This is a genomic window from Spongiimicrobium sp. 3-5, assembly GCF_046557915.1.
In the GTDB taxonomy this organism is placed as follows: Bacteria; Bacteroidota; Bacteroidia; order Flavobacteriales; family Flavobacteriaceae; genus JBHEBG01.
Window position 1 is genome coordinate 684,051 of sequence record NZ_JBHEBG010000001.1, and the last position, 57,671, is coordinate 741,721.

The following is a 57,671-nucleotide window of genomic DNA, read 5'->3' on the forward strand; positions in this document are numbered from 1 at the left end:
CAAAGGAACGGCACAATTGGCAACTGCGATATTATCAATAGTTGGGTTTTGGGATACATTAATAGGAATTGTTCCCAAAGAAGCTCCACAACCATATTGGTCCGCTACCGTAACGGTTATGTTGGTAGGTGATATGGTAGCATCTACCAATTGTGAAATTGGCACCTCAACAGGGTTGTCCGTAGTTACAATATCTCCAGTAAAATTAGGGCTAGATAACGTATAGGTATATGTGCCTCCGCCTCCGAATATGGAGTTGATCTCTACAAGACCCGGGTTGGCACACGTAATATCTGCCAAAACTGCTGGGGTTCCGGTAATAGGATTAAGCTCTTCCAAAAACTGATTCTCGGTAGCACCGACACAGCTGTCCGCTCCACCGTCCACTTCGGTAACCTCTATGAAGTAGTTTCCTGTTGGCAATCCGGTCAATGAAACGGTTGCAGGAGAAACATAAGGTACGTTTCCACCACTGTTCGTAACCGATACTGGGACGCCAGTGCTCATGTCAAATACTTCCCACCTAAATTCGTTTCCAAAAGGCGCTTGGTTATCAGTAACGGTATAGGTTAAAGTACCGTTACTTGCCCCTGCACATGTTGGTGTGTAGGCAGTGGTAATCTCTAAAGGAACCGTAATTAGAATATTTACATTTACGCTGGACTGGCGCACACAGGTAGCATTATCGCGCACATAGAACACATAGGTTCTACCCGGCACCAGACCAGTAAAAGTATGCGGATCTGAAGCACCTTTGGCAGGAGTGGTCCATGGATTTATAGGCGCATTGGGATCAAAATTGGCAGGGTCGTCCGAATAAGTGTACTGATAGTCTGGTGAACCTTGGCTACCTTGTACGGTTACTTGCAATTCATTACAGTTTACCACCACCGCAAAAACGGTAATGTCCAAATCATCCAATGGGTATGGAATAACGAAAGGCGGCATATGGGTAATACAAACCGTATTGTTAGAACCATCTACCGTTCTTAGCGAAGGATTTACGATATCGCCAGAGTTGTATCCGGTAAAAATATCCGAAGTGCCCGGAACACTATTGTCACCGATCCAAGTTGCTCCACCATCAGCACTAAATTGTATGGTACCCAATGTAGAGGGATAGTTGGTAAACTTAAAACCAAAATCATCAGGGTCGCCTGTACAATCTGCTGGTGTTTCGCCACCAATGTCTGCAGTTAGCTCCTCGGGATTGTTTATCGTTATCGGGGTATCGGTAACAAGACATCCATTGGCGTCAGTTACATTTATTGTATAGTTGCCCGGCGCCAAATTGAAATAGGTTTGGGTGGTGGCAACTACGTTGGTATTGGTCTGGTTAGAAGCTCCCCCATTGTCCAAATCAATGATCTGTATGGTATATGGGCTTTCGCCAGAGGTTATATTTACTGCAATAGAACCCGTTCCGTTAAAACATTCGGGGTCCGTGGGTGTTGACGTATAGGTTAGTGGTACAGCAGGGTTTACCGTTACAGTCTCTACGTATTCGCAATATGGAACAACAGCAGCATTGTCCCTGACATAGACATCGTAAACACCATCATTTCCAGTAGTTACAGTAAAAGAACTGCTAGCACCGAAAAATCCGGTAGGATCTGTAGTGGTGGCCACAAAGGCATATTCATAAGATGCATCGCCGCCAGTTGCGGTTACTGTAATATCGCCATCTGCACAAGAACTGATATCCGTTACCGCTATTGTTGCGGTAAGATTTGGATTTAGGGTTACGGATTGTTGTACGCCCGGACAACCGAACTGGTCTTTAACATCAATGGTGTATGTTCCGTTTGCCAAGTTTTGAAAAGTATGGCTTGTTGCAGTTGCCGGCGTTGGGGTTATCCATGGACCTCCGTTGATGCTAAACTGGAAACCTCCATTTCCTGGAAGGGAAGTTACGTCCACTAGGATTGTACCATCATTTGCACCGCTATAACAAGCGGTCGGTGTTGTTGTAAATGTTGGATTGGCCGGTGCGGCTATGTTTATAGTGGCATCAATAGGATCTTCACATAAGTTATTATCCCTGGCCCGTACGATATAATTACCCGCCGCTACATTGGTAAACACGGCGTTGGTCTGGTAAGGCCTAACTACAGCCCCACCACTTGTTTCCAATTGATATAGATATATAGGTGTTCCACCGGTAGTACTGGCTGTTATTGTTGCCCCAGTGTTGTTGCAGGTAAATGCCTCTGTCATACTTGCAGTCGCTACTACGGGTGTAGGTTCGGTAATTGTTTCCGATAGATTCACCGAACAGCTGTTGTCCAGCACATCGGTTACTACAATATTATAAACACCGGCCGCGAGTGCATTGAGCACTATGGGCGAAGCGGTTTGTGGAGCGGAAGGCGCTCCTCCGTTTACCGTATAGACAAAACCGTTTACTGCATCAAAGTTATCTACTTCAAAAGTTATGGTACCGTCAGAAACAGTATTACAGCTTGCGTTTGTAAAATTGGTAATATTGGCGTCAAAAGCATGTCCGTCTTCAATTTGCACATCAATAGTGACCGAGGAAGCACAAACTTGAGGTATTTGGAAAGCCTGTATGTCGTCTATGGCAATATCGTTACCACCGGTTACTGCAGAATTGGTTCGGATAACAATATCGAGATTTGTATTGGCACCAGGATTTAAGGTCACCGTATAGTTTTGCCAGTCGTTGGCACCATTGTTCTTTGGTACGTTGCCTGTTGTTGTATTGGCAATTACGGATCCACCACCATCTACTAAAGTAATGTTGATATCCGGGTCTGCACCACCAGTTCCGCTGCGCAACAGGTTAAATGCCCAAAGTGAAATGGTAATATCCCTGTTGGGAAGCACTTCAATATTTCTTTTGGCATAAATAATGCCATTGGGGCCTACTACCCCACCTACGTTCATGGCCAAGAACCTACCATTTGGTATCCCGGTATGATCATTAGGGCTCAACCAGGTGCTGTATGGGTTTGCAATAAGTTGTGTAACGGAATATTCGCCGTCTTGTATCCTTGTGTTGGTACCAAAACCGCATAGACTTGCACTCCCATCTTGAGGTTCGTAGCAATACGCGGGATCTACCTCTGAAATACTGGTATTTACACCAGACCCAAAGTTTTCTACCAATAAATTGCTAGGGGCAGGAGTTGTGTTGCTCACATAATTAACGGTAATGGTATGGCTTCCTACGGCTACATTACTAAATACGTTTGAGGTGTTGGGTGTGTTGGGCGTAGCATCTATTTCGTAAGTGTAATCAAAAGCCGGACTATCGGGAGTAATGGTAATGGTGCCTTCACCATCGCATTCATAGACTATGGCAGCGCTAAGGTTCGGTGCCGTGGGTTGTGGGTCAACGACAACGGTCATTGGAAAGGTACAATTGTTGGCATCCCTAATAAAAACAGTATGGGTTCCGGCAAGTAAAAAACCAATGGCAGTTGGGCCATAATTACTGCCTCCATCAAAACTATATTCGTAGGGCGAAGTACCTCCTTGAGCGTTTGTTATACGTACTTCGGCTCCGGCAGAGGGATTACATTCCACCAATTCGGTAACCGCCGCAGAGGCTGATAGCGTAAAGGGCTCTGTAATAGTGTATATCTGGGTAATTGGGCAGTTATTTGTATCGCGTACGCGAATATTATAACTCCCCGCTGGTAAATTAACAAAGGTGTCTGATGATTGGTAATTGGCACCATTGTCTATACTATATTCAAAAGGAGCTTCTCCTCCACTTGCAGTAATGGTCAGCGTAGATTGAGCTGCACCACTACACAGAATAGGCGTGTTTACAACATTGATCGCCACAGGGGCATCTTGTGCAACGTTGAGGTCAAAAGAGGCCTCACAATAACCGGCATTTCCGCTATTGTCCCTTACATAAATATCATAATCGCCCGCACCGGTAACCGTACGTGGGTTGGTAATATTGAAATCGCCAGCATTTGGGGTAACCCCGTTTCCTACAACGGCATACACAAAATTACCATCTCCACCTGCGGCGGTAACGGTTATATCAGTACCCGTACCACAAGCAGGAATATTGCCTGCACTTGCGGTAACGGTCAGTTCTGGGTTTATCGTAATTGAATCTGTATCCGTACATGAGTTACCATCCCTTACGGTGATGGTATGTATTCCCGGGGTTAAGCCCGTGAAAACATTTGTAGCAGTGTAAACACCACCATTTAGACTGTATTCATAATTGCCGTCCCCGCCAGAAACCACATTGGCAGTGAGGGTAAGACCGTTGGCGCTCAAGTAACAATTATCGTTTGGTACAATGGCCAGTACGGGAGCTACAGCGGTGTTTAGCACAAAGGAGGTGGCAACCACACAGCCGTTGGCATCCGTAACAGATGCGTTGTACGTGCCTCCAAGGCTTAGTCCAGCGAAGTTCCCTGTAGTATTGTTAACCACCGTAGCATCCGGATAAGTAAGGCTATAATCATAACCTCCCCATCCGTTGGCAGCTGTAAGTACTACACTGCCATCCGCAACACAAGTAGGTTGCGTTTCGGCCGCGGCTAAGGTTAAGGCGGCAGGAGGCGCTTCCACAGTTACCGAAGCAGTGTCGGTACAATTGGTATCGTTATCGGTAACCGTAATATTGTAGATACCATCGTCCAAACCGGTAAGTGGTATCGTAGCGTTCGTTTCCGCAACACCATTGAATGCCGATGGTCCTGTAACAGTGTAATCGTAGCTTGTGTTGAATCCGGAAACTGTAAATAGTACGGCACCATCGGTATCGGCAAAGCAGGTAATATTGTTTGTCAATTGTCCTACTACGTTTATGGGCGAAACAGGGGCAATCGTATAACTTTCGTTATAGGTACATCCTTTATCGTCAGTTACACTAAAGGTATATGTTCCTGGTGCCAAACCTATAAAAAGAGGGTCGTTACCATTGTTTATTGCACTTGCGGCAGGTGCTGTGATTTCAAAAATAAAAGGAGTGTTGCCCCCTACTACGGATACCGTTACGTTCGATGTTAATGCTGGGCAGGTTGGAACTGTTGCTCCAAAAGTAAGGTCGCTCGGCGGATTTAACGGATCTAGGGTTACGGTATTTGTAGGAAAGGTACAACCGTTGTCATCGCGTACCGTTATGGTGTAAGTACCATCGGTAAGGTTACCGAAAGTTTCCGCTCCAGGCCCCGATGCAAAGTTTACACCGTCTATACTATATTCATATGGCGGGGTGCCGCCAGTGACATTTTGCGCTTCAACGCTACCATTCTGCAAGCAGGTATATTGATCTATAATTGCAGCTGTAGCAGAAATTCCATTGGCAGGGCCACCTATGGTAAAGGTTTCAACAAAATCACAAGAAACAGGACCTTTGCTTTGGGTTAAGGTTATGGTATAATCTCCTTGCGGAAGACCTGTAAAAACTCCTGATGAGTTAGAAATGGTTGAAGTATCGGGGAAAGTTAATGTATAGTCTACCTTGTATCCATTGGCAGATGTAATGTTATATGTTGCTGTACCATCGGCGGCACCAAAACAGGTTTCATCCGTAAAACTGGTAGTGTATACCACAGAAGGCTCTAAAACTATGGTTACCGGGTTGGAAATTGCTGAACAATTGTTTCTGTCCACAACAACAAAGGTGTAGTCTCCGGGATTTAGTATATCAAAAATAACACTTGTCTGGTAGGCGGATGCAGGTATGTCATTTATCGTCGGGTATGAAATAACAGTGGTTCCCCCAGGATCAACAAAGGACCATATGGCATAGGAGTAGGGAGTAGATCCACCGATAGCATCTAGCTGTATATTTCCTTCTCTGCAGGTAATATGCTGTGATATTCTTGCATCCAAGGCAAGATCGGTTATATCGTTAATGGTTACCTGACTAGTAAAGTTACACCCATCATCGGTGGTTACCAGGATATCATAAAGCCCGTCGTTTAGATTTTCGAAGGTGTAGTTATTGTCGGTTGATGGGCCAAAAGTATCTACTGTAGTTCCGCCTTGGGAAATCTCATAGTAGTACTGTGGTTGTACATCGAGGACAGAAATGGAGATCTCTCCGAGACCAATACAATCGGTGTCTTTTGAGGTTACATCAACCTGAAAATCCCTTGTTCTAATCCCTAGGTCTTCCAATCTAAAAACACACCCGTCCACTACGCCTTGCTGACGCATTTCAACAGTGTAGATACCATTACTTGCCAATGTAAAGCTAGGGCCGTTGTTATTGGCATATGGTACCAAAACATTACCTGTGGTAGCATCTAAAAGCTGGTATTCGTAATCAATTGGCATATTGGTTACGGTGATATTACCCAAAGTGTTACAAATAAGATCTGAAGACGTGTATTGAGGGTCTAATGGATTTTTAAATATGTTAAAATAAAAGCGGGTAGCACAACCATTTTGGTAGTTGATCACTACACGGTATTGGCCGGCATCGGAAGCGACAAAGTCACTTCCTGCCCCCACATTGTTCCATGTACAGGTTAAATTTTTGTTGGCACAATCTGCCACCGAAGCAGTACAACTTGCCTCATCCAATTGTTCCCATTCTATACTATCCGCATCGGGTATGTTTATTTGAATGAGTTCGGTATCGTTTAATCCGCAAAGGAATATATTGGGTAGTTCTTCTCCATCGTTGGGACAGGTAACTACTTCTCCCTCAACGGTATTGGTAGTATCGTTAATGAGCGCGGAAATAGGATTTGTTTGTGTTAACCCAAAAAATTCTACGATAATAATTTCGTTAAAATCCTTGCATGGGTCCGCCACTTGCTTGTTTACGGTATAGGTTCCTGGGGTATCTACCAAAAGAGTACTGGGATCACTATCGGGATCTCCATCGTTAATTACATTTCCACCACCGTCTGTCCAGGTATAACCGTCAAAACCATCACCCGCATCGAGCACAACATTGGCACCACATAATTGTACCGTACGTGTAAAGTTACATGCAGTTAGGTCGTCTAACAAGAAGTTGGTAGCACCAGGTATGGGTAGACCACAGGTGCTTAAGCTAGATACACTGGGGTCATTTGTAATGGGGGATGTATTTAAGGTTCCCGTATACGTTGAAAAAGCGATATTTTCAATAAGATCGGTACAGGCGTCTACAAAATCGAAGCAATTTTCGGCTACTTTTACCCGCAACCGTATTTCGTAGGCCGGGTCGTTTTCCTGAATTAAATCGTTGGGTACTGTAAAGGTTACGGAATTGTCGCCAGCATTAAAAACATGGGTTACGCCGGGAGCCCCATCGACATCTACGCTGATGAAGTCGGTATTTACCGGCAATACGTCCCTAATGGTATAGTTAAGGGCGTCATCATTACCCCTATTTCGGAAAGACAGGACATAATCTAGGGTCTGACCCAAGTTTACACCCATTCCCGTAATATCGTTTCCTGCAATGTCCTCTACTCTTTTTTCGAGGATTATTGAAGGCTCAATAATATCTACACTAATTGTGTTGAGAAATAAATAGGTAATGTCACCACTACCATTCAGTAAGAGTATTTTTACCTCTGCGCCCGTCTCATCATTGGGCAACACGCTGTTTGCCGGGTTATCTAGTTCAAAAATATCAGTATCCCAACCCAAGGTATTTTCCCCGGCGGGGTTCCTTGTGGTAACATAGGCATCGTTGTCCGTAATGGTACTGTTGAAGAAGTTGTCCACAGGATTTAGGGTAGTAGACAATTTGGTAAAACCCCCATCGGGAGTTGCACCAACAGGTGTACTATTGGCTTTAAACTGTAACTGGGGCCCTATAAAGTTTCTATCACCTTCCATTGCGGAAACACCTATTCTGGCGCGTACGGGAAGACCTGTAGGTAGGGTTCTAAAACCGTTGTATCCGAAGGTTGCACTGTTTCCATTGGAGATGGCGGTTAAACCATCAAAAGTGGAAATATATTTACTTGTGGAGTTCGGGTTTTCGTAAATGACGACCATGGTCCAACCCGCTAGGTTACCTCCTCTTTTTCGCTCTAAAGTACCTACAATATTGGCTGCAGTATACTCTCCATTTGGGTTGTCGTCCAAAGCCGCCAAAAGATGGGTTACGTTGGCATAATTAAGGTATGGTGAGTGAATTAAATCTACATCGGCAAGCCCTGGATCTGTGTTGCCATCACCATCTAGATCACCATCTTTGTCATAAATTTTTTGGTACTCGTAAATGGCCGGACTTCCCGGTCCAATATCTACGTAAGCGCCTCCCGGGACTTTAAACTTTACGCTTTCGTAAGGCTGATCCCTGTTTAAGTCGTTTGGGGGATGAGAATCCCCTGGATGCGGCAACGGGTCATTACTATTACTGTTGCCAAATGAGTTGCCTTCATTAAACGGATAGGTACCACCCCAGTACAAACCTGCATAAATAACCCTGGAACATGATGGTGCATTAAGGCTGGCGCTACTGGAACTAAAGGTGGTAGGGTCGCCATCAATATCGATATAGGCCATTGGCAACCTTTGGTTGTTGGCGTTTCCGTTATGGTATGCAATGTTGGGATCCCAAGGCGCATTGTTTCCATGGGCCGCATTGTTGTGCTGTGAGGGGCCAACAATCCTTGTATTCAAGATATTGTTGGACAACAGTGTAAGATCTCCTTTTACCTTTATATTATTCCCGGGCAAACGAGGGGAAAAGGGTACTGCTACCTGGGCACTAACAGTGAGGAGGGCGCCGAAGGTAAAAAGTAAAAAAGATAAGAGTTTTTGTTTTTTAGATGGGGTTTTTGGTTTCATTAAGTAAGCAGGTTAGGGGTAACGCGCATGATCCACATTTCGTCGTCATACGCGTCATTCAGTTTGGTGTAGTATGAAATTAATGCGTTATTCCAAGAACCATGTTTCTTTAAATAAACGTACCGCCAATTATTTTTGGGATTTATAAAATAACTGGCGCTAAGTCCCTGAGAATTTAGCAGTTTAACAAATCGGTTTGCATTTCTGGCGCTGGCAAATACATTGGCTATGATGTAATAACCGGATGCCTGACCATCAATATTGTAATTTTTTGCCGTTGGGGTGTTAGCGGCTACTTTATCTTTTACTACTACGTTTTTCTGCAAAACGTTAGCATCGTATTTGGAGGATTTCTCCTTTATTTTATTTACATTATCAACATAGGCCTCATTGGTGTAGCGGTTTTCAACGTTCATGATCCAAACCTCACCATCATAAGTGCCGTTTACTTTGGATTTGTGCGCGGCCAAAGCTTCTTTCCACGTATCATATCGCTCCAAGTAAACATATTTTAAACCATTTTTTGTGTTGTCTATATAGTTGGGGTTTAAGCCTTTTGCTTCAAGACCATTCATAAATTTGTTGAGGTAGTGTTCACCCTTGTATACATTGGCAACCACATAATAACCGTCGGTTACTCCATCTAGGTTTCTAAACTTTCTGCCTTTTACGTTATTCCGTTTTGCTTCTTGAGCAAAGTCGTCAATAGCTGTGACATCCCTCTTGGATGTGGGATAAGTTCTGGTTTCCTTTCGATTGGCCGTAACTATTTGTTTAACCTTATCGGTGTTTTTTATACCAATTGGTTCAATTGGGTTTTTAATAATGGTATTCTCCGCTGTGGCGGTGTCATAATTATCCGATAGGGTAGCCTCCACCGCCTGCTTATTGCTCGGCGAATTGGTGTCTTCCAATGCCAATTCTGTATTGTCTGCACTTTTATCGTTATTAAGAAAGTACATTTGCTTGGCTTTTTCCTCGAGGTCTGGTCTCCCACCGTTGGTTTCGTTACGTACCATGCGCATCACCATTTCGAACCTTCGCTCCAAATCGTTCTGACGATTGGTTTCCATAGAATCTTGGCGGAACATTAGCTCGGCCAAAATGGCATCGTTTTCTTCTAAACGCTGTTTTAGTTTTTCAATTTCCTCATCCTTTGAGGCTAGGGTAGCATCTTCTTCTTGGTCTTGGTTTTCAACCAGATCATCGGCATCTTCCTCTAACATTACCCTATCTTCCGTAAGGTTTGGCGTAAAGGAATAGGCAAAGGAAATTTCGTGCGTTACCCCAAAATTGTCGAAGTTATTGGAGAGCCCTTTTTCCATGGTATAACCCAGGGAAAGCCTGCGATTGAGATTAAATCCAATACCGGCCGAGGCGCCGTAAAAATCATCGTAACCGGCTTGCACCCACCCTAGTTTTGGTAAATCAAAAATAAGATTACCACCTAGGACAATATCGTTCTCACCTACTTTCCTTACACGTGCCAAAGGCATAATGCGCCCTTCTTCCAAAATACCACTGGCATTTTCAAACCGATGGGTATATTGCAAATGACTGGAAAAGGTTTTCTCATTGAATTCCGTAACGGACTCACTGGTCTTAAGGTTATAATCGAAAAGATTTTCAGCAAAAACACCAAAGTCGAAATTGCCATAAGACAGGTTAAAACCCGGTTGGAAAGACAAAAGGTTACTGTCCTGAAACCCGTTTAATAAAGGATCGTCCTCTACTGGGTTGGCCCTGCTTTCATCAAAACCACTGTTGTAGTAAGAAATGTTGGCTCCGAAGGTGAAGTTGCTCTTGTCGCTAAGCTTTATGCCGTAAGCATAGTTGGCCAATACCCCAAAGTTGGTTATTAGACCTTCTCGTTGGGTATAAAGGCTTAGACCCAAACCTGTTCTATCATTTATTCTACCGCTATAGCTAAGGAAATAGGTTTGGTTGTTATCGTCGAAAGATACCGACTGGTTTCTGTGAAAAAGATTTACATATGAGTTATTTTCCCTTACTGTAGAAAAAGTAGGGTTGATCAGAAAACGGTTGAACTTCAACAGGTTCTGTGCAGGAACATCATAAGCAATAAAGGGCGTGTCTTCTTGTGCGTGGACGGCCGCCTGCCCTACGATGAACATAAACAAACAATATATAAATCCTTTCCTCAACATCTTTAGTTAGCGTATAATGGTTATTGTCCCCTGTTTCAAGACTTCGGTGGCGTTCCTAATTTTGTAGAAAAACACCATGTTCTGTTTTTGAAAAGCCACGGATGACTGGGGCCAGTTATTTTGATAATCAAATTGATTTAAAACTTCTTCTCCTTGATCGTTGTATATAATTACATTGACATCTGGATTGTTGGAATAACTATTTGGTATTATCCATAGATCGTTGATACCATCACCGTTTACCGTAATTACATTGGGTACCCTAAAAGTATCTAGGTATACAACGGTCAGCGGTCTGGTAACTTCACAAGCATCTATATTGGCAACAAGCAGGTAATTTCCTTCTTCTGTGAAGGTTACGGATTCCGTGCTGCTTAAGAGACTGTTGTTTTCATCAAACCAGGAGTAAGCAGTACCACCAGAAGCGGTAACGGTTCTAGAACTTCCTTCTGGGAAAACTACATTGTCCGGACTATCCAGTGTTATTTGGGAAGCGTCAAAAGGTGCGATAACCAATTCATTCGAGTTGATATCACAACCTCCCCTTGAAACTACCAATCGGTATGTTCCTGTGGCATCCACTGTAAACGTTGCGTCTGTGGTACTAATGGTGGCGCCATCGCGTTGCCATTCATAGCTTTCTCCACTAAGATCTAATACCGAACTTAGTGTTACAGGATCTCCCCCCGGGCAATACGTTAAACTTGTACTGGAAATGCTAATATCTATATTAACCCGTAGTTGAACGGGTAAGCTGTTAGACGTGGCATTATAAGCGCTTAAAGTTCCATCTACCTCATAGCTGCCATTTTCTGAAGGGCCCGTTAGGCTTATATTGCTAGAGGTGGCACCGCCAATATTTATACCGTCCTTTTTCCATTGATATGTAAAAGTGGAAAGTAGGTCGGTAGTAACATCTGTTCTACTATTATCCGCAGCTACCGCGTTTATTGTGCTTATGGCCAAGACAACATCTGTATTTTGACAAGCAGAATATGTGGTATTGTAATCTACGATTAGCTCAAAAGAAGCTGGGGTAACAACAGTGGTAGCCTCCGAATCAATAGATGTGGAGGAACAAGGTCCGCTTCCACTTAATGAAACACGTGCAAAATAAGATCCGGTTTCTGTTTCTGCTACGGTTATGCTGTTGGAAGTGGCGCCCCCGATAGGATTACCATCTCTGTACCATTGATATGTTGGTGACGAAGCATCTGTAGTTACACTTAAATTTTGGGTTTGTCCTGGTAAAACCACAACGTTGGCCGCATTGTTGCGTGTAACGGTAAAGCTTCCGGCATTGGTTATGGCAACTGCCGTGGACCGCTCCAAACAAGTTCCGGGACCATCGATCTCTACCTGATAATCACCTTCAAAACCTGCTACAGAGGCATCTACGGTATAGATATAATTGTTGGAAGAAGGAATGGAAACACCATCCTTGTACCAAGTATAAGTAAGACTACCATTGTTAATGTTAGCTTCAAGATTTTGTGTTTCTCCGCTACATAGGGCTGTTTTGGCCGGTGGATTAATGGCCACGCCCAAACTAGTGCCAGCAGTTATTTCTATAGTGTTCGATAAGGTGTTTGCGGATCCGGAACAAGAACCATAATCTACTTCAACCAAATACATACCCGCTTGGTTCACCGTTAAAGACGCGCTTTTTTCAGAGAGCGGAGTTCCGCTTCGAAACCAATTATACTGATAGGTATTTGGGTTGGGAATATTATGTGGAGATAGGGTTATGGAGTTTCCATTACACACTTCTATGGTACCTCCCGGAGGTATGGTGCCACTGCCGTTCTGACTGATCAGTAAGGGCGAATCAAAATCGATATAATACATGGAGAACGCCGCTGAAGATGGCCCGGTAACTGCCGGACTAGTACTCCGCACGCGCATAAGATAACCTTCGCCCCTAGTATCCGTAGGTAGATTAAACTCGAAAAAGAAGTCGAAATTGGTGTTTTTATCCCCCGCTCTGGCAAGCTCTGTTGGGTTTGCAAAAGATCCGCTGGCATTGGATAGTTCCAAAATAAATTCATTATCACCGTTTACAAGGGGTGGGGCCCAAGTAAAATTAACCCAGTAGTTGTTAAACGATGCTGAGGCACAAGCCGCCGTCCATGGTGAACTACCGACTGGTGGGTTCTGATTTGGCGCAGGAACCGGTGCATCCAGGTTCTGTGCCATTAGCTGTTCCGATCCCAATAGCACGAGTGCCAAAAACAGAAATCGAATGTTGCAAAATAGATTTAGTTTCATAAGTGGTCGTATTTTCGTTTCTCTGCCGTCTTACGGCCTGATTTGGGTACTGAAACTTTTGGTTCCAGTTGAGCTGTAAATCGTTTTATGCTGTTATAATTTTTCAATGCCTTTGATTTACAGGGTATTCAATAACAAATATGACATATAATCGATGGGCGGGAAATTTAATGTTGTAGCGGTAATCAAAAATGTTGTGAAACGCGTGTATTTGTATGGCGGAAGTTTTTTGTAGCCCAGTATCACTCCATTTTTCCTACATTTGTTCCTTAAATTGATATCCAATGGACGAAGCGTCAAAACCGCTTAATTTTATAGAACATATTGTAGAGGAAGATCTGGAAAATGGTTTCCCAAAAGAACATTTAAGATTTCGTTTTCCGCCAGAGCCAAATGGCCATTTGCATATCGGACACGCTAGCTCCATTTGCCTAAATTTTGGATTGGGACTGCGTTATAATGCCCCCGTTAATCTAAGGTTTGACGACACCAACCCCGCCAAAGAGGAGAAAAAGTATGTGGAAGCCATAAAGAGCGATGTAGAATGGCTTGGCTATAAGTGGGACAAGGAATGTTATGCGTCCGATTATTTTCAACAATTGTACGATTGGGCCGTGTCCCTTATAGAAAAGGGGAAAGCCTATGTAGATAGCCAATCTTCGGAAGAGATGGCTAAACAAAAGGGCACACCTACAGAACCTGGGAGCAATAGCCCATATAGGGATCGGGAGGTTTCAGAGAATTTAAGGCTTTTCGAAGGAATGAAAAATGGTGATTTTGAAGAGGGTACACATGTTTTAAGGGCTAAGATTGATATGGCTTCGTCTAACATGCTTATGCGAGATCCCATTATGTACCGGATACTGCATCAGGCACATCACAGAACAAATACCGATTGGTGTATTTATCCTATGTACGACTGGACCCATGGTGAAAGCGATTATATTGAACAAGTTTCACATTCGCTCTGTACCTTGGAGTTTGCTATGCACCGCGAACTTTATGATTGGTTTTTGGACCAAGTTAGGAACCCTGCGCAGGTACGCCCAAAGCAACGTGAATTTGCCAGAAGAAACCTTAGCCATACCGTCGTTAGCAAAAGAAAACTGCTTAGGCTCGTGGAAGAAGGCGTTGTAAATGGGTGGGACGATCCAAGAATGCCTACTATTTCCGGTCTCAGAAGGAGGGGATATACCCCAGAATCTATTCGGAACTTTGTGGATACTATAGGCATTGCCAAACGAGATAACCTAATTGATGTTTCTCTGTTGGAATTTCACCTAAGGGAACATTTAAACAAGGTTGCACCTAGGGTAATGGCCGTTTTGAACCCGATAAAATTGGTAATTGAAAACTACCCCGAAGGAGAGGAAGAATGGCTAGAGACCGAAAATAACCCTGGAGATGAAACGGCAGGCACTAGAAAAGTTCCTTTTTCCAGAGCATTGTATATAGAACGTGAAGATTTTAGAGAGGAAGCCAACAGAAAGTTCTTTAGACTTAAATTGGGTGGTGAAGTTCGCCTTAAGAGCGGTTATATCATTAAAGCGGTAAGCTGTACCAAAGATGAAAACGGTAACATCATGGAAATACAGTGCACCTATGATCCGAAAAGTAAAAGCGGAAGTGGCACAGAGGAAAGCCTTAGAAAAGTAAAAGGAACCCTGCATTGGGTTTCCATTGCCCATGCAATTTCGGCAGAAGTGAGATTGTATGATCGACTTTTCGTGGACGAGAGCCCAGATTCCCATAAGGACAGGGATTTTATGGATTTTGTAAATAAGGAGTCGCTTAAAGAAATTACCGGTTTTGTAGAACCAAGTCTAAAAGATGCAAAGCCCGAAGATCGTTTTCAGTTTCAACGGCTCGGTTATTTCAATGTGGATTTTGATGCAACTCCGGAAAAACTTGTTTTCAACAGAACGGTTGGTCTTCGAGATACCTGGGCCAAAATACAGGAAAAAACCTAGTATAGATTTTACAGATGATCTAAAATAGAACAATTGGTATTTTCTATGAAAACACAAGTATTTAAAGGGCTTTTTAAGAACTTTTTATTGCGAGGTAATGTTAGGCTCATCTTGTTTTGTTAAAAAGCGTCAGCACGTCTTTAAATCGTTTTTGGACCAGAAAAAGAGTTTAACCACAAAAAAACGCCCTGCAGCACTAAACCGCAGGGCGTTTTTAAGATTGGAGCGCCACTTTAAATAAATGTCTACTTATTCTTTTTGGTCGGATCCTGTTTTTTCATGGATTCACCGATCATGTTACTGGCCGTAAACGAAGCCACCATATTATTAAGCATATCACTTCCGGCTTGCGGAGAGTTTGGCAACAATATTAAGTTGGTATTGGTTTCCTCACCTATGGATTGCAAAGTATCGTAATGTTGGGTAACCACGATAAGGGCTGAAGCCTCTTGGGAATTGATACCCACTTTGTTTAAAACTTCCACGGATTCTTCCAGGCCGCGGGCTATTTCCCTACGCTGATCTGCAATACCTTGTCCCTGCAGTCGTTTGCTTTCCGCTTCTGCTTTTGCTTTTTCAACAATTAGGATACGGGCGGCGTCACCTTCAAACTGTGCCGCTATCTTTTCGCGCTCGGAAGCATTTATACGGTTCATGGCCTCCTTAACCTGAGCGTCCGGATCAATATCGGTTACCAATGTCTTAATAATGTCATAGCCATAATCCAACATGGCATCCTGTAGTTCAGATTTTACGGCGATGGCGATATCGTCCTTTTTAACAAAGACATCGTCCAATTTCATCTTGGGTACCTCGGCCCTTACTACATCAAAGACATAAGACGTAATCTGGTCATGGGGGTACTCCAACTTATAAAAGGCCTCGTATACCTTTTGTTTTATTACAACATATTGAACCGATACTTTTAGTTTTACAAACACATCATCCAAGGTTTTGGTTTCAACAATAACATCCAATTGCTGAATTTTTAACCCTAGCTTAGCCGCAATGCGATCTACTAAAGGAATTTTCATTTGCAGACCCGAGTTCCGGATGCTATGAAAACGCCCAAAGCGTTCAATTACCGCAGCTGTTTGTTGTTTAACGATGAAGAAGGAAGATAATAGAATAATGAAACCGAAGAAAACCAACGGTATTAAAAAGAAATAGCTCATAATAGTGTGTTTTTAAGTTTAAATTGAAAAGGGACAAATTAAAGAAGTTGTTTAAAAACTCTTTGTCCATAGCCTAGAGGTAATTTACGAAACTCTACACTATATCTGTATAGTTTTATTCGCATTTGTTACAGTCCGATGTTTTTTAAAAGGACCAAATCCATCTAGAGAACAAAATAGGGGCTGTATTCCAGGGGAATAGCTAAATCAAAGTTTTTCCACGGCCCGCTGAATACGTGCCATACTATCTTCTTTTCCTATCATGGAGAGAATGTCGAAAACGTGGGGACCTTTTAAATCGCCCACAAGGGCTAATCTTAAGGGGGCCATCACTTTTCCAAACGGCAATGCCTCATCGCCTATCCAACGTTTCACCTTGTCTTCAATTTCAGATGCGCTAAAGTCTTCAATGGATTTCAGTACACCGATAAGGTTGTTCATTATTTCAGGTGTTTCGGGTTTCCATTGCTTTCCGACGGCTTTTTCATTGTAATTGGTGGGTGCAATAAAGAAGTAACTGCTCAGTTCCCAGAAATCACTAATAAAGGATGCGCGCTCCTTAACCAATGCCACTACTTTTTCTATGTAGTCCAAATTGGCCGCCCAAGTAGATTCCGGAGCGTTTAGCGCTACTATGGATTGGAAAAGCACCGCCAATTCCGCATTTTCCTTTAGCTGTAAATAATGTTGATTGTACCATTTGGTTTTTTCAGGATCGAAACGTGCACCGGATTTGTTTACCCGCTCTAAACTAAACGCGGCAACCAGCTCTTCTAGATTAAATATTTCTTGCTCCGTACCGGGGTTCCATCCCAGCAAGGCTAAAAAGTTAATTACCGCTTCCGGAAAATAACCTGCTTCCTTATACCCTTGGCTGTCTTTCCAAGCCATGGGAAAAATAGGAAAACCGCCTTTTTCTCCGTCGCGCTTGCTTAGCTTGCCTTTACCAACAGGTTTCATAATCAGCGGAAGATGGGCAAACTTGGGCACCTCCCAACCAAATGCCTCATACAGTTGCTGATGTAGGGCCAAGGAAGGTAGCCATTCCTCTCCCCGTATAACATGGCTGATTTGCATTAAATGGTCGTCTACAATATTGGCCAAATGATAGGTTGGCATCCCATCGCTTTTAAACAATACCTTATCGTCCAAAGTATTGGAGTCGATCTCGATCTGTCCCCGTATTAGATCTTCCAATTGTAGTTTTTGACCTTCGGGAGTTTTAAATCGAATTACGTAGGCCTCCCCGGCTTCCAATTTGGAAGTTAATTCCTTTGGGGAAAGGGAGAGCGAATTTTTAAGCTTTAAGCGGTTATGCCAGTTATAGATAAAGGTCTTTCCTTTAGCTTCGTGGTCTTTTCTATGGAAATCTAGTTGCTCTGGGGTATCAAAGGCGTAATAAGCCTTGTCTTTTGCAACAAGCTCCTCCGCATAATCCCAATATAGTGCTTTGCGATCGCTCTGTCTATAGGGACCATAACCCAAATCCTTTCCCGGACCCTCATCAAAAGGAATACCACACCAGTTTAGAGCATCTATGATATATTGCTCGGCGCCTTCCACGTATCTTGTTTGATCGGTATCTTCTATCCGAAGAATAAATTGTCCGCCATGCCTTTTAGCAAAAAGATAATTAAAAAGGGCCGTACGGACACCACCAATGTGAAGAGGCCCAGTTGGACTGGGCGCAAAACGAACACGAACTTTGTTGCTCATAGTCTGGATTATTGAGGTGCAAAGATAGGGCTATGACCACTAAACCCCAAAGGCAAAAAGAAAGGTTTGTGGCAATTTAGTTTTTGACGTTTGCCCGCATTTCCTCAGGAATTCTTTTGTTCATAATCCAGAACCAAAGCGGAGGCACAAGAGAAAGCACCATAGAGGTTGGGTAGCCAAAGGGCATTTGAGGGGAGCTATCATGATAATCCAAGATTTGATATTTTTTGGAAGATTTAAAATGATGATCACTATGCCGGGTAAGCTCAAAAAGAATTGCACGCCCAATTAAATGATTGCTGTTCCATGAGTGTATCTCCTTTACACGTTCATACCTGCCCGAGGGTAGTTTTTTACGGCGTAGTCCGTAGTGTTCTATGTAATTTACGGTCTCTAGTAGCAGAATGCCTACAATAGCGAAAGCAAGTGCTAGCAACAGGCCCAACCAACCAAAAAAGAATGTAATTAGTACAAGGTAGCTGGTTTGAAGGACCGAAAACCAAAACATATCGTTCTGTAGCGAAAAAAATGATAATTGTTTGGGCCTTAGCATTTTGAGTTGCAGTTTCCAAGCACTTAAATATTGTTTGGGCACCGATGTGACCCAATAAGAATATACCGATTGGTTGTATTTGGCAGTCGCAGGGTCCTCTTTAGTGGCTGCACGTGCGTGATGGCCAAAGTTATGTTCAATATAGAAATGCATGTAGAGGGAAGGTAGCAACAACAATTTCCCCAAATAACGCTGTGGGCTAGCCTGTCTGTGCCCCAATTCATGAGCTACGTTGATGCCGTTTACCGCAAGAACAAAGCCCACAGAAAGTATAACACCTATAAGTTCATAGGTAGCGTAGATATCTTTGGTTGTTTTCCAAAGGGCATAGAATACAATGCAAAAAACTACGGGAATATTTAAGTAAAGAAATAGGTCATAAATTAGACTGTTCTTTTTCCTTTCTCGGATATCACCTTTATAATTGGAGATGTCTTGCGGAAGTAGAAGCTCCAAAATGGGGATGACAACAAAAGCGAAGAATACGGTTACAAAGCTCATAAGGCCTTTATCATGGATGCTTACTATCGCCGCATAGGGGATGCTCATTGCAGCTAAATACTTTAAATCCTTCATGGTCTGCTTTTTAACAATTTTTTGAGGCTTTATTTTACTGTAACGGGTATCTTGGTATTAAATTATATCAAGTTTTGGACAGTTATCGCAACATACTTAATAAACTAAATGGTTTTTCGCACAAGTATTATAGCAAGATGCTTATTAAGGGAAGTATTTTATTCTTGTCATTGGGATTGCTATTCCTCCTAGGTGTTTTGAGTGTGGAATATCTGTTGTGGCTTAACTCTACCTGGCGCTTGGTATTGTTATTATTGTTTCTTTGCACCGAGCTTTTTCTGCTTTACAAGTATATTTTAACCCCACTGTTCTATCTCTTTAAACTAAAAAGAGGTATCAGTAATAGACAAGCATCTTTAATAATCGGAAGGTACTTTCCCGAAGTTGGGGATAAGCTCTATAATCTTTTAGATCTTGCCGAGGACACGGACCGCTCTGAATTGCTTTTGGCTAGTATTGCACAACGATCCGAAAAACTAGATCCAATACCGTTTAGGAAGGCCATAAGTTTTCGGGAGAATGTTAAGTACATTAAGTATTTGGCTATCCCAGGCATAATCGTTTGCCTGTTGTGGGTTTCTGGGAATATAGGTTCTTTTTTTGGGTCGTATAGTCGAGTGATTAACTATAATTTGGCCTATGAACCACCTGCACCTTTTAGCTTTAACCTTTTATCTGGCCAGCTGAATGTGCTAGAAAGCTTGCCTTTTGTTATTCAGGTAAGCACTGTGGGAGAAGTAAAGCCCGAAGACGTTTACCTTGTAATGAACGGAAAGGAGTTTCTGTTACAACAACAAGCGGGTCTTTATAGTTATACGTTGGCTCCGCCCTTAAAGAATACCGAGTTTTACTTTAAGGCTAATGGGGTTACCTCACGCAGCTATTTGCTTAACGCATTGGAGACCCCATCCATTCAAAATTTTAATTTGGTATTGGATTATCCAGATTATACAAAAAGAGTCACCGAAATAGTTAAAAGTGGGGGCAATGCCACCTTTCCCGAGGGCACTAAGGTGCAATGGGAAATAGAGGGGCTTCATACCGATAGCATCCACCTTGTGCTAAAAGATACTTCGCTGGTGTTTAAGGATGACGACGGCGGCTTTCAACTTTCTAAAACCATCTATTCCAGTTTGGATTATCAGATTGCGACCTCCAACCGGAATGTACAGAATTATGAGACTTTGGATTATCGCTTTGAGGTCATTAAAGATGCCTATCCCAAGATAAATGTAAATGCGGTATTGGATTCTCTAAACCCTAACCTGTCTTATTATGTTGGCCAAGCTTCGGACGATTATGGATTGGCTTCTATTAGGTTGATTTGTTATCCGGAAGGAAGGGAAAATGATAAACAGATTGTGTTATTGGGAAGCCCAGAAACGAATTTTGAACAGTTCTATTATACTTTTCCGTCTGGACTCAAATTAGAGGAGAACACCGTATATAGCTTTTATTTTGAGGTTATTGATAACGATAGGATTCATAAAGGTAAGACAGTGAAAAGCAAGTTGTTTAGCTCACGTGTTTATGGCTCTAATGAACTGAAGAACAAGGAGTTAAATGTTCAGAAGAGCCTTCTAAAAGATATGGGTAAGTCTTTGGAGCGCTTTAAGGAGCAACAAGAAACATTAAAGGAGATAAATAGAGAGCAAAAGGAGAAATCTATTTTAAACTTTAATGAGCAAAGCCAAATTAAGGATTTCTTGCAAAAGCAACAGCAGCAAGAACGCTTAATGAAAAAGTTTAGCAAGCAGCTTAAAGAAAATTTGGACAAGGACCATAACAGTAGCGAGGAAAATAGATTGCTTAAAGAGCGATTGGAGCGGCAAGAATTGGAGGCCCTAAAAAACGAAAAACTGTTGGAGGAGCTTAACAAAATCGCCGACAAGATAGACAAGGAAGAACTCTCCAAAAGGTTAGATGAGTTGGGCAAAAAGCAACAAAGTAGTGAGCGCGGACTGGAACAGTTGTTAGAACTTACAAAAAGATACTATGTAACAGAAAAGGCAGCTCAATTGTCCAGAGATTTGGAAGAGCTTGCCAGGGAGCAAGAGAAGTTGGCGAAAGAGGATTTGGGTACCACTGAAAAAGAAGAGCAAGACAAGCTCAATGAGAGGTTTGATAAGGTTGCCGAAGAAATGAAAACACTTAAAAAGGACAATGAAGATTTAAAAAAACCACTAAACCTTAAGATGAACAAAACCTTGGAAGAAGGGGTAAAGGAGGATCAGCAAAATGCGTTAGAGGAATTGTCAAAGCCGGCAGAAAACGGCGAAGGGGAAAAGGAAAGTAATGAAAATACGGGCAAAAAGGCGGCCCCTAAACAGAAAGCTGCCGCTCAAAAGATTAAGAAAATGAGTGAAGAGCTGCAAGAGTCTATGACCATGGATGGTGGCGGGTCTTCCATTACTGAAGACGCCGAAATGTTGCGGCAGATATTGGATAACCTAATTACATTTTCATTCAAACAAGAACAACTTTATGATTCATTGCAAGATACAGAGGTAGATGTGGCACAGTTTACGAGCAGTGTTAAAAGACAGCGAGAATTGCAAGAACTTTTTAAACATGTAGATGATAGTTTGTTCGCTCTTTCCTTAAGAAGGGCGGAGTTATCCGAGTTTGTAAACGAGCAAATAACTGAGGTTCAGTATAATACAGAGAAGACGCTAGAAAGCATGGCGGAAAGACAGATGTATCAGGGGGTTGCGTATCAGCAACGCGTGTTAACTGCAGCTAACAGTTTAGCAGATTTTTTGGTTCGTTTATTGGACAATATGCAACAGAGTATGTCCGGAGCTGGTTCTGGCAATAGTTCCGAAGGTTTTCAGTTACCCGATATTATAAAGGGCCAGGGCGATATAAAGGAAAAGATGGGCCAAATGGGCCAATCCGGATCCACTGGAGAGCAAGGTGAAAAGGGAGAGCCAAAATCTGGCGAGAAAGGAAAAGAAGGTAAAGGTGAAGGAAAAGAGGGAAAGGATGGGAAACCTGGAAAAGGGAATAAGGGCAAACAAGGCAACGGAAAAGGGGAAGGTAACGAGGGTTCTGGAAAGGACGGACAGGGAAGTGGTCTTAGCGAGCAAGAGTTGCAAGAGATATATGAAATTTATAAGGAGCAACAACAAATACGTGAGCAACTAGAACAGCAGTTGGAAGATATGATCAATGCCAAGGACAAGCGGTTGGCGCAAAAATTGATTAGACAGATGGAGGATTTTGAGCGAGACTTGCTAGAGAATGGCTCCACCCAGCGTACCAGAAGTAAAGTTAATGCCATTGAATACGAGTTGTTAAAGTTAGAGAATGCTACCTTAAAACAAGGGAAAAAGCCCGAACGGGAAAGTAATACCAACAAAATGGATTATAGTAACCCTATTACTACTAAACCCTCAGTATTAGATAATTATCGGAACGAAGTTGAAATTTTAAACAGACAAGCATTACCTTTGAGGCAAATTTTCAGAAAAAAAGTAAAAGATTATTTCAAAAAGAATGATTGAATATCATTATGAAACCGATTTTAAGCTAAGGGAAGAAACGAAATTTACCGATTGGATTACTAGAATATTTGAAAGTGAACAGCGAGTTTGCGAACGTTTGGACTATATTTTTTGTAATGACGAGTATCTGCTAGAAATCAATCGAAAGTATTTAAATCATGACACTTTTACGGACATAGTTACTTTCGATTATTCGGAAGGGGGTAATGTAATAGGAGATATTTTTATCTCGGTGGAAAGAGTAAAAGAGAACGGCCTGGACCTAAACATTAATTTTGAAGACGAGCTATTGCGAGTTATGTCGCACGGGGTTTTACACCTTTTGGGTTATAATGATAAGAAAGCGGCAGATGTAGATTTAATGCGGGAAAAGGAAAACGAAAAAATAAAATTGTTCCACGTGGAACAATAGAAAAGTTATGTTTGAAAAGGAGTATGATGTTATAGTTGTAGGTGGGGGACATGCAGGAGCTGAGGCCGCTGCCGCTGCCGCCAATATGGGTTCAAAAACACTTTTGGTCACTATGAATTTGCAGACCATAGGCCAGATGTCTTGTAACCCGGCCATGGGAGGTATAGCAAAAGGACAAATAGTAAGAGAGATTGATGCCTTGGGCGGATATAGCGGGTTAATAACGGATAGATCAGCTATACAATTTAAAATGCTCAACAAATCTAAGGGGCCTGCAATGTGGAGCCCTAGGGCTCAGAACGACAGGATGCGTTTTGCAGAAGAATGGCGTTTGGCCCTGGAAAGAACCCCCAATGTTGACTTTTATCAAGAAATGGTTTCCGGATTGTTGGTAGAGGATAGCAAGATTATTGGTGTTAGAACTTCGTTAGGAATAGACATTAAAGGAAAAACAGTTGTGCTTACCAACGGCACTTTTTTAAATGGCTTGATACATATCGGGGAAAAGCAATTTGGAGGAGGAAGAGCCGGCGAAAAAGCCGCCACCGGTATTACAGAACAACTGACGGATTTTGGGTTTGATAGTGGCCGGATGAAAACCGGAACACCTCCAAGAGTTGATGGGAGAAGCTTGGATTACAGTAAGATGATTTTGCAGCCGGGCGACCAAAACCCTGAAAAATTTTCGTATTTGGAGTCTCCGTTGCTTACCAGCCAGCGAGATTGTCATATGACACATACCAGTGCTTTGGTACACGATTTGCTCCGAGAAGGTTTTGACAGATCTCCTATGTTCAATGGTAGAATTAAAAGCATAGGCCCTAGATATTGTCCATCCATAGAGGATAAGATAAACCGCTTTGCCGACAAGGACAGCCATCAAATTTTTGTTGAACCCGAAGGGTGGGACACTGTTGAGGTTTATGTTAATGGTTTCTCCACATCTTTGCCAGAAGATATACAGTACAAAGCACTTAAATCTGTTGTTGGCTTTGAAAACGTAAAATTCTTTAGAGCGGGTTATGCAATTGAATACGATTATTTTCCCCCTACACAGTTAAAGCATACTTTAGAAACCAAGTTAATAAGTAACCTGTACTTTGCCGGGCAAATCAACGGAACAACAGGTTATGAGGAGGCGGCGGCTCAGGGCATTATGGCGGGTATCAACGCACATTTAAAAACAAATGAGAAAGATCCGTTTATACTTAATAGGGACGAGGCTTACATTGGTGTTTTGATCGATGACCTTATTACCAAAGGCACGGAAGAACCATATAGAATGTTCACTTCCAGAGCGGAATACAGAACCTTGTTAAGACAAGACAACGCCGATTTAAGACTTACGCCAAGAAGTTATGCTATAGGGTTGGCCAGTGAGTTGCGTTTAAAGAGGATGGAAGAAAAACAGTCGAAATCCGATGCGCTAATCAATTTTTTTAGACAAACCAGTGTAACGCCCGAAGACATAAATCCTATTTTGGAAAGTGTTGCCTCGGCTCCCGTAAAACAATCCGACAAGATGTTCAAGGTTTTTTCCAGACCTAATGTTACCATGGATCATATGATGCAATTAGAGACCGTTTCGGGCTATATAACGGAGCAAGAATTTGATAGGGAAGTTATGGAGCAGGCAGAGATCCAAGTAAAATATTCGGGCTATATCCAAAAGGAAAAGAACAATGCCGACAAGCTACAGCGATTGGAAAACATAAAAATTCCTGATAATTTTGATTATGGAAAGTTAAAGTCCTTATCGTTTGAGGCCCGCGAAAAACTTAACTCCATACGCCCTGTGACCATTTCACAGGCATCGCGGATCAGCGGAGTATCACCCAGCGACATAAGTGTAATGTTGGTTTATATGGGCAGATAGGGAAATGTTCCACGTGGAACATGCAAGCGCCCAGCAAAACATTTTCCATAATTTGGAGTACTCCTGCCATTCGTTTTCGAATAGGGGTTCAACCGTTTTTAGAAACCTATGTTTTGAGCTAACTTAGCCCCTAATTAATAATAGTACCTGTCCCAGGATTTATATGAAACCATACCTAAACACCAAAGATTATTCAATTTCAGGGGAAGCGTTTAGTTTGTTGTACGATGAAGAATTAGACATGTTGGTTACTACGCCCCAGCCCAACGACTTGGATAAGTACTATCAAAGCAATGATTATATTTCTCATTCGGACGCCAGTGAATCATTGGTAGAAAAGCTTTATCAAACGGTAAAGAAAAAGAACCTAAGCGGAAAAGTAAAGCTGGTAAGACCTTTTGGTGGGCAGAAAAAAACACTGCTCGATGTTGGCGCAGGCACAGGAAGTTTTATGCTGGCCGCGAAAGAAGCTGGCTGGTCCGTATCCGGATTAGAACCCAACGAAGCAGCAAAAAACAAGGCTGCCGAAAAAGGCGTATCCATGTTTGGGAACTGGGAAGATTTGGAAGGCAAAAAGTTTGAGGTAATTACCCTTTGGCATGTGCTGGAACATCTTCCTAATTTGGAAGAAAAAATCAAAACGCTTAAAGACCTTTTGGTTCAGGATGGTATTTTAATCGTAGCCGTACCAAATTTTAAATCCTACGATGCTGCCCATTATCAAAATTTTTGGGCGGCCTATGACGTGCCCAGACATTTATGGCACTTTTCCAAAACGGCGATAAAAAAACTATTTGGGAAAGAAGGATTAAACTTGTTTAAAATAAGACCTATGATTTTCGATGCCTTTTACGTCTCTCTACTTTCCGAAAAGTATAAAACCGGGAAACAGAATTTTGCAAAGGCTTTTTGGATTGGAATTCGATCCAATATCAAAGCTTGGCGCAATAAGGAGTACTCTTCACTGATTTATATACTTAGAAAGGGCTAAAACGTATTTTAAGGACATTTGCCGAACTTTTATTGGCACACCAGCCAACAGTGCCAAATCTTTAAAGAACTTGCAAAAATACCCACTTAGAAAAAGAGTTTTTATATAGACGTAAACAATATCAACTTAAAACAATCATAGTTTTTAACTATAGCGACACAAAACAGTCAAAGGTGGAAATTGCAGGTATATGTAAGATGTGGTTGGTAAGTTTTTTGAAAAATCCAATATTGGAAATAAGAAGTGCTGCAATATTATGGTAGCTTTTTTAAAGATGGGGGGCAATGTCACCCATTTACAATGTAAAGGGGCAGATTTTTTTAAGATTTAGGGACACATGTTCCAAAAATTTGCTTTTAGCGCCAATAAAGTGTAGAAAATTCCATTAAGCTTTCCTATTTTTGCGCAACCCAGACCGGAATAGCATAGTAGCTAGGAGGTTAAGGGGTTATTTAAACTAAGGTCTAACAAGACCGTAAAAAGAGAACTAAAATTATACAAATGAAAAAAATAGTGTTTGTACTGGCTTTATTGGGAACCGTAGCCTGTAAGCAAGACAAAATTGGTTATGTGGATAACATAAAACTAATGGACGGGTATCAAGAAAAGATTGATATAGAGGCTAAATTCAAAGTTAAGGCCGATGCACTTACGAAAAAAAGAGATAGTATATCACAGGCCTTTCAGATAGAGGCGCAAGCGTTTCAGGCAAAAGCGCAAGGTATGCCACAGAAAAAGGCTCAGGAAGAATATGGCCTTTTGCAACAGAGAGGTCAGTTTATCGGTCAGCAGCTACAACAAGAAGACCAGCAATTGCAAGCCGCCGGACAGCAAGAGATGGATAGTGTGGTAAGCAAAGTAAAAGAGCACATTAAAAATTACGGAAAAACCAATGGTTACACCTTTATTTTAGGAGGTGGAGATGGCGGTAGTGTACTCTATGGAGTAGATGCCATGAACCTTACCGATGCTGTTCTAAAAGAATTGAACGCCAATTACAGTAAATAAAAAACATCTATAGTGCTAAAAAGCCCCGCCAATTGGTGGGGCTTTTAGTTTTGTAAAAGGAACAATAAAAACACGGTAGGAATAAAATAGATTACAATGGTCTTGGCGCCCTCATAATCCTTAGCGATACGCTGGCCCAATAATAGCATCAGCAACGATACACTTGCTACCAGGGCACCGTAAAAGGCTAAATCACTTGCCCCGGAAACAATTATCTCATAAGCGCCAACAACGCAAAGCAATCCGGCGATTATCTCCATTAGAAGTATAACGGACAATAAAAAAGGGACAGTATTTTTAAACGGAGTTTGTGCAAAATGCCCTTTTAGCCAAGAAACATTCCCCTTCCAATCCATAATTTTATCAAGACCACTCTGCAAAAAAGTTATAATAAGGAAAAGCAGCAATAAAACTTCAGGGGCATTGTGTAATATGTGTTCCATATGGTAAGGGTAATTAGGCCGCTTTCTTATGTAGCAGTCGGGTTAGTTTAATGGACAGGTCCGTTAATATAATTTTGGAATTACCATTGCGCTCTATGTGGTAAATGGCATCCTCCAGTTCACTTACAATGACAAGAATATTGTTCTCATGAATAAAGGGGGCAAATTTTTCGAGTTGAAAACCGTCAATATGAATACGCATAAAGGCAAGATCGGCTGCACCATAATTTATCAACATTGCCTGTCTCATCATGGCCAAACAATAACGCAAAAAGTTTTTTTGAGTCTCCCTACCGGTTTTGGCCACCTCTTGGCTCCATAAAATAAGCTCGTGAACTACGGCTTTATTTCCCCTAGCTTTAAATGCGCTGCGCACCCATTGCACAAACCATTTTTCGAATATGAGGTCTTCGGAATCGTTTACAGTAAGATCCAATGCCTTGTTGAAATTACCATTGGCCTCATGTGCCAATCTAAGCGCGGCATCGCGCGGCATCCCTTTTTCGGTGAGGGCCTTTGCTATGGCTTCTTCCGGTAAGGGAGGAAAATTTAAAACCTGACACCTGGAACGGATAGTCTGTATTATCTGTTCCTCGTCCTCGGCAATTAACAAAAACACGGTCTTGTCTGGAGGTTCTTCTATAAGTTTTAAAAGTTTATTGGACGCCGAAATGTTCATTTTTTCCGCCATCCAAATAAGCATAACCTTATAACCGCCCTCATAGGATTTCAACGAAAGTTTTTTTACAATGTCCTGGGCTTCATCAACCCCTATCTGCCCCTGTTTTTTTTCGATACCAACAAGTCGGTACCAATCAAAAAGGTTACCATAAGGTTGTTCTTTTATAAATTGTCGCCACTCTTCCAAATAATGTTGACTCACCGCATGGCTTTTTGCTTTATCGCTATTGGCCACCGGAAATGCAAAATGCATATCGGGATGTGACAGCGAATTGCATTTTAAGTTACAGACTTCATTGCCATTGCCATTTTCATTTCCACTGTTGCCACATAGAATGTATTGTGCATAGGCCAGGGCCATAGGAAGTGTTCCACTGCCTTCCGGGCCCACAAACAATTGCGCATGGGGAATACGGCCGGCATCCGCACTATGGGTAAGATGCTTTTTAATATGTGAAAGCGCTAAAATCTCTTCAAATAACATCTCTCAAAGATAGTTTTTTTTGATCTTTCCTAGAACTATCCGGAGGCAATTGGATTACGCAAACCACTCAAACAACGTAGTAGCCACAAATATTGGGCGTGCGGCTTTACATGCGGCCGATAAATCTTTACATTTGCGATTCTCTAAAATTCCATTAGTACATGAAAACCATTGAAGATTTTAACTTTGAAGATAAAAAAGCACTTATACGGGTTGATTTTAATGTTCCTTTGGACGCTGATTTTAACGTCACAGACACCAATCGTATAGAAGCGGCCAAACCTTCCATAATAAAAGTGCTGGAAGATGGCGGCAGTGCCATTCTCATGAGTCATATGGGTAGACCAAAAGGACAGCCCAATGCAGACATGTCCCTTAAGCATATTTGCCATAAAGTTTCTGAAATTATCGGAGTGGAAGTAAAGTTTGCTGATGATTGCGTGGGTGAGGTGGCAGAAAAGGCGGTTGCCGAGCTGCAGCAAGGAGAAGTGTTGTTGTTAGAGAATCTTCGTTTTCATGGCGAAGAAACTTCCGGGGACCAAGCCTTTGCAGAGCAGTTGTCCAGGTTGGGAGACTTTTACATCAATGATGCTTTTGGTACCGCGCATAGAGCACATGCATCTACCACCATTGTGGCGCAGTTTTTTACGGATAGGAAATGCTTTGGGTACTTGTTGGCCAAAGAAATAAAAGCGATAGAAAAAGTGATGCGTACGGGCGAAAAACCCGTGACCGCTATTTTGGGGGGAGCAAAAGTATCATCAAAAATCACGATTATTGAAAATATATTGGACAAGGTAGACCATCTTATTATTGGAGGGGGAATGACCTATACCTTCGTTAAGGCACAAGGAGGTTCTGTGGGAGATTCCATTTGCGAGGATGATAAAATGACAATGGCCCTGGATATATTACGGCAGGCCAAAGAAAAAGGAGTTGCTGTTCATATACCCGTAGATGTAGTGGCGGCGGACGATTTTAGCAATGATGCCAACACAAAAATAATCGATGTGGATAAAATTGAGGACGGATGGCAAGGGTTGGATGCCGGCCCTAAGACGTTGGAAAACTTTAAAGAAGTAATTCTTAATTCCAAAACAATACTTTGGAATGGACCTGTGGGAGTGTTCGAAATGGAGAGTTTCGCAAAAGGAACTATAGCCATTGGGAATTATATTGACAAAGCGACCCAAAATGGCGCCTTTTCCCTGGTAGGAGGAGGAGATTCCGTAGCCGCTGTAAAGCAGTTTGGTTTTCAGGACAAGGTAAGCTATGTGTCTACCGGCGGAGGTGCCATGTTAGAGAGTTTGGAAGGCAAAACACTACCCGGAATAGCCGCAATATTGCAGGGATAAAGGCGTTATCGATAAACGGACCTTTTGGTTCCCAAGGGGGCTTTAACGTTATTAATTTTAAAGTTTCGGAAAAAAAAGCGATTTTCGTTATTCCCTTTCCGCATTAAGGACATCGTATTATGGCAATTAGGAAATCTTTTTTGAGTGTTTTCGCAGGATGTATTTTTATACTTCCAGCGGTAGCGCAACAAACAGATAGTATTCCAAAACAAGACACACCGATAATAGGCGCCAATGACGTTTTATTGGACAGCATTGTTACAGATATGGATGCCGTTAAACCTATGGAACTGAAAAACGCGGCAGGCTTGGAACAAAACACCTTGGTAATCAACAAGGAAAAGAATGGATATGATTTAAAGGACCATCCCGAAGCTGCAAAATTCGACAGCCTTTGGCTAAAACAGTTACATGACGATGCCTCCTTTTCCGAGGCTATGTACACCCAAGTTTCCAACTTGGATATAGACTCCGTGCCAGAATATAATTTGGATACGGAGACACTAAAGGCAAGGCTTAAGGCCCTGGATCAGAAAACACCCTTTAATATTGCCTACAACCCTTCTTTGGAAAATGTTATCAAATCGTTCTTGCTGCGCAAACGAAACCTAATGGAAAGAATGTTGACGGTAAGCCAGTTCTATTTCCCAATGTTTGAGCAGGAACTGGATAATTATGATATTCCACTAGAGATTAAATATTTGGCTATTGTAGAGTCTGCCTTAAACCCAAGGGCAAGATCTAGGGTAGGCGCTACCGGACTTTGGCAATTTATGTACGCCACAGGAAAAATGTACAAACTAGATGTAAGCAGTTATGTAGATGAACGAAGAGATCCTATTGCATCCACAAAAGCAGCATGTAGATACCTGTCTAAATTGTACGAAATTTTTGGTGATTGGGACCTAGCTTTAGCGGCATACAATTCCGGCCCCGGAAACGTAAATAAAGCAATAAGAAGATCTGGCGGATATAAAAATTATTGGAACATACGAAGAAACTTACCTAGGGAAACCGCCGGATATGTACCTGCTTTTTTGGCAACCATGTATCTTTTTGAATATGCCGAAGAGCACGGTCTTAAAACCCAAAAGGTAGACCGCCCGTATTTTGAAACGGATACCGTTAGGGTAAAAAACCTGATTACTTTTAATCAGATCTCAGAATTAGTAGGTATAGGTGTGGATGAGTTAGAAGTGTTAAACCCGTCCTATAAGCTGAACATAATTCCTATGGTAGACGGTAAAGATTATGTCCTAAGACTGCCCAAAGAGGCAATGGGCAAGTTTGTTGCCAATGAGAACGCTATTTATGCCCATGTAGAGAAAGAACTTAAAACCAAGGAAAAGCCCTTGCCACAGTTGGTAAAATCCCAAGACCGAATCCGTTACAAGGTTAGAAGCGGTGATTATTTGGGTAAGATCGCAAATAGGTATAGGGTTCGTGTTAGCGACATAAAAAGGTGGAACGGTTTGCGAAGCAACAACCTAAGAATAGGGCAGCGACTGACTATTTTCTCCAAAAACCCTGTTACTACGGCAAAGACAACGAACAAGACAAAAAGACCTACCACAACGGCTGTTGCCAATGGCACCAAAGTACATACCGTGCAGTCCGGAGACTCACTCTGGACAATTTCTAGAAAATACCCTGGAATTTCCATAGAAAATTTACGAGAATGGAACGGTATTAGTGGTAACAATCTAAAGCCGGGCACAAAACTGAAATTGTGCGACTGCTCATCGTAAAGAAAAAGCATTATGAAAAATTTTGGAACACTGCTTACGGTACTATTCTTCTTGGTTATTTCTTGCAAGGATGGTTACCAAGGGAAGTACTTGCCTAAGTCCATTGGCGCTATTAATTCGTTGGCCGTGGTTATGGACCAACAACTTTGGGAAGGTCCTGTGGGAGACAGTGTAAGGGCACATTTTGCGGCGCCCATCCTCGGACTTCCTTGGGAAGAGCCCCTTTTTACCATAAACCATATGCCTAGTAAAGTATTCTCGGGCTCTATTCGTAATACCCGCTCGGTTCTGGTGGTAGATCAAGATAGCCTTAACATCGCCCACATTAAAAAGGATGTCTATGCTGGGCCGCAACGAATAGCGGTAATAAAAGGCAGAACCGACGATGAAATTATTCAAAACTTGGATTCCAAAGCCGACGAAATTATTGCGGCCTTTAAAAACCTGGAAATAAAGGAAACGCAAAAACGCTTTTTAAGGTCGCTAAATAAAGAGGGGGTACTAGAAAGGAAGTTTGGAATCTCATTAGACCTGCCATCTGTATATAGGGTGGGGAAAGAGGAAGACAATTTTGTTTGGATTGATCGTCAAATACTCAAAGGAAACATGAATATTATTGCCTATGCCATGCCTTCCGATAGCTTTACCAATGACTCTACTTTTGTGGGCGATATTGTAAGGATGAGAGATTCCATAGGCAAGAAGTATATTCCTGGCCCAGATGTGCCAACCACATATATGATAACCGAAAAGGCTTTTGCCCCCTACGTGTTTCCTTCTGAAGTAGCAGGAAAAAAGGCGGCCGAGGTAAAAGGGATTTGGGAAATACATGGTTATCCAATGGCCGGCCCTTTTATAACATATATCATTAATGACCCGGAAAACAACAGGAAATTGGTTTTAGAAGGTTTTACCTTTGCCCCGGCAACCGAAAAAAGAGAATATATGTTTGAGCTCGAAGCCATTCTGAAAACGTTGAAGTTTAAGACAAATAAAGGATAACCGATCAAAGAACAGAACTTGATAGAACTAAAAAAGCGCCCTTAATTGGGCGCTTTTTTCGGTTAGGTTGGTTGTCTTTGGGTCTTAATCGAATGCAAAACCTGTTGAAATTCTGAACAAAAAAGCGTAAAGAACAATAAGGAGACTGGCGAAACAAAACCAGGAAAACGCTTTAAAATAGGATTTTACAAAAGCATTCCCCAAATTTCTGAAAGCTTCCTTATATATTTCCTTTAGAAGTAGTAGGTTTTTCATAATGCGGAATTTTGGTTATGATTGGTTTGTTACTTTATATAACTAGTAATCCGTTGTTTACGTATTTATTCTTCAATGTTTGTTGCGAAGGGAAAGGTTTTAGTGGTGAAACTCAAATTTTATGGGCGTCCCCGCCTTTGTACAAGACCGTTTAGGGTGTCTTAATAACAGGACAAAAACAAAGAAAGCACAAAAAAACCGCCATGGTTTTCACCAGGCGGCTTTTATCTAAGCGGGTTGTTTTGGTTAATTACATTTTTACAATGATGAATTCAGACCTTCTGTTTTGTTCGTGTTGTTTACGGTTGCAGCGAATACTACCGTCACAGCCATTAAGTAGTCTTTCCTCTCCATATCCTATGGCGCTTTCTATGCGGTCCGGGGCTATTCCTTTGGAGATTAGATAATCTTTAGAAGATTTGGCCCTGTTATTAGAGAGATACTTGTTATAAGCTCGCGAACCAATGGCATCGGTATGCGATTCAATTTTGATGACCATCTTGGGATATTCGTTCATCACTTCAACCAGTTTATCCAATTCCTCAGCGGCATCTTTTCTGATATGCGACCTATCAAAGTTAAAGTTGATCATGTTGGTCTTAAGTTTTTTGATGCCTTCTTCGATAACGATCAATTCCTTCAACTTTTTCATGGAAACTTCCACGTTTACCAATTCGTTTTCTTTTGTAACAATGGTTTGCTCATCATCAAAGAACTGGCCACGGGTCGTTTTTACGGTATATTTTGTGGTACTGTCCAAATCTTCAAAGACAAAACTTCCGTCCTGTCCTGTAATGGTTTCTTTTAGTTTGATATTGTTCTCATCCAATAGGGTCACCAAAGCTTCTGGCATTATACTGCCGGTAATAAGCTCGGTAACGACTCCTGCAATCGCATTCTGGTTTTCAATCGTCTCCTCAACAATAAGGCGTTTAAACGAGTAGATATCATCATCGCCCTTACCACCTCTTCTATTAGAGGCAAAAAAGCCTTTGTTGGTCTCCTCGTCCATAATGAACGAAAAGTCATCCTTACTACTATTTATGGGCTTACCAACGTTTTTCACTTCTTTAAACCCTTCCGTTTCATCAAAAGCAACCTCAAAGATATCCAAACCACCAAGGCCTTCATGACCGTTAGAGGAGAAATAGAGTTTTTTGTCATTTATAAACGGGAACATCTCTTTTTGCTCCGTATTTATCTCGGGGCCCAAATTTCTTGGCTCGGAGAAATTTCCGTTACCCAGTACGTCCACTACAAAGATATCCGTGGCACCTATACTTCCTGGCATATCCGAAACGAAGTATAATTTTTTGCCATCTGCACTCAATGCAGGGTGACCGGTGGAATAGTTGTTACTGTTGAAAGATACCTCAACGGCCTCTGTCCATTCGCCGTCTACTTTGGTAGAGGTGTATATCTTAAGGTGGTTTACCCCATTTTTATCGCGCCTTAGTTTTTTGCCGTAATTGTTCCTTGTGAAATACATTACGGAATTGTCGGCGGAAAAGGTTACTGAGGCTTCGTGATATTTTGTGTTGATTTTTTTCGAAAATTTAATGGCATTTTTAACCTCTTGGGACTCTTCGTTTATCTTGGCCACATATAGGTCTAAATACGGTTGATCATTCCATTTATACCGACGGGTACTAAAAAAGGAAGAATCCTTGGCAGAAGCATATACCATTTTATTGTCTTGGTAGAAAGTTGGGGAAAAATCTGAATACTCGGTGTTAATCGCCAAGTTCTTTATTTCAACTTCTTCTTTGGAATCCAGGATTTTGTCTAACACCGATTCGTTGCGCGAAGCAGAGATACGCCTACGCGGCCTTTTGGCGCCTTCTTTCTCTAGTTTTTTATCGTATAAACGCATTAGTCGCTTAGCCCTACCGTATTTTCCTGTACCTTTTAAGGAATGCGAGTATTTAAAGATGTTGTCCGCGGACATTTCCTCTCTGTAATCCTCATATAGTATGTTGTACCAATAATAGGCTTTTTCCATATTGGTATTAAAATAATGTGCGTCGCCGGCCTTCTGGATAATCTCAAAAGAGTAGTTGGATTTGTCCTTGCCTAAGGCTTCTTCATAAAGTTCCGCAGCTTCGGCATACCACATTTTGTTAAAATATTGGTCGGCCTTTTGTATAAGTTTACTTCTATTTGGGTTTTTCTTCCCAAAGATTTTTTTGACCTTTAATTTTTCTGGTTTAACATCTTTTTCAGGGCCTTTCTGCAATTGGATTTTTTCTAAAGGGTTGGCAACATTAAGAATCCAAACCTGCTCGGAATAGCGATTGTTTAAATTGGAAACCGCTGCCGTTTTGGCCTCGTTCAAAGAGGAATGTTTTTCTAAGTACACGTAATTAAGGCCGTTTTGTGGGTTGCTGATATAGCCTGCATCAAAACCTTTTTTAAGCAATTTACGGACGGTTCTTTTTGCATTGTCCAAATTACCAAAGACGGCAGAAATTATATAATTTCCGTTGGACACTCCTTTTAAACTTTTTATAGTCCGGCTTTTAATGGTGTTTGCAGTCTTGTCGGTTAATACATCCGATACAACGGATGATGACATCTCTTCGGAATATGGACTATTGAAATCTTCCGCGTGGATTGCCCAGCATAAACAGAAGATGAGTACAGCAATGAGGTTTTTCATGAATTATTTGGGCCAAACAAGAGATAGCTCTTAGATTGGCATCATTATAGGTTAGTGATCATTTAATGAAAACTATTTCTAGCCTGAATACCAAATTTAACAGTTCTTAAACCAGCAACTTAAATTTTGTTGTGAAAGGGCTTTTTTTTGTCGCGTACATCGGATTTATGTGCGTTATATCTTGGGTAAAATGAAAAAATAAGTTCTATTTGGCTAGAGGTCAGCATCTTTTTAAGGTATAGCCTGTAGGCAACAAGAGCAAGACCAATTGGTATAAAAAGACACAAAAAAACACCCTAAAAAAGGGTGTTTCTATAAAGTTTGATGAAAGGCTTTTAGTCTTCCTTCTTTTCCTCTAGTTTTTCGTCTTCTTTGGAAGCATCTTTGAATTCTTTTATGCCACTGCCAAGGCCTCGCATAAGTTCCGGAATTTTTTTCCCTCCAAAAAGTAAAAGAACAACCATTACTACAATGGCTATTTGCCAAGGTCCAATCGCTAAAAATGTATGTAAAGATATCATGGTAATTGATTTATAGGCAAATGTACTAAAAAACTTGCTAGTATATTGTTAATAATAACGCCTTGGGCAGGTTTTAATTGTATTCGCCCACAAATCTGTTTTTGGCCTACAAAACGGATACTTTGGTTTTTTGAAAATGCTATAATTTTTATAAGAACCAAGGCTAAATACATTACTTACCATATATTTGTTACCATGGCCAAGAAAGAGCAAAAAAGAAAAGAAATTAAAAGAAAACTGCTTCATAAGTATAGGCTGGTCATACTTAATGAGAGCACCTTTGAGGAAAAAATATCGTTTAAACTTAGCAGGCTTAACGTCTTTGTAACAGGATCCCTTTTAATTATTGGCTTGATAGGTTTTACAACTTTGCTGATTGCATTTACACCTTTACGCGAATACATTCCCGGGTATTCGTCGACCAAATTAAAACGCCAGGCCACGGAACTTACCTATAAAACGGACTCTTTAGTCCGTGTCTTAAACTATACCAATCGGTATTTGGATAATATCAGGCTAGTTTTAAAAGGCGATATAGAGAATAACCAAATCAACAGGGACTCCTTGTTTGAGCAGTTTAAACTAGATCCGTCCAAAATAGACCTAACACCTATTAGGGAAGATTCCATGCTTAGGGCCGAAGTGGCTTTGGAAGATAAATATAACTTGTTCGAAAGTAACAAAGGCGGTGGCAATCTAGTATTGTTCTCTCCTGTTAGCGGCACAATAACCCAAGGATTTGATGCAGAAAAAAAACATTTTGGCGTAGATGTGGTAGCGCCAAAGGATACGCCTGTAAAAGCAGTGGCGGATGGCACCATAATATTTGCCGAATGGACCACGGAAACAGGGTACGTTGTTGTAATGGAACATACAGAAGGACTGCTTTCCGTCTATAAACACAACGGTTCTTTAAATAAAGGGCAAGGAGATATTGTAAGGACCGGAGAGGTAATTGCATCCATTGGCAATACCGGGGAATTAACCACAGGTCCTCACCTTCACTTTGAGCTTTGGAACGATGGCAGTCCGGTAGATCCGTCGGATTATATCGATTTTAAATAGAAAAAATATGTCCTTAAAATCGTTCGCTGCAAAATTATTTGCCAAAAGAATAGCACAACAAACGGCCAAATGGGCAAACAATCCTATTGAAACCCAAGAAACGGTCTTTAAACATCTGATTGCCTCCGCCAAGGATACAAAGTTCGGAAAAGACCACGGGTTTGAAAAGATAAACTCCCATACAGATTTTGTTGCCCAGATTCCCATTAGGGATTATGAGGATTTAAAGGGCTATATAGAGGAAGTTATAACGGGTAGGCCCAATGTACTTTGGCCGGGGAAACCCAGGTATTTTGCAAAGACCTCGGGTACCACATCAGGAGCCAAGTACATCCCAATTACAGGCGAATCCATTAAGTGTCAGGTAAATGCCTCCAGAAATGCTATACTCAACTACATACACCATACCGGAAACACCCATTTTGTTAATGGTAAGATGATCTTTTTGCAAGGCAGTCCGGAAATGCAAGAAAAAAACGGCATAAAACTGGGCAGACTATCCGGAATATCTGCGCATTACGTACCCAACTATCTTCAAAAAAATAGATTGCCCAGTTGGGAGACCAACTGCATAGCGGATTGGGAAACAAAAGTCGATGAGATTGTTAGAGAGACGGAAAATGAAGACATGACCGTTATTGCTGGCATTCCATCTTGGGTACAAATGTATTTTGAAAAGTTAAATGCAAAGACCCATAAAAAAGTAGGCGATCTTTTTAAAAATTTCCAATTGTTTATTTATGGAGGGGTAAACTATGAACCCTATAGGGCCAAGTTCGAAAACCTTATTGGTAGAAGGGTAGATAGCATAGAGCTGTTTCCTGCAAGCGAAGGTTTTTTTGCCTATCAATATTCACAAAAGGAAAAGGGCATGCTGCTTTTGCTAGATTCGGGCATTTTTTATGAATTTGTTAAGGCATCGGAATTCCATGAGGAAAACGCCAAGCGGATTACAATAAAAGATGTAGAGATTGGAGTAAATTATGTAATGATCATTTCTACAAATGCTGGACTATGGGGATACAATCTTGGAGATACCGTTCAGTTTATTTCGCTTAAACCCTATAAAATAATAGTGTCGGGCCGAATAAAACATTTTATCTCAGCCTTTGGCGAACACGTTATTGCCAAAGAGGTAGAGGAAGCCATGAAATTGGCCATGGACCAAACGGGCGCCTCGGTAAACGAATTTACCGTAGCTCCAGAAATTACCCCAAAAAATGAAGAACTTCCATACCACGAGTGGCTTATAGAGTTTGAAACAATGCCATCGGACATGCATAATTTTATTGAAATACTGGATAATGAACTGCAGCGACAAAACAGCTATTATTATGACCTTATTAAAGGAAAGATTCTTCAGCGTTTAAAAGTAACAAAAGTAAGGCATGGAGGGTTCAATAGTTATATGGCATCCATAGGAAAATTGGGAGGGCAGAACAAGGTACAACGCTTATCCAACGATAGAAAAGTGGCCAACGCTCTACAGCCCTATAAAAAATAAGGCTTCCAAACCATATCATAAATTTAAATTGTAATTTTGCACGAAATCCTTTTATGGGCAAAGTAAAAAACACGACTAGGGCACAAGAATCTACCAATGCCATTGAGCGTTTATATATTACCATGCGCCATCTGTTCAATAGAGGCTTTTACAAGCCCTCTGGCGTATCTGGCGAGGCTTTAAGAAATGCTTTATTGCTGCTTAGGCCCGAAATTTATGGTTCCATTGCCGAGGAGAAAGCAGAATTGAATGGACTGGTCTACGTGCTGGAACGTTTACCGGAAGGCATAGAGCAATGCAGGTTTATAAACCTTACCTCCGATGAAGGTTATGGGACATCACACTTTAAACCAATAATTCCACCAAAAAGAAGAAGAAATTGCTATAGGATAGACCATGAACAGATGAATATTGAGATTACCCGTGGGCGGTCCGATATTTATGACATCCTAACACACCTTACCTTTTTGTTTATCGAATCCCAAAAAATTTGCAAACGTGTACTTATTGAAGATACGGATAAGACCATTCGGGATTGGGACAAGTTAGAGGCTGCGGTAAAGAAAACCAAGCTTACCCAAGCAGAAAAGGAAGTGGCCCTAATACATGTGGCCAATATTTTAGGACGGTCATTCACAGATGTCCGGGAGGTTTATGAGCAGTTTTCTACCCAACGTAACCCAGAACGTTTTCTAAAGATTGTTTATTGGCTGGGTAAATTGGCAATAGAAGAAGAGACAACTGGAGAAAAAAGAGCCATTACTTTTGGGGTTCTTTTGCGCGAGCGACTAGGACATCATATCCATGGAGAACGATGGGCCAATACCATAAAGGAGGTACTGACAAAAAACGAATTATTGCAAAGACCCATACACATCATAAGCGCCAATATGCACAGCGTTATGAACTCCTTGTTTGCAAGAAAGGCCTTGGCAAAGGAATTTCCGGATAAAGATTCTTTGGAAATCTATGAGGCCTTGAGCTCTTCTAAAAATGAGGCCCTGCGAGAGAAGGTGATAAACATGGCCAAAAAAAATGGGATGATATCCATTGCGGATGTATCGGGTACCAATATAGACGTGCAAATATTCGATATGGCAAAATTAGGTCAGGACGCTTGCTGCTATGATCTTCCCAAAGGAATCCCCGAAGATGAAAAACCCGTTATATTTGTAATGGACTATGCTTTTGGAGAGCAAGCCTATGAAACCATAGATGAGTTATTAAAACCGTATAAAATTAAGAAAAAAGAAAAGGTATTAATGGACGTGGCCTCCATTTCCATTATGGGGAAAGCAGGGATCTTGGAAGGTGGGAAAGGCGATTTAATGATACCTTCGGCGCATTTGTTTGAGGGAACAGCGGATAATTACCCTTTTAAAAATGAACTTTGTGCTAAGGATTTTGAAGGATATGGCCTAAAAGTATTGGAAGGAACCATGGTGACCGTTTTGGGAACCTCACTTCAGAACAAGGATATACTCAAATTTTTCCATGAGTCTACCTGGAATGCCATAGGATTGGAAATGGAAGGTGTGCATTATCAAAAGGCCATACAGTCTGCCTCCAAGATTAGAAAAAGCATTCGCGAGGATGTTAAGGTTAGATATGCATATTATGCCTCGGACAACCCTTTGGAAACGGGCAGTACCTTGGCGTCCGGAGGATTGGGCACCACAGGGGTAAAACCAACATACTTAATTACGGATAAGATTTTAGAACAGATATTCAACACATAATTATGGCAGAAAATCAAACAACAAATAATACATCTTCCGATGAAATAGATTTGGGTCAACTGTTCCAAATGATAGGGAGAGGTTTTCAAAGGGTCTTCAGGTTTATTTTAAGAGTTTTCCTATATCTGAAAAAAAACGTTTTTGTTTTGGTAGGTCTCGCGGCAATCGGAATAGCCCTGGGAGTTGCCCTCAATCAAATAGTAGAGAAAAGGCTTAAAACAGAAGTGATTGTTAAACCAAATTTGGAAACTAAAAACTACCTATATGATGTGGTTGATGAGATACAAGCCAATATACGTGCAAAGGACACTTCCTTTTTTAAGGGCGTAGGTATTGAAATAATGAACTTCCAAGGATATGAAATAACGATCGAAGCGGCTTCGGAAGCTACCGATAATGCTGATGTTGAGAATGATTTAAAGTACCTGGAGCTACTTCAAAAATTTAAAAACGAGGGCTTTGTCTCGGACGTGGTAAGATCTGAGATATTGAATAAAAGCTCGTTAAACCACAGAATTACATTTTATTATAAGAACAAGAAGATCGGAAGGGACTTTTCCGAGAAGTTGATCACCTATATTAATTCTAACCAATATTTTAACGATTTAATAAAAGTCAATCGTCAAAATGCGGAGGAGCGAATAAACCAAAATGAAAGTATTGTTGCTCAGATCGATGCGCTTATCTCTCAATATGCCACAAAAATGGCCCAAGAGGATAATATGGAGCAGGGGACCATTGTTCTTGATAATGAAGAACAATTGGATATCACCGGCCTTTTTAATCTTAAGAATGCTCTAATCAGAGATATAGAACAAAAAAGGTTAGAGCTGCAAGAACAATTACAACCTATAAGTATCATCAACTTTGGAAACATACAGCCAGTTCAAAAATCTTTTTTTGGCAAACATATTATACTCCTGCCATCCATACTCATAGGATTGTTCTTTTTAATTTCCATTCTTAAATACCTCAACAGAAAAGCCAAGGAAATGCATGTATGATGAAGGCAAGAACATACTTGTTTCTGGAGGCGTCGGTTTTATCGGCAGCAACTTCATCCCTTTTTTGTTAAAAGAAAACACTACTTATAACATTATTAATCTTGATAAGCTCACTTATGCCGGTAATACCAATAACTTAATAGAGGTCACAGACCATGACAGGTATCAGTTTGTTAAGGGTGATATTTGTAATTCTGAATTAGTGTTTTCCATTTTTGAAGAGCATAACATTACCGGGGTAATACATTTTGCCGCAGAATCCCATGTAGATAACTCCATCGCGAACCCAGAGGGCTTTATCCAGACCAATATTAATGGAACCTTTGTTTTATTGGAAGCAGCACGAAGTCATTGGATGAATGAATTTGGCGGACCCAAGGAAGAATTTAAAAATGCCAGATTTCATCATATTTCAACCGACGAGGTTTATGGAAGTTTAGGAGAAGAGGGGCATTTCACCGAAAAAACACCATATGCCCCCAATAGCCCGTATAGCGCCTCAAAGGCTGCTGCGGATTTTTTGGTAAGAAGCTACTATCGCACTTATGGCCTTAATACCGTTACAAGTAACTGCTCCAATAATTATGGCCCAAAGCAACATGATGAAAAACTTATACCAACAATAATCCGAAAGGCCCTTGCCGGAGAACCCATTCCTATCTACGGGGACGGTAAGAATGTCCGCGACTGGTTATATGTGCTTGATCACTGTAAGGGGATAGATCGGGTATTTAAGAAAGGAGTTGCCGGAAGCACCTATTTAATAGGCGGAAATAATGAACACAATAATTTGTACATTGCCCAAAGGATATGTACTATCTTGAACAGCATTAAACCGAGACCAACAGGTAATTATAATGAACTAATTACGTTTGTAAAAGACCGGTTGGGACATGATTACAGATACGCAATAGACGCGAGTAAGATTCAAAGCGAATTGGAGTGGAAACCGGAGACAACGTTTGATCAAGGCCTAGAGAAAACCGTTAAATGGTACGTTCATAAGTATTTAAATAAATAAGGTGAAAGGAATAATATTGGCAGGCGGATCGGGTACACGATTATACCCATTGACATTGGCTATGAGCAAACAACTAATGCCTGTATACGATAAGCCCATGGTTTATTACCCCTTGTCCACCTTGATGTCAGCTGGAATAAGGGAGATCCTGATCATTACAACCCGGGAGGATATCCCTTTATTTAAAAAACTCTTGGGCAATGGTTCACAATTTGGATGTAGCTTTAATTATGCCGTTCAAAAAGAACCTAAGGGTTTAGCGGAGGCTTTTTTAATTGGGGAGGATTTTATTGGGGAAGATAAGGTTGCCCTAATCTTGGGAGATAATATTTTCTATGGTTCAGGGTTGGCCAATCTCTTACAGAAAAATACCGATCCCACCGGCGGGATTATATTTGGTTATCACGTACAAGACCCACAGAGATATGGGGTTGTGGAATTTGATGGGGAAGGAAAGGCAATTTCCATAGAAGAGAAACCGCAAAATCCAAAATCCAACTATGCGGTTCCCGGCATTTACTTTTATGACAACATGGTTGTTGATATTGCCAAAGGAATAAGACCGAGTCAAAGGGGTGAATTGGAAATTACCGATGTTAACAAAGCCTACTTGGAGAAGGGAAAATTGCATGTGAGCATTCTTGATAGAGGTACTGCTTGGCTCGATACTGGCACTTTCAGCTCGTTGATGCAAGCTTCTCAATTTGTGGAGGTTATTGAGGAAAGGCAAGGGTTAAAAGTAGGTTCTATAGAGGAAACAGCATATATCATGGGTTATATATCTAAAACAGAACTGCATAAATTGGCCAAACCATTACTAAAGAGCGGCTATGGATCTTATCTTATGCAACTCGATTAATATTTTTGGTAAACCAAGGTACTAAAAGAAAGTATTTAAGACGTGAAAATTACGGAGACCCATCTTAAGGGATGTTATGTGATAGAACCCACGATTCATGAAGATGAACGTGGTTCTTTTTTTGAATCCTTCAATCAAAAGGAGTTTGAGGAAACCCTAGGTCAAAAAATCCAATTTGTACAGGATAATCATTCCATATCCAGAAAAGGGGTTTTAAGGGGCTTACACTTTCAGAAAGGGAAATATGCCCAGTCCAAATTGGTAAGGGTGACGCATGGCGCAGCTTTGGACGTTGTGGTGGATCTTAGGAAAGGCAGCACTACTTTTGGGAATTATTTTAAAATAAAGTTATCCGACCAGAACAATAAGATAGTTTTTATGCCCAAAGGAATGGCCCATGGTTTTTTGTCACTGTGCAATGACACCCACTTTGTATATAAATGCGATGCTTATTATAATAAAGAAGCTGAAGGTGGGATTCTCTATAATGATCCAGATTTGGGTATTGATTGGGAATTGCCTTTAGAAGAAATAATACTTTCTCCGAAAGATATGGAATTGAGATCTTTTAAAGATTTTACGAAATGATTCGTGTATTGGTTACTGGTGCCAATGGGCAGTTGGGCAAGAGCATTGCAAAGATGGCGGCCAAATATCCTGAGATAGCTTTCAGTTTTAAGGATGCAACTGTTTTGGATATCACCAATCCCATCAGCGTACAGGATGCTTTTCGGACAGGAAGTTTCAATTTTTGCATAAACTGTGCAGCGTACACCCATGTAGAACAAGCAGAAAAAGATCCTGAAATAGCATTTCTGATAAATGCGGAAGGAGTGAAGAATGTTTCCATGGCTTGTAAAACAAACAGCGTGGTTTTAATTCATATTTCCACCGATTATGTTTTTGATGGAGAAAAAAGAACGCCCTATACAATCAATGATTTACCTAATCCAATTAATGAATATGGAAAATCTAAGCTCAAAGGTGAGCAGTATGTTAAGCGTTTGCTGCAAAAATATCATATTATAAGGACCTCCTGGCTATATTCGGAGTTTGGGAACAATTTTTATAAAACTATTATAGAAAAGGCAAAGACTGAAAAAATCTTATATGTTACCGACGAGCAAATAGGATGCCCCACAAATGCCCATAATTTGGCTCAACATATTCTAGGTATTGTTATGGACAACAATGAAAACTATGGAATTCATCACTTCACCGATGATGAGCCAATGACTTGGTATGGATTTGCAGAAAAAATTCTTCGAGAAAACGGCTTCAAAGAGAAAGTAAGACTTGAAAAGCCTAAGAATTATCGTACTTTTGCTGCGAGGCCAAGTTATAGTGTATTAAATTAAAATGTATAATGAATTTTAAAGGCAAATCACTTTTGATAACAGGGGGAACAGGATCTTTGGGAAAGGCGTTAACCACTCATATTTTATCAAATTACCCGGAAATAAGGAGATTGATTATTTTTTCCAGAGATGAGCAAAAGCAATTCCAAATGGCTCAAGAATATCCGGCAACCAAGTTTCCTCAAATTAAATATGTAATCGGTGATGTCAGAGACAAAATGAGGTTAATTAGGGCATTTAAAGGCGTTGATTATGTGATTCATGCCGCTGCAATGAAACATGTACATATTGCGGAGTACAACCCGGAGGAATGTGTTAAAACAAATATTGGAGGCGCACAAAACGTGGTGGACGCATGTTTTGAAACAAATGTACAACGGGTCGTAGCATTATCTACGGATAAGGCATGTGCACCAATTAACTTATATGGTGCAACTAAGCTAACATCAGATAAATTGTTTATAGCCGCCAACAATATTAAGGGAGATAATTCTATTCGTTTTTCAGTAGTGCGATACGGGAATGTTATGGGCTCCAATGGTTCTGTAATACCCTTTTTTATTGATAAAAGGAAAAATGGCGTGCTTCCTATTACAGATCCCAATATGACTAGGTTTAATATTTCGTTACAAGGTGGAGTAGATATGGTAATGCATGCTCTAGAGAATGCATGGGGTGGAGAATTGTTCGTGCCTAAAATCCCTTCTTATAAAATTATGGATATCGCCGAGGCTGTTGGTCCAAAATGCGAAAAACCAATAGTTGGAATAAGGCCTGGGGAAAAAATTCATGAGGAGATGATTACTGCTTCGGACTCATTTTACACGTATGATTTGGGAAAATATTATGTAATAGTTCCTGCGACACGTGAATGGAGTTTAAAAGATTTTGTTCTTGAATTTAAAGCCAAAAAAGTTTCAGAAGGTTTTAGCTATAATTCTGGAGAAAACAAAGAATGGGAATCTATTGATAGTTTAAGAAAACTTATAAAAGAACATGTAGATTCTAATTTTAAAATATAATGAAACAAGGGAGTTACATGTGTAAACAATGAGCAAAGAAAAAATTTTGATTTTTGGGATTACGGGCATGGCGGGGCATGTAATATTTAAGTACTTGTCTGATTTGGGAAATTACCATATTGTAGGAACCTCTTTCAGAAGGAAGTTTAATGAAGATACTATTTTACTAGATATAACTGACTTTCACGAAGTGAAAAAAGTTATAGAAAGGACCAAGCCGAGATATGTAATAAATGCAATAGGAGTTTTAATTAAGGGCTCTCAACATTCTGCTAGCAATGCTATTTTAGTAAACAGTTATTTTCCACATTTTTTAGAACAAAGTTGTAAATTAATAGGGGCAAAATTAATTCATATTAGCACCGATTGTGTTTTTTCTGGTAATGATTATGGAAATTACAAAGAAGACTCATTTAGAGATGGGGACGATGTTTATGCGCGGTCTAAAGCCTTGGGTGAAATCATCAATGATTCCAACCTAACTATCAGAACTTCAATAATAGGTCCGGAGCTAAAGGGAAATGGAGAAGGACTTTTTCACTGGTTTATGAAACAAGACGGAGAAATTGGCGGATATGCCAATGCTTTTTGGAGCGGTGTTACAACCTTAGAATTGGCGAAAGGGATACATAGAAGTATATTGAACGATATTACTGGAATATTTCACTTAACAAATAACACTAAAATATCAAAGTACAAATTACTTAGGTTGTTTAAAGATATTTGGCAGAAGAAAACAGTTACTATCAATAAGGTTGAGAACAAGATCAAAGACAAGAGTTTTATAAATACAAGGTACCCGGAATTTACTGTTGCCTTTAGTTATAAGGAAATGTTAATCGAACAACGCGAATTTATGCTACAGAATAAAGAGAAGTTTAATTATATTGAAGAATATGGCGTTTAATGCACCGTAAAACAAAACAAACACATTACATTATTATGAATAAATTTATTGGTGACGTATTGAGATTTTTAAAGCTAGATTGGATAATAATTTTTCTCCCAAAGAAAGGCTTTTTATACACCACAGGTTGGAGAAAAAGCATTCTGGCTAAAAAGCCTTTGAATCAGAAAAAAATGCCAATACCTTGGCTGACATATTCGTTCTTGGACTTCTTTGAGAGTAGACTAACCAAAGACATGAAGGTGTTTGAGTATGGGGCAGGGAATTCGACATTGTGGTTTGCCTCAAGGGTTGGTAGTGTGGCATCCGTAGATCATAATCAAGAATGGTATGACTATATAAAATCTACTTTTCCTGATAATGTAAGCTTAGCTTTAAGAATATACCCAGATGAAAAGATAGACTTTCATAAGAGAGCGTTTCTTCCGTTTGAAAAAGAATCTGAATATTCTAAATATATTTTAGACACAGACGAACTTTATGATATTATTGTTGTAGATGGTATAGATAGAAATAATTCCATTAAGTATGCCGTTGAAAAAGTCAGTAAAAATGGGGTGATAATTGTTGATAATTTGGAATATGAAAAAGAATTTTCAGAAGGAGTGAACTTTTTATTCAATAACAACTACAAACTTTTACCTTTTTGGGGGTTGTCTCCTGGCGTTTATCATAAGACCTGTACAGGAATTTTTTATAAAGAAAACAACTGTTTAGATATATAGATACAGTTTTGAGTTTTGTACAATGAAACGTTTCAGATAGGAGATTAGTAGCTAATGCATAAAAAACATCAATCAAAACCAGGACAATATTGATAACATAGCCGTCATTCTTTATAAATGTTATTGACCAATAAAAACATCCTTGCGAATATTGTAGGCAGAGGGTGGAGTATGTTTTCTGTTTTCGTTTTTATTCCGATTTACATTGCTATACTCGGAATTAAAATGTATGGGGTAATCAGTTTTTATGCAGTTCTTCAAGGGATTTTAATTTTTGCAGATGCTGGCTTAACAGCAACATTGAGAAGGGAGCTGGCCAAAGGAGATGCCTCTGTCGAAAGTAGAAAAAAAAAATATAAAATACTTCGGTCTATTGAATTTGCATACTTCTTAATCGTTTTTGGAATCGTTCTTTTTACCTTCTTGTTTTCCGATTTTATTGTTCAAAATTGGCTGAACATTGAAGATTTAGACATGCAGTCAACAAAAAGAAGTATACAGATAATGGGCCTAGCTCTAGGCCTTAATTTTTTGTCGACTTTATACCAAGGGGGGTTATTGGGAATGGAAAAGCAGGTTAAAGCCAACACCTTTCAAATAATTTGGAGTCTGCTTAAAAATGGTGGAGTAATTGTGGTAATCCTTTTAATAGATAAAGCATTGACCACTTTTTTTTTGTGGCAGGCAGCAATAAATTTGTTGTACGCTTTGCTACTTCGCTATGTTTTGCTTAGTTCATTAAAAGGGAAACAAATTTTTAGGTGGAAATTTACCGAAGATATTAAAATATTAAAAACTGTTTGGAGGTATGCGACGGGCATGCTGATTATTTCTATAATCGCGGCTATTAATTCTCAGTTCGATAAACTTATTGTTAGCAATCTCTTCTCCGTTTCGGATTTGGGAATATATACAGTTGCTTATTCTTTAGCAATGGTTCCAGTAATTCTTTCAGGGCCGATTGCCACAGCAATTTTCCCTAGACTAGTCAATTTCTTTGATCAAAAATCGAAGAAGCAACTCATAAAAATTTTCAACAACTCGTTTGTTTTAGTTCTTCTTTTAGCTAGTTCTGCAGGAATCGTTTTGGCACTTAATGCCAATTTATTTTTGATGCTCTGGACACAAAATCATGAAATAGCTAATTTGGCAACCTTACCTGCAAGATTTTTGCTTTTGGGACAAGTACTTCTTGCTTTTCAGATTATTCCCTTTAATTTGGCTTTGGCAAAAGGAAATACAAAAATCACTATTTTATCTGGTAGTGCCGGATTACTTATTTTGATACCAATGGTAATTTTCATGGCAAAAAACTATGGGATGTCAGGGGCTGCATTTTCGTGGTTTATTACAAGTATTATCATGACACCTATATATATTGTTTTAGTGCTGAAAAAGACGATGAATTTCCAAATTGTCAAATGGTTTCTTGTTTATTTGATTAAACCCTTTGGAATTATAGTTTCAGGGAACCTTTTTTTTTATTTAGTTAAACCTTCAATTATTTCAAAGCCTTTATTTGGATTGATATATATAACAATAACTTCATTTTTGGTTTTGTTGATTTCTTTCAATATAGTGTTCAATATAAAAATTAAAAACACTTTAAAATTCATTCAAAATGAACTGTTTGCTTAGCATAATTATACCTACTAAAAATCGGTACAATACATTATTGCCTTTATTGGATTATCTAATTAGTATTAAATCGAATCAACTGGAAATTGTTATTCAAGATAATAGTGATGACAATAATTCTATATTAAAATTTCTTAATGCGAATCCTGACAGAAAACTTTCTTACTTCCATACCAATAAAAAATTATCACAAACTGGGAATTCAGATTTGGCCGTAAAGAACTCCCAAGGGGAATATGTTTGTTTTATTGGTGATGATGATGGGGTAATGCCATATATTGTAGATATTGTTCAATGGATGAAAAACGAAGGTGTTGACGTCGTGAAAGGGCATAAACCCCATTATTCATGGCCCGGTCTACAAATAAGCTACTTAGAAGAAGATGTGTCTGGGGTTTTAAGGTATAAGAAATGGAATAATAAAGTTAGATCTATCGATTGCAAAAAGGAATTAAATAACACCCTATCAAAAGGGGGTACAACTCTAACTATGCTGCCTTGTTTATACCATGGTATAGTTTCAAGGGCTGTGTTAGATAGGATATATGCAAAGACCAATTCCTATTTCCCTGGACCAAGTCCTGATATGGCTAATGCAATTGCCTTATGTTTTTATGTAGACAATTATAAATTTTTAGATTTTCCGGTAGTTGTAAGCGGAAAATCATCAAGTAGTATCGGCGGTCAAGGAGTATTGCATAAACATATAGCCCGTATAGAAGATGTGGCGCATCTCCCAAGTAGCACAAAAAATAATTGGAGCACTAAAATACCAAAATACTGGACAGGACCTACCATTTGGGCAGAGTCTACAATTAAATCCCTTGAAGCATGTGGGAGATCATCTAAAATGAACCGCATGGATTTTTCACATTTGTACGCTGAATTGTTTGTGTTTGAATTTAAGTACCGCAAACAAATTTTTAAAAATTTTGGTCATTCAATATATAGCGCTTCCTTTTTCATTAACCTAGTTAAGATTTTCATAAAAAGGACTTTTACGTTTATACTAAATAAAACGAAGGTTAAAATTAATTCAAGAAATGGAGTTAAAGATATTGGTCAAGCGATTGCCATATTGGAAAAAGAAGTTGACAAAAATTATTTATTCTTTTTAAACAAGGATAAGAGCGTTTAAAGTTAGGTTATCATGATTATCCTAAAACATAAGATATATCAGAATTATTTGCTGACCCTTTTTCTTGTATCTGGGGCACTGAAGGTATTTTTGGATTATTATGACTACCCCTTCAATTTAACTACCCAGTTGTTAGTATTGATTTTACTCGACATCGGTTATTGTTTTTTAGTTTCAAAAACAATAAAACTCGGAAATTCAGATTTGTTCTATTTGCTACTACTGCTGTTATTTTACGTCTTAGCAGGGTTGAGCCTTTTTTATACAAAATCTGATAATTTTGCTTATAAAAAATTTATATATATGATCATACCTTTAACCGGTTTTATATATGTAAAATTTATTAAAGAACTTGATTTAAGAGTATTGTATAAGGTTTTGATTTATATCATAATACCTTTGGCTATATGGTTCATTTTATTTAAATATTTACTTTGGGACAATACTGGAGTAATGAGCTTTTTAGTTGATAAGACCAAATTTGGCCCACTTCGACATGAGTATTTGAACTTTGGGTTTTTAATAGGGTTGTTTGCACTCTTGTCAATACAATTTTCTAAGAAACCAGCTTTCGCAATTTTAGCTTCCGTTGTTTTGATTTTGGGCTTGGCTACAAGGGGAGCATTGATTTTTTTGTCACTTACTTTTTTTATAATCTATTTTCAAAAAATCACTTCATTTTTTGTGCTACTTCGGGTAAAAAAGAGAACGCTTAAAAATTTGGCACTTGTGATCTTCCCCTTAATCCTTTTAGGCCTTGTTTTTATTGAAAAAATTAGTAATGCTCTCTATTTTGGATTAGCCAGATTTTCTTCTTTAATCAATATAGGACAAGATTCTTCTGCATTAGAAAGGTTAAATCAATATATATATGTAATTGAAGAGGGATTAACTTTTCAGGGCTTAACCATTGGATATGGACTAGGAAGCTTTGGTATTAATTATGTTGGAGTTGATGAATCAGCCTATCCTCACAATGTTTTTTTAGAAGCATGGTATGAAATGGGCTTCTTTTCCATGTGCATTTTAATTTTGTTTTTTTTATCACCGTTTAAGTTGAATAAATCAAATTTGCTTAAATCCTTGGCATTGTTTGCTTTATTAAATGCGATGAAATCTCATAGTTTTGCATATGATAGAAATCTATTTGTGTTGTTCGGCATATTGATTTTTCATGGTTATAACTATGGCGTCAAAACAAATAAAATGAAAAAAAGATAGCCAAATGAGCAAGAAGATAGTTCACATAACAACCGTTCACCCGAGAAATGATGTTCGAATACGCTATAAATACATATTATCACTGTCGCGCCATAAAGACAATTTTGACACAGTCTTAGTAGTAGCAGATGGTAAAGGATCTGAGAAAATGGATAATTATGTCATCAAAGATTTGGGTAAATCTGGGTTGGGTAGGATTGGTAGATTCGTTGGAGGTAATTATCGGGTTTTTATTTTTGGATTGAAGAATAAGTCTGATCTTATGCATTTTCATGATCCAGAACTATTGCCTATAGCAACGTTATTTAGTTTTATGGGAAAAAAAGTTGTGTATGACATGCATGAAAATCTTCCTTTTCAAATTTTAACAAAAAACTATATTCCCAAATTCCTACGACTCGTTCTTGGTAAGACAACCCAAATTTTTCAGAGATTGGTTCTATATTCTATGCCTGTTGTTTTTGCTGAAAACTCCTATTTAAAGTATTTTTCATTTGTTAAAAAAAGAGAAGTAGTATTGAACTACCCTTTAAAAGATATTGTAGGCACCATTAAACAAGAAAAAAGAAATAAGTTTACGGTGGGATACATGGGAGGTGTGACGGAAGAAAGAGGAGCACTAATTGTGCTAAGTACTTTAAAAAAATTAAGGGAAGAAGGAGAACCTGTCGACATAGTTTTTGTGGGAGAAGTAGATGAACAAGTTAAAAATACAGCTATTTATAAGATTTCCAAACAAGAAGGATGGGCGGATTTCAAAGGAAGGTTGGAGCCAATAGAAGGATGGGGGTGTATGGCTCAATGCCATGCGGGGTTAGCTATTCTTGAAAACTCTCCAAACTATGTAGAATCATATCCTACCAAATTATTTGAGTATATGCTGTTAAAACTACCAGTAATAACTTCAAACTTTCCTTTGTATTCAGGCATAATCAACGAATCCAAATGCGGCATTCCCGTTAACCCTTCTTCAGTGGACGAAATTGCCGATGCAATAAAAATTATTAAGAATCATGAAGAGGACGCCAAATTAATGGGAGAAAGAGGATGCTCTGTTGCAAAAGAAAAATATAATTGGGAAACGGAATTTTCTAAGGTACTGTCCTTTTATGATAAAATATTACAACCAACAGAGGAATTGGATACTTAGAGATATTGTCATTATCAATAAAGTGTCCAAATACTTTCAATTACTTGACTAACTATTTTTTGCTAGAACAACAGGGAAATGCTGCCATCTAAACAAATATTGACTCACTTTGGGATTCTATTGTTCCCTTTTGTTCTACCATTGCCTTTGCCTTTGAATATTAAAAGTATAGCACTTATACTTTTTGCCGCTACCCTAATTTTTAATGTTTCTAAGGATGGCTTCCTAATAAATAAATTGGTAACAGATAAGATTGTTGTTCTTTTTTTTTGGTTGTTCTTTCTTGACCCGATTTTATCTTATGTCAGAGGGGATGGTTTTTACATAAGCGACTTAAGGATTTCTTTTATGGTTCTACCAATTTTGTGCCTTTTGAACAAAGATTGGGTAGAGTTCTATAGGAGTAAAATATTAAAAACCTATACAATCGGTGTTTTCTTCTATATATTTTTCACAATAGGTTATGTTGTCTACTTCTATTTTATTTCCTCCAAAGAATTTGCGGTGGACTATTTTCTTAAATATGTAACTTACCATTTTCTGCCATATGCTATTCATCATACATATTTAGGAATATATATAAGTTTTGCGGCTTCAATAATAATATTTGACAAAGAGCTAAAAAATGGAGTAAAAGTCTTTTTATGTTTGATTTTGTTTTTGTCCATTTTTATAATCGCCAGCAAATTAAGCATATTACTCTTTATACTTGTGATCTCCTTTTGTTTAAGTGTCAATTTCAAGTATTCATTTTCTAAAATTGTTTTATTTATAATTTTCATCGTTTTAATTAGTACTCTAATAATCGGTTTTTTTTATCTTCAAACAGATTTGTTTAGGACATTAGATATAAGCATAAATAATAGAGAACGCCTTTTCGGATGCTCTTTTGAAGGGATTTCGGATAATCTTCTAATTGGTATAGGAAGTGCGAACATTAAGGGTTTTATAGAGCAATGTGATCCAACTTTAGTAGGGATGGACACTCACAATATTTTTTTACAAGAATTTTTGGCCAATGGCATTTTTGGGTTTACGGTTCTGATTTCTCTCCTGTTTACTTTTCTTAGAGGGTTTATAGAAAAAAAAGTAATATTGGGAATTGTTCTAATTCTTATGTTATCCACTTTTGGATTAACAGAGAATTTACTTAACCTCCAACATGGGGTGACCTTTTTTATCTTTTTTCTATTACTTTTCCACTATCAGAAATAAAAACCTTTTTAGGCACAATTTTCTTTTTTTGATAAAACCGCGGTAATTGGATGCTTCTCACCGGTTAAAATGATGCATAACCCACTGAGAAGCATAGGCATAGTTAATACGAGTATACGCCGTCTGTATTCACATCAGGTTTTCTTTTATTAAAGCGTAGATTAGGAACAAATCCTTTTTACATTGCCAGAGTGCTCATTGAAACCCTCATTGTGCTACTCGGAGATCGAAAACATGTACCATTGAAAAGAACTCCCGAGTTTCTAGGTTGCCATGGCCATATCGGCCAATGGAATTGTTCTTAAGGAGATGACCTAGGAGGTATATGGGATTATTTGCTCGGGAATACTATCTTTGCAAGTACTTTATGTTTGGGTTATGGGGGTCTACCTTCAACAATTCAAATATTCGTAGCCCTTCTTTAAATCCTAATTGAATTCAAAACAGGTTAATATAACTAACTAAATGGCACTAAGGTTTGAAGATTAATGATAATCCTAAGGTATCTATCGTAACCGCGCTCTATAATTCTGAAAGGTTCGTTAGTGAGACAATAGATGCTGTAATATCTCAAACATATAAAAACTGGGAAATGCTAATAGTTGATGACTGTAGTACAGACAATTCAGTAAGCATTGTTAAAGATTACCAGAAGAAGGATAATAGGATTAAGATGTTTTTCTTGGACAGAAATTCTGGGGCGGGTGTTGCAAGGAATAAAGCGATAAAAGAGGCCAAAGGAAAGATAATTGCTTTTTTGGATAGTGATGACTTGTGGTCGCCAACTAAATTAGAAAGGCATGTTGATTTTATGCTGAGAAACGATGCTTCTTTTTCCCATACCTCATATGGATTTATTGATGAATTGGGTAGTACAATAAATAAAACGTTTCATGTTAGCAAACACCCAATAACCTACCATGATTTATTAAAAAGGACAGAAATAAGTTGTTTAACCGCAATGTACGACGTGGATAAGGTTGGAAAAATGTATATGCCCAATTTAAGACATAGTGAAGATTATTGCCTATGGCTCTCCATTCTCAAAACGGGTGTCAAATCCATTCCTTTGGACGAGGAATTGGCTTATTATAGGCAGGTAAAAGGATCACTGACAAATAATAAAAGAAAAGTGGTTTTTAAGCATTGGGCTTTTCTTTATAAAAATCAAAAACTGGGATTATTTAAGTCAATGTATTATTTTATTTGGTGGGCACTGAATGGAGTCAAAAAATACTATATCAGCAAACTAAACCTTGGCAAATAGTCTACTTAGAACTTTTTTGGCACACTATTTTACGAACTTTAATCTTTTTCTCTCTACAACAAATACCGTGAGAATTCGACAAATGGAATTTTTACAAAGGATTTAGAATGATAACGGATCAAGAAACCCGTTTTACGAGTACTGGCAAATGCAAGAATACCTCTTGGTAGAAAATGTTTTAAAAGGTGCTAAAAATTAGACAAAATTACTTAACCTGCATTTTATGTGCTTTCGACTTTTCTTTTAAAAATGAAAAGCTATTTTTGAAAACAGAAACTCTTAGTTGCTATGTCAAGACCATCAATATTAAATTCCATTGAACGAAAATTTATTCTTCTCATTGGGGATTTATGTATTATCCTGGCAGCACTTAATGTCTTTGTAAACGATGCCATAGATGCTCAGTTTATTTCATTGAGTTTGAAAGTGGGCGTTTTTACTTTTGGGATTTTTGTTTATTTCGCCTTAGCCTACATTCTAGAGTTCTATAATTTGGAAAAGGTTACAAAAAGAAGGTACATTCTTTCACAGTCACTTTATATTGCAGCCCTTTACGTGTTTCTTGTCTTTGTTTTCTCGGTAATTACGTATGATGTCAGCTTTTGGAGAATTCCTCTTTTATATTTTCTAGTATTGACTCCTCTGGAAATTGGACTTTGGCGATTTTTCTTTGGCAACGTTTTCAGGATAATCCCGGTTACTAAGAAAGTTCTCTATATCTATGAGAACAATACAGCCGAAAGTTTGAGGGATGATTTGGAAATAATAAACGGGAAGGATATGGAAACCTTTTATAAAGTAAAGCTTACGTATTCTATAGGCCAGAACACGATTAATAACAAAAAGTTCTTTTTGTCCGCAGCTGAGAAGATTGATGCATGGATTATTAACACAAAAAGTTATAACAATTTTCCTGAAGACCTAGAAAAAATGTTGTTAAGTTCAATACTTAAAGGAAAAGAAGTAATTTCCTTCACTTCTTTCTATGAAAACACTTATGAGGCCCTGCCTATCAAATCTCATAATGACAGTTTTTATGAAATACTGCAGCTGAGGAATAAAAAGATAAGATACTTGCAAAGAATTTTCAGTTTTATGGTCAATTTTTCGTTCTCTTTGTTAGTAGGTATAATTTTCGCCATATGTACTCCTTTTGTATTTGTATTGAACTTGTTTTTCAATAAAGGGCCTCTTTTCTATACCCAAAAAAGAGTAGGGCAAAATGGAAAAGAATTCAAAATAAACAAATTTAGGTCCATGGTTATGGATGCAGAAAAAACGGGAGCCAAAATGGCTACAAAAAATGATAGCAGAGTAACACCTTTTGGGAAAATATTGAGAATGTTTAGAATAGACGAACTTCCACAAATCATCTCTGTCGTTAGAGGAGACATGCAGTTTATCGGCCCTAGGCCAGAACGGAAAGTTTTTGTCAATGAATTGAACAAGATAACACCCTTCTATAATGTAAGACATTTGATAAGACCGGGCATTACGGGATGGGCACAAGTGAAATATAAATATGGTGAAAATTTAGAAGATTCAATCAAAAAATTGGAGTACGATTTGTTTTATATAAAGAATAAATCCATAACTCTGGATATGAGGATTATTTTTAAAACGATTACCACGGTTTTATTTTCAAGAGGTGTTTAAATCAATAAAAAAATGAAAAAAGTACTTATAACCGGGGCCGCCGGTTTTTTGGGGTCGCATTTGTGCGATCGCTTCATAAAAGAAGGGTTTTATGTAATTGCCATGGATAACCTTATTACCGGTGATCTTAAAAACATTGAACACCTTTTTCCATTAGAACAGTTCGAATTTCAGCACCACGATGTTTCAAAATTTGTACATATTCCGGGCAAGCTCGATTATATTCTGCATTTTGCTTCTCCCGCAAGCCCTATAGACTATTTAAAGATTCCTATAGAAACCCTAAAAGTAGGCTCTTTGGGTACGCTGAACCTGCTGGGTCTTGCCAAGGAAAAAAATGCGACCATTCTTGTGGCCTCTACCTCCGAAGTTTATGGAGATCCCTTGGTGCACCCGCAGAACGAGGAGTACTATGGCAATGTAAGTCCGGTAGGACCTAGAGGTGTATATGATGAGGCCAAACGTTTTATGGAATCCATTACTATGGCCTATCATCGCTTTCATGGTCTGGACACGCGTATTGTCCGAATTTTTAATACCTATGGCTCCCGGATGCGGTTAAACGATGGAAGAGTGGTCCCGGCCTTTATGGGGCAGGCCCTACGCGGAGAAGATCTTACGGTATTTGGCGATGGTTCCCAAACACGCTCCTTTTGTTATATAGATGATCAGGTCGAAGGAATATATAGATTGCTCATGAGTAGTTATACAGACCCAATCAATATCGGCAATCCCCATGAAACCACCATCAAGGAATTTGCCGAGGAAATAATTAAACTGACGGGCACCGATCAGAAAATAGTCTACAGGCCATTACCACAGGACGACCCATTGCAAAGAGAACCCGATATTACCCGTGCCAAGGAGATTTTGGGGTGGGAACCAAAAGTTAGAAGGGCCGAAGGACTTAAAAAAGTGTTCGAATATTTTAAGTCGCTTTCTCCGGAAGAACTACAAAAGAAAGAACATCGCGATTTCTCTGGCATATCTTAGATAGTTCCACATCAAAATGTATTTTTGCCCAAACTTTCAGTTATGAATATTCTAATCCTTGGATCTGGCGGACGAGAACA

At 39.6% G+C, this 57,671-nt stretch carries 40 protein-coding genes (2 of these 40 cut by a window edge); 29 read left to right on the forward strand and 11 right to left on the reverse strand.

What is annotated here, in order from left to right; all coding sequences use genetic code 11:
* The 3 genes in view from ACEQ81_RS03050 to ACEQ81_RS03060 are tightly spaced (at most 39 nt apart) and all read right to left on the reverse strand, a layout consistent with a single transcriptional unit that may run on beyond the window.
* On the reverse strand, positions 1-8,742 hold the 5' portion of the coding sequence (locus ACEQ81_RS03050; RefSeq protein ID WP_411029371.1) for a T9SS type B sorting domain-containing protein. 5,658 nt of this gene lie to the left of the window's left edge; 8,742 of the gene's 14,400 nt are visible here — the first part of the coding sequence; it begins with the start codon at positions 8,740-8,742; its stop codon lies beyond the left edge, outside the window.
* Positions 8,742-10,877: a type IX secretion system membrane protein PorP/SprF gene (locus tag ACEQ81_RS03055; protein WP_411029372.1), complete on the reverse strand. Its 2,136-nt coding sequence runs from the start codon at positions 10,875-10,877 to the stop codon at positions 8,742-8,744. Before ACEQ81_RS03055 ends, ACEQ81_RS03050 begins: the two co-directional genes overlap by 1 nt.
* A gap of 39 nt (positions 10,878-10,916) precedes the next feature.
* On the reverse strand, positions 10,917-13,178 hold the full coding sequence (locus ACEQ81_RS03060) for a gliding motility-associated C-terminal domain-containing protein (protein ID WP_411029373.1): 2,262 nt from the start codon (positions 13,176-13,178) through the stop codon (positions 10,917-10,919).
* Between the two features lie 284 nt (positions 13,179-13,462).
* On the opposite strand from ACEQ81_RS03060, the gene ACEQ81_RS03065 reads away from it, so the two are divergent.
* Positions 13,463-15,148, forward strand: coding sequence for a glutamine--tRNA ligase/YqeY domain fusion protein (locus ACEQ81_RS03065; RefSeq protein ID WP_411029374.1), 1,686 nt, complete (start codon positions 13,463-13,465; stop codon positions 15,146-15,148).
* 245 nt (positions 15,149-15,393) lie between these two features.
* Here the strand turns inward: ACEQ81_RS03065 and ACEQ81_RS03070 are convergent, their stop codons facing one another.
* The 3 genes from ACEQ81_RS03070 to ACEQ81_RS03080 form a co-directional block, all read right to left on the reverse strand.
* Positions 15,394-16,323 (reverse strand): SPFH domain-containing protein, encoded by a 930-nt coding sequence (locus tag ACEQ81_RS03070; RefSeq protein ID WP_411029375.1) that lies wholly within the window; start codon positions 16,321-16,323, stop codon positions 15,394-15,396.
* Positions 16,324-16,530: 207 nt separating this feature from the next.
* Complete coding sequence (gene gltX / locus ACEQ81_RS03075) at positions 16,531-18,039, reverse strand: glutamate--tRNA ligase (RefSeq protein WP_411029376.1); 1,509 nt, start codon at positions 18,037-18,039, stop codon at positions 16,531-16,533.
* Positions 18,040-18,115: 76 nt separating this feature from the next.
* Entirely contained in the window at positions 18,116-19,168 is a 1,053-nt protein-coding gene (locus ACEQ81_RS03080; RefSeq protein WP_411029377.1) for an alkane 1-monooxygenase, read from the reverse strand.
* Between the two features lie 137 nt (positions 19,169-19,305).
* Between ACEQ81_RS03080 and ACEQ81_RS03085 the strand changes: the two genes are divergently transcribed.
* From ACEQ81_RS03085 to ACEQ81_RS03105, 5 genes are all read left to right on the forward strand, one after another.
* A complete protein-coding gene (locus tag ACEQ81_RS03085) occupies positions 19,306-22,674 on the forward strand; it encodes a DUF4175 family protein (protein ID WP_411029378.1) in 3,369 nt (1,122 codons plus the stop codon).
* The gene (gene ybeY / locus ACEQ81_RS03090) at positions 22,667-23,086 is read left to right on the forward strand and encodes an rRNA maturation RNase YbeY (RefSeq protein WP_411029379.1); all 420 of its coding nucleotides are present in this window, start codon (positions 22,667-22,669) and stop codon (positions 23,084-23,086) included. The genes ACEQ81_RS03085 and ybeY overlap by 8 nt, the downstream gene beginning before the upstream one ends.
* Before the next feature lie 7 nt (positions 23,087-23,093).
* A complete protein-coding gene (gene mnmG, locus ACEQ81_RS03095; RefSeq protein ID WP_411029380.1) occupies positions 23,094-24,962 on the forward strand; it encodes a tRNA uridine-5-carboxymethylaminomethyl(34) synthesis enzyme MnmG in 1,869 nt (622 codons plus the stop codon).
* Between the two features lie 163 nt (positions 24,963-25,125).
* Entirely contained in the window at positions 25,126-25,953 is an 828-nt protein-coding gene (locus ACEQ81_RS03100; RefSeq protein ID WP_411029381.1) for a methyltransferase domain-containing protein, read from the forward strand.
* A 501-nt stretch (positions 25,954-26,454) separates the two neighbouring features.
* A complete protein-coding gene (locus ACEQ81_RS03105) occupies positions 26,455-26,961 on the forward strand; it encodes an OmpH family outer membrane protein (RefSeq protein WP_411029382.1) in 507 nt (168 codons plus the stop codon).
* Between the two features lie 44 nt (positions 26,962-27,005).
* Here the strand turns inward: ACEQ81_RS03105 and ACEQ81_RS03110 are convergent, their stop codons facing one another.
* Positions 27,006-27,404, reverse strand: coding sequence for a DoxX family protein (locus ACEQ81_RS03110; RefSeq protein WP_411029383.1), 399 nt, complete (start codon positions 27,402-27,404; stop codon positions 27,006-27,008).
* Between the two features lie 13 nt (positions 27,405-27,417).
* Positions 27,418-28,569, reverse strand: a complete 1,152-nt coding sequence (locus ACEQ81_RS03115) for an ATP-binding protein (protein WP_411029384.1) — start codon at positions 28,567-28,569, stop codon at positions 27,418-27,420.
* A gap of 161 nt (positions 28,570-28,730) precedes the next feature.
* On the opposite strand from ACEQ81_RS03115, the gene ACEQ81_RS03120 reads away from it, so the two are divergent.
* The 3 genes from ACEQ81_RS03120 to ACEQ81_RS03130 all read left to right on the forward strand — a co-directional run bounded on the left by ACEQ81_RS03120 (position 28,731) and on the right by ACEQ81_RS03130 (position 32,674).
* Complete coding sequence (locus ACEQ81_RS03120) at positions 28,731-29,924, forward strand: phosphoglycerate kinase (RefSeq protein ID WP_411029385.1); 1,194 nt, start codon at positions 28,731-28,733, stop codon at positions 29,922-29,924.
* 119 nt (positions 29,925-30,043) lie between these two features.
* Complete coding sequence (locus tag ACEQ81_RS03125; RefSeq protein ID WP_411029386.1) at positions 30,044-31,672, forward strand: LysM peptidoglycan-binding domain-containing protein; 1,629 nt, start codon at positions 30,044-30,046, stop codon at positions 31,670-31,672.
* 12 nt (positions 31,673-31,684) lie between these two features.
* Positions 31,685-32,674 (forward strand): DUF4837 family protein, encoded by a 990-nt coding sequence (locus ACEQ81_RS03130; protein WP_411029387.1) that lies wholly within the window; start codon positions 31,685-31,687, stop codon positions 32,672-32,674.
* Between the two features lie 84 nt (positions 32,675-32,758).
* Here the strand turns inward: ACEQ81_RS03130 and ACEQ81_RS03135 are convergent, their stop codons facing one another.
* The 3 genes from ACEQ81_RS03135 to ACEQ81_RS03145 form a co-directional block, all read right to left on the reverse strand.
* The gene (locus tag ACEQ81_RS03135) at positions 32,759-32,929 is read right to left on the reverse strand and encodes a DUF6747 family protein (RefSeq protein WP_411029388.1); all 171 of its coding nucleotides are present in this window, start codon (positions 32,927-32,929) and stop codon (positions 32,759-32,761) included.
* 250 nt (positions 32,930-33,179) lie between these two features.
* On the reverse strand, positions 33,180-35,588 hold the full coding sequence (locus tag ACEQ81_RS03140; RefSeq protein ID WP_411029389.1) for an OmpA family protein: 2,409 nt from the start codon (positions 35,586-35,588) through the stop codon (positions 33,180-33,182).
* Between the two features lie 335 nt (positions 35,589-35,923).
* Entirely contained in the window at positions 35,924-36,109 is a 186-nt protein-coding gene (locus ACEQ81_RS03145) for a twin-arginine translocase TatA/TatE family subunit (protein WP_411029390.1), read from the reverse strand.
* 195 nt (positions 36,110-36,304) lie between these two features.
* Between ACEQ81_RS03145 and ACEQ81_RS03150 the strand changes: the two genes are divergently transcribed.
* The 20 genes from ACEQ81_RS03150 to purD form a co-directional block, all read left to right on the forward strand.
* Complete coding sequence (locus tag ACEQ81_RS03150; RefSeq protein WP_411029391.1) at positions 36,305-37,174, forward strand: M23 family metallopeptidase; 870 nt, start codon at positions 36,305-36,307, stop codon at positions 37,172-37,174.
* A gap of 7 nt (positions 37,175-37,181) precedes the next feature.
* Positions 37,182-38,678 carry a GH3 auxin-responsive promoter family protein gene (locus tag ACEQ81_RS03155; RefSeq protein ID WP_411029392.1) on the forward strand — a complete coding sequence of 499 codons (1,497 nt, stop codon included), beginning with the start codon at positions 37,182-37,184 and terminating at the stop codon, positions 38,676-38,678.
* Between the two features lie 53 nt (positions 38,679-38,731).
* Positions 38,732-40,417: a DUF6909 family protein gene (locus tag ACEQ81_RS03160; protein ID WP_411029393.1), complete on the forward strand. Its 1,686-nt coding sequence runs from the start codon at positions 38,732-38,734 to the stop codon at positions 40,415-40,417.
* A gap of 2 nt (positions 40,418-40,419) precedes the next feature.
* Positions 40,420-41,421 (forward strand): hypothetical protein, encoded by a 1,002-nt coding sequence (locus tag ACEQ81_RS03165; protein ID WP_411029394.1) that lies wholly within the window; start codon positions 40,420-40,422, stop codon positions 41,419-41,421.
* Positions 41,414-42,442: a dTDP-glucose 4,6-dehydratase gene (gene rfbB, locus ACEQ81_RS03170; protein ID WP_411029395.1), complete on the forward strand. Its 1,029-nt coding sequence runs from the start codon at positions 41,414-41,416 to the stop codon at positions 42,440-42,442. The genes ACEQ81_RS03165 and rfbB overlap by 8 nt, the downstream gene beginning before the upstream one ends.
* A 1-nt stretch (position 42,443) precedes the next feature.
* Positions 42,444-43,301 (forward strand): glucose-1-phosphate thymidylyltransferase RfbA, encoded by an 858-nt coding sequence (gene rfbA / locus ACEQ81_RS03175; protein WP_411029396.1) that lies wholly within the window; start codon positions 42,444-42,446, stop codon positions 43,299-43,301.
* A 42-nt stretch (positions 43,302-43,343) separates the two neighbouring features.
* Positions 43,344-43,889 carry a dTDP-4-dehydrorhamnose 3,5-epimerase gene (gene rfbC, locus ACEQ81_RS03180; protein ID WP_411029397.1) on the forward strand — a complete coding sequence of 182 codons (546 nt, stop codon included), beginning with the start codon at positions 43,344-43,346 and terminating at the stop codon, positions 43,887-43,889.
* On the forward strand, positions 43,886-44,659 hold the full coding sequence (rfbD, locus tag ACEQ81_RS03185) for a dTDP-4-dehydrorhamnose reductase (protein ID WP_411029398.1): 774 nt from the start codon (positions 43,886-43,888) through the stop codon (positions 44,657-44,659). Before rfbC ends, rfbD begins: the two co-directional genes overlap by 4 nt.
* Positions 44,660-44,667: 8 nt before the next feature.
* Complete coding sequence (gene pseB / locus ACEQ81_RS03190; RefSeq protein WP_411029399.1) at positions 44,668-45,681, forward strand: UDP-N-acetylglucosamine 4,6-dehydratase (inverting); 1,014 nt, start codon at positions 44,668-44,670, stop codon at positions 45,679-45,681.
* Positions 45,682-45,709: 28 nt separating this feature from the next.
* A complete protein-coding gene (locus tag ACEQ81_RS03195; RefSeq protein ID WP_411029400.1) occupies positions 45,710-46,588 on the forward strand; it encodes a dTDP-4-dehydrorhamnose reductase family protein in 879 nt (292 codons plus the stop codon).
* Between the two features lie 35 nt (positions 46,589-46,623).
* Positions 46,624-47,313 carry a hypothetical protein gene (locus ACEQ81_RS03200; protein WP_411029401.1) on the forward strand — a complete coding sequence of 230 codons (690 nt, stop codon included), beginning with the start codon at positions 46,624-46,626 and terminating at the stop codon, positions 47,311-47,313.
* A gap of 117 nt (positions 47,314-47,430) precedes the next feature.
* Complete coding sequence (locus ACEQ81_RS03205) at positions 47,431-48,951, forward strand: oligosaccharide flippase family protein (protein ID WP_411029402.1); 1,521 nt, start codon at positions 47,431-47,433, stop codon at positions 48,949-48,951.
* Positions 48,935-50,089, forward strand: a complete 1,155-nt coding sequence (locus ACEQ81_RS03210) for a glycosyltransferase family 2 protein (RefSeq protein ID WP_411029403.1) — start codon at positions 48,935-48,937, stop codon at positions 50,087-50,089. The genes ACEQ81_RS03205 and ACEQ81_RS03210 overlap by 17 nt, the downstream gene beginning before the upstream one ends.
* Positions 50,090-50,101: 12 nt before the next feature.
* The gene (locus ACEQ81_RS03215) at positions 50,102-51,310 is read left to right on the forward strand and encodes an O-antigen ligase family protein (RefSeq protein WP_411029404.1); all 1,209 of its coding nucleotides are present in this window, start codon (positions 50,102-50,104) and stop codon (positions 51,308-51,310) included.
* 4 nt (positions 51,311-51,314) lie between these two features.
* Complete coding sequence (locus ACEQ81_RS03220) at positions 51,315-52,460, forward strand: glycosyltransferase (protein WP_411029405.1); 1,146 nt, start codon at positions 51,315-51,317, stop codon at positions 52,458-52,460.
* A 78-nt stretch (positions 52,461-52,538) separates the two neighbouring features.
* Positions 52,539-53,675, forward strand: a complete 1,137-nt coding sequence (locus tag ACEQ81_RS03225; RefSeq protein ID WP_411029406.1) for an O-antigen ligase family protein — start codon at positions 52,539-52,541, stop codon at positions 53,673-53,675.
* A 478-nt stretch (positions 53,676-54,153) separates the two neighbouring features.
* Entirely contained in the window at positions 54,154-54,942 is a 789-nt protein-coding gene (locus ACEQ81_RS03230; protein ID WP_411029407.1) for a glycosyltransferase family 2 protein, read from the forward strand.
* A 288-nt stretch (positions 54,943-55,230) separates the two neighbouring features.
* Positions 55,231-56,598: a sugar transferase gene (locus tag ACEQ81_RS03235; RefSeq protein WP_411029408.1), complete on the forward strand. Its 1,368-nt coding sequence runs from the start codon at positions 55,231-55,233 to the stop codon at positions 56,596-56,598.
* A 12-nt stretch (positions 56,599-56,610) separates the two neighbouring features.
* The gene (locus ACEQ81_RS03240; RefSeq protein WP_411029409.1) at positions 56,611-57,591 is read left to right on the forward strand and encodes a UDP-glucuronic acid decarboxylase family protein; all 981 of its coding nucleotides are present in this window, start codon (positions 56,611-56,613) and stop codon (positions 57,589-57,591) included.
* 42 nt (positions 57,592-57,633) lie between these two features.
* Positions 57,634-57,671, forward strand: partial view of a phosphoribosylamine--glycine ligase gene (purD, locus tag ACEQ81_RS03245; RefSeq protein ID WP_411029410.1) — the start only. It continues 1,234 nt past the right edge of the window; only the first 38 of its 1,272 coding nucleotides appear in the window; it begins with the start codon at positions 57,634-57,636; its stop codon lies off the right edge, out of view.

What these genes read in the sequence shown, in the direction of transcription:
- ACEQ81_RS03055 (WP_411029372.1), bottom strand. Translation starts at nt 10,877, where the DNA reads ATGTTCATCGTAGGGCAGGCGGCCGTCCACGCACAAGAAGACACGCCC.
- ACEQ81_RS03060 (WP_411029373.1), bottom strand. Translation starts at nt 13,178, where the DNA reads ATGAAACTAAATCTATTTTGCAACATTCGATTTCTGTTTTTGGCACTC.
- ACEQ81_RS03065 (WP_411029374.1), top strand. Translation starts at nt 13,463, where the DNA reads ATGGACGAAGCGTCAAAACCGCTTAATTTTATAGAACATATTGTAGAG.
- ACEQ81_RS03070 (WP_411029375.1), bottom strand. Translation starts at nt 16,323, where the DNA reads ATGAGCTATTTCTTTTTAATACCGTTGGTTTTCTTCGGTTTCATTATT.
- gltX (WP_411029376.1), bottom strand. Translation starts at nt 18,039, where the DNA reads ATGAGCAACAAAGTTCGTGTTCGTTTTGCGCCCAGTCCAACTGGGCCT.
- ACEQ81_RS03080 (WP_411029377.1), bottom strand. Translation starts at nt 19,168, where the DNA reads ATGAAGGATTTAAAGTATTTAGCTGCAATGAGCATCCCCTATGCGGCG.
- ACEQ81_RS03085 (WP_411029378.1), top strand. Translation starts at nt 19,306, where the DNA reads ATGCTTATTAAGGGAAGTATTTTATTCTTGTCATTGGGATTGCTATTC.
- ybeY (WP_411029379.1), top strand. Translation starts at nt 22,667, where the DNA reads ATGATTGAATATCATTATGAAACCGATTTTAAGCTAAGGGAAGAAACG.
- mnmG (WP_411029380.1), top strand. Translation starts at nt 23,094, where the DNA reads ATGTTTGAAAAGGAGTATGATGTTATAGTTGTAGGTGGGGGACATGCA.
- ACEQ81_RS03100 (WP_411029381.1), top strand. Translation starts at nt 25,126, where the DNA reads ATGAAACCATACCTAAACACCAAAGATTATTCAATTTCAGGGGAAGCG.
- ACEQ81_RS03105 (WP_411029382.1), top strand. Translation starts at nt 26,455, where the DNA reads ATGAAAAAAATAGTGTTTGTACTGGCTTTATTGGGAACCGTAGCCTGT.
- ACEQ81_RS03110 (WP_411029383.1), bottom strand. Translation starts at nt 27,404, where the DNA reads ATGGAACACATATTACACAATGCCCCTGAAGTTTTATTGCTGCTTTTC.
- ACEQ81_RS03115 (WP_411029384.1), bottom strand. Translation starts at nt 28,569, where the DNA reads ATGTTATTTGAAGAGATTTTAGCGCTTTCACATATTAAAAAGCATCTT.
- ACEQ81_RS03120 (WP_411029385.1), top strand. Translation starts at nt 28,731, where the DNA reads ATGAAAACCATTGAAGATTTTAACTTTGAAGATAAAAAAGCACTTATA.
- ACEQ81_RS03125 (WP_411029386.1), top strand. Translation starts at nt 30,044, where the DNA reads ATGGCAATTAGGAAATCTTTTTTGAGTGTTTTCGCAGGATGTATTTTT.
- ACEQ81_RS03130 (WP_411029387.1), top strand. Translation starts at nt 31,685, where the DNA reads ATGAAAAATTTTGGAACACTGCTTACGGTACTATTCTTCTTGGTTATT.
- ACEQ81_RS03135 (WP_411029388.1), bottom strand. Translation starts at nt 32,929, where the DNA reads ATGAAAAACCTACTACTTCTAAAGGAAATATATAAGGAAGCTTTCAGA.
- ACEQ81_RS03140 (WP_411029389.1), bottom strand. Translation starts at nt 35,588, where the DNA reads ATGAAAAACCTCATTGCTGTACTCATCTTCTGTTTATGCTGGGCAATC.
- ACEQ81_RS03145 (WP_411029390.1), bottom strand. Translation starts at nt 36,109, where the DNA reads ATGATATCTTTACATACATTTTTAGCGATTGGACCTTGGCAAATAGCC.
- ACEQ81_RS03150 (WP_411029391.1), top strand. Translation starts at nt 36,305, where the DNA reads ATGGCCAAGAAAGAGCAAAAAAGAAAAGAAATTAAAAGAAAACTGCTT.
- ACEQ81_RS03155 (WP_411029392.1), top strand. Translation starts at nt 37,182, where the DNA reads ATGTCCTTAAAATCGTTCGCTGCAAAATTATTTGCCAAAAGAATAGCA.
- ACEQ81_RS03160 (WP_411029393.1), top strand. Translation starts at nt 38,732, where the DNA reads ATGGGCAAAGTAAAAAACACGACTAGGGCACAAGAATCTACCAATGCC.
- ACEQ81_RS03165 (WP_411029394.1), top strand. Translation starts at nt 40,420, where the DNA reads ATGGCAGAAAATCAAACAACAAATAATACATCTTCCGATGAAATAGAT.
- rfbB (WP_411029395.1), top strand. Translation starts at nt 41,414, where the DNA reads ATGTATGATGAAGGCAAGAACATACTTGTTTCTGGAGGCGTCGGTTTT.
- rfbD (WP_411029398.1), top strand. Translation starts at nt 43,886, where the DNA reads ATGATTCGTGTATTGGTTACTGGTGCCAATGGGCAGTTGGGCAAGAGC.
- pseB (WP_411029399.1), top strand. Translation starts at nt 44,668, where the DNA reads ATGAATTTTAAAGGCAAATCACTTTTGATAACAGGGGGAACAGGATCT.
- ACEQ81_RS03195 (WP_411029400.1), top strand. Translation starts at nt 45,710, where the DNA reads ATGAGCAAAGAAAAAATTTTGATTTTTGGGATTACGGGCATGGCGGGG.
- ACEQ81_RS03200 (WP_411029401.1), top strand. Translation starts at nt 46,624, where the DNA reads ATGAATAAATTTATTGGTGACGTATTGAGATTTTTAAAGCTAGATTGG.
- ACEQ81_RS03205 (WP_411029402.1), top strand. Translation starts at nt 47,431, where the DNA reads ATGTTATTGACCAATAAAAACATCCTTGCGAATATTGTAGGCAGAGGG.
- ACEQ81_RS03210 (WP_411029403.1), top strand. Translation starts at nt 48,935, where the DNA reads ATGAACTGTTTGCTTAGCATAATTATACCTACTAAAAATCGGTACAAT.
- ACEQ81_RS03215 (WP_411029404.1), top strand. Translation starts at nt 50,102, where the DNA reads ATGATTATCCTAAAACATAAGATATATCAGAATTATTTGCTGACCCTT.
- ACEQ81_RS03220 (WP_411029405.1), top strand. Translation starts at nt 51,315, where the DNA reads ATGAGCAAGAAGATAGTTCACATAACAACCGTTCACCCGAGAAATGAT.
- ACEQ81_RS03225 (WP_411029406.1), top strand. Translation starts at nt 52,539, where the DNA reads ATGCTGCCATCTAAACAAATATTGACTCACTTTGGGATTCTATTGTTC.
- ACEQ81_RS03235 (WP_411029408.1), top strand. Translation starts at nt 55,231, where the DNA reads ATGTCAAGACCATCAATATTAAATTCCATTGAACGAAAATTTATTCTT.
- ACEQ81_RS03240 (WP_411029409.1), top strand. Translation starts at nt 56,611, where the DNA reads ATGAAAAAAGTACTTATAACCGGGGCCGCCGGTTTTTTGGGGTCGCAT.